Below are 57,308 nucleotides of genomic sequence, written 5' to 3'. Positions count from 1 at the left end.
CACTACGGCAAAGCCGCGCCCCTGCTCGCCTGCCCGCGCCGCTTCCACCGCCGCGTTCAGAGCCAGAATATTGGTCTGGAACGCGATGCTGTTGATCATGGTGGTAATGTCGCCGATCTTCTTCGAGCTGTCATCGATCTGCGCCATCGTCTGCACCACCTCGCCCACCAGCGTGGCCCCGCGGCTGGCGATGTGGGTGGCGTTTTCAGTCAGGCTGGTCGCCTGTTTAGCGTTGTCGGCGTTGAGCCGGATGGTGGCGCTGATCTGCTCCATGCTGGCAGCGGTCTGCTCCAGCGCGGCGGCCTGTTCTTCGGTGCGCGAGGCCAGATTAAGGTTGCCGCTGGCGATTTCGCCCGCGCCCTGCCGCACCGATTCGCTGGCATCTTTGATCTGGCCGACGATCTCACGCAGCTGATTCTGCATCGTTTGCAGGGCGAAGAAGAGGCTGTGACTATCGCCCTTCTTCACGCTGATGGTGTTGTCCAGTCGGCCGTCTGCCACGGCCAGCGCAATGTTCGCCGCCTCGATGGGCTCACCGCCAATCGGCCTTAACACTTTACGGCTGAAGAGCATGCCGAGTACGGTGCCGACCAGCAGAATACTGACCACCATCAGCAGCACCGCCCACATCAGCTGGCGGTTAGCGGCGGCCATCACCTGACTCACCGGTGCCACCACGCCGAGATACCAGGGTTTGTCGCTGTTGCCGATCACCACCGGCTGCCAGGTCATCAGGGCCTTTTCACCCAGTACCGGATCGAAATGTTCGACGACGTTCGGGGTAAAATTGTCTTTCTCGCCGTTCCACACTTTTCCGGCTTCTTCTTTCACCGGGGAGGAGACCACCTTGCCGCCATTCGAGAGCAACAGGGCATAACCGGTGCCCTGCCAGGGTTTAATCTGGTTCACTTTCTGCTGCAGGGAGGCCAGCGAGATATCGGCGGTAACGATTGCTTTGAGGGCGCCCTGCTCGAAAATCACTGAGGCGACAGAGGTCAGCAGCGTGGGGACGCCGTTATAGGCGTAGCTGTAGGGTTCGATCAGTGTGTCTTTTCCGGCCTTATGCGGCACCAGGTAGTAATCCCCGTCGCCAGGCGTCAGGAATGAGTCGAGCGGATGCATCACGTAGTTGCCGGCGGTATCGCGGTCCACAAACCAGGCATAGCGGCCTTCAGGTGCCTGACCGGGCAGCTTCGCAAACTCCGCATCGCGTCCGTCAAAGGCGTTCTGTTCAAAGGTCACGGACATCGACAGATAATCCGGGTTAGCGCGCAGCGCATACTCCATCACCTTATCGACCACTTTACGATCGCCGATCCCGGCGTGGGGTAAAGCAATGACGCTTTGTCCGAGGTGGTTCGCCACATCGCGCGCATGACTCAGCTCCTGCTGAACCTGAAGCGCACGGCTCTGAGCAATCTGCTGCAGATACTTCTCTGCCAGCGACTTCTGCTCACCGGCCGACTGCCAGCTCAGGACACCAATGGTGACGCTGAATCCCAGCATTATTGTCAGCCCGCCCATGACCAGCATCTGCGTGCGGGTGCTCATCTTTTTTTTATGTGTTACCTGACTGGCCATCGTGGTTCCCCTGAAAATTTACCTGTTTCTTGCCCTCCCTGTGAATGTGGTGCTCCCTTTATCCTCTATCGGCGGCGTTTTTTTGAACTTTAACGGCGGTTGTCAGGCAGCGCGAAAGGATTCAGCCCGTGTGGTGCGGGGAAGTTGATCTGAAAGGGATTATGGCTTTGATGATGAACGGGCTTTTTTTGATCTGAAACAATACTGCCAGCCGGTATTACTGTCAGTTTATCTCCATCGCGGCTGTAACCCTGTCACCGAGGAGAGTTCTATGATTGGTAAATCCGGATTAGCTGTGGGGATGATCGTCTGGTTAGCCTATGTTGCCTGGATCGTTCACTACTATTCAGACACGTTTATGCAGTTCTCCCGCTAAACAATCAGGACCTTCGGGTCCTTTTTTCTCTCTTTCACTCCGCCAGGTTGCCCGCTGAGCCGTTTATTCGCTATTATCGACTCACTTTATGAGCCGAATAACCCCCTCTGTTCGGCTCATCCACGCTGATTGTGAGCCGTTTATGTGCGTTAACTGGATATGGCAGCAGCCGGACTGGCCCCATTTTCACTGGCAGGATGCGGTGCTGTTGCCGCGCCTGCGCCATCTGCAGCAGCAGCGCGGCCTGCTGCTGGGTCGTGCCAGCCTGCAGACCGACGGCGAGACACAGACGCTGGATACCCTGCTCAGCAATATCCTCTCCTCCTCCGCAATCGAGGAGGAGCGGGTCAACGTGCAGTCTGTGCGGTCGTCGCTGGCGCGGCGGCTGGGAGTGTCGGAAACGCAGCCTTACCCGGTTTCCGATCGCTCAGAGGGGCTGGCCGCGATGATGCTGGATGCGATCAATAACCGCAGCCAGCCGCTGACGCTGGAACGCCTTTATCAGTGGCACCACTGGCTCTTTCCGGCGGATGAGTGGACGGTGCAGCGCCTGAGCGTCGGCACGCTGCGCGGCAGTGAGCCGATGCAGGTGATCTCAGGACGCCTCGATCGCCCCACGGTCCATTTCGAAGCGCCACCGCGTCACGGGCTGGAGCCTCAGCTGGCGGAGTTCATCGCCTGGTTCAACAGTAGCCAGCAGGATGTGATGCTGGACCCGCTGCTGCGCGCCGCCATCTGCCATCTCTGGTTTGTCACCCTGCACCCGTTCGATGATGGCAATGGCCGCATCACCCGTGCACTGACCGATCTGGCGCTGGCGCAGGCGGACAGCCAGAGTATCCGCCTCTACGCCATGTCGCCCGCCATTCTGGCGCAGCGTGCCGGCTACTACCGCATCCTGGAGCAGACGCAGAAAGGCGATCTCGACATCACGCCCTGGCTGGTGTGGTTTCTGGATATTCTGGATGAGAGCCTGCAGCAGGCGATGCAGGTTATAGAACGCACCCAGAAGAAAGCGCGATTCTGGCTGCGGCATCAGGGAACCGGCTTAAGCCCTGAACAGGTAAAGGTGCTGAACCGGTTGCTGGATGGCGGAGACCAGGGTTTTGCGCTGGGCATCAGCGCCAGTCAGTATCAGAAAGTGGCGAAAGTGAGTAAGGCAACCGCGACGCGACACCTGGCCGATCTGGTGGAAAAAGGCTGTCTCTGCAGGCTGGAAGGCGGTGGCAGGAGCACCCGTTATCAGGTCAGCCACGCGGAGAACAAGGCGGTCTGAGGCCGCGCAGGCCAGAAACAGCAACGCCGGAAGGGGGGCTTCCGGCGTTGTGGCAATCAGGCGGCTTTAACGGCGCGCACTTTCTTTGTCGCGGGTTCGTCTGCCTGCTCGCTGGCAGCCTGATCGGAAACGGTGCCGCTCTTCGGTGTGCTGGCCGCCGCGTCAGGCAGTTTGCTGGTGCGCAGGATATGCTGAACGGCATCTTTCTGATCGGCCATCAGCAGGCCCAGGGTTTCTGCCTGAGATTCGCCCATTTCAGGCTGCTGCTGTAACAGCCAGTCGGTGAAGGCTTCGGCCATATCGAGCATTTTGTCGTAGGCATCGGCCTCTTTCTTATTGGCAAACGTCATCTTCTCTTCACCCTTTCTGACTACTACAAATTTTGTTTCAACAGCCATCTTTTTCGCCCTCAGGTACTGTGTATACATACAGTATATCATGCCAGTAATGCATTGCCAGCAGAGAATAGCGTTTACGGGTTGTGCGCAGGCTAACCTTGTCCGCGCACAGGGTTTTTTATTTTTTTCGTGCCAGTGCTCACTACACCAGCAGCTCCTCAAGAAACATCGCCAGCGCTTTGCGCGGATCGTCCTCTTCGGAGACGATCACCTCGATCCCCCACTGTCCCAGCACCTCTTTCGCCACCGGGTTGTTCCGGTTGGTGAACAGGTAGGATTTAGGCCGCGCGGTCGCCAGCCCGGTTCGTCCCCACATTTTGGTCAGTCGGTAGAACAGCAGGCGGATATTGAAATCGCTGATGCTGTAGCCAACAAAGAGTACCGAGTTGCCCATGACGTCGTGCGTCAGTTTGATGTCGAGCGGCGAGTCGAAATAGAGGCGTTCAAAATAGCTGCTCTCATCGAGCACGATGGAGGTGTCATCGTCGAAGTCACCGTGCAGCTTGATGATGTGGCGTTTGTCCTCGGTGAGCGAGACCAGGTCGGCGGCGTTGGCCACTTTGTAGTAAGGCACGCCGTGGGCGTCGTGCGCCGCTTCCAGCCAGCGGTCGTAATTGGTGGTGTAGATACGGGAGAAGTTTCCCTGGGTGATCATGGTATGAATTTCAGAAGACCGGACATCGATATCCGGCCGGTGCCATTCACGATCCATCCAGCTACGCAGCGGGCCGAGCGAGCCTTTTTTCTGCTTGTAATACTCCGCCAGCGACAGATGAGTGCCGTAGGTGTTGAAGATTTTGGGGTCGTAACCCAGCTCGTTGGCGAGATGCGCAATCAGTTCATGCCACTCAGGCAGGCCGAAGTTGCGCGAGATGCCCGCCCCGGCGAACAGGATCAGTTTGCCGGAATCATAAGCACGCTTGAGTTCAGGTTTCATGCCACGCTCCGTGAGGTTTTTAAAAAGGTGGCAAAGCGATCCAGCGCGATGCGGCGCATCGAGATCTCATTTTTAAGTTCGCCCATTTCTGCAAAGGTCTGGTCATAGCCTTCGGGGATAAACACGCAGTCCCACTGAAAGCCGCGCGTTCCGGCGGGCCGGGCGGCGATGGTGCCGCGCAGCTCTCCCGAAAACTGATACATTTTGCGGCCGTCGCAGTAGCCCAGCACCGTTTTCGCGGTGACGGCCTGGCTGTCGAGGCCCTGCACCAGCGCGGTAAAGCGATCGGCATCCAGACGGTTCCAGAAAATGCGGGTCAGTCCGGCGGGCAGGCCGTTCAGGCCATCCAGATAGAGGCCGGTGTGCTCGACAAACAGCGGCCGCCCTATCAGGGAAAAGGCTTTAGTGAGTTTGTCGCGCACCAAATCCAGCTCGTTTTCGGTCTGTATCTCTTCGATGCGACGGGCGATGGGCAACACTTCGACCCCGACAGGTTCGAGGATTTTGCGCACCTCCGCCAGTTTTTGCTCATTGGCAGAAAGGAATCTGATTTTCATGGGGCTTCCAGGTCAATTACTCCGGCACGCCGTGAGGGTTTTTATGCGGTCAGGCGGGCAGGATAAATCACTAACGCTGGAGAGTGTAGTTCAAATCCGGGGTCATCCGCTGACCTGAGAGAGAACCGGCGGGCGTCTCTGCCGGTTCTGCCGGTTCAGTAAACGATGCCGGGAGGATTGAGGGTCGATTGAGAAACGGCTTCATCCTGCTCACCCCAGCGCGCCAGAACCTGCTGATACTGCCCGCCCGCGATGGCGTTATCCAGCGCCGCCTGCAGCGCGGGCGCCAGTCCGTTGCCCTTGCGGGTGGTCACCGCCACCCAGGCGCGAAAAGGCCCGCTGCCAACCAGCTTTGTCTGACCGCGCGACGCCACCTTCCAGGCCGCCATCGAGTGCGGCCCGAACTGCGCATCGGCCCGTCCTGACAGCAGCGCCAGCGTGGCGGAGGCGTCATCGGTCAGGTAGATCGGCGTCACGGCGGGCAGCCCTCTGGCCCGGTTCTGTGCATCCCAGCTCAGTAAGATGCGCTCCTGATTGGTGCCCGACGAGACGATAATCCGCTTGCCAGCAATATCCGCAGGCTGGTTGATCCGGCTGATCCGGCTGTCACTTTTCACCGCAAAGGCGTGGTTATCCGCGCGGTAGGTCGCGAAATCGAACTTCTTCTTACGCTCCTCCGTGACGGCAATGTTGAACATCGCGACATCATAGCGTCCGGCGGTGATGCCCAGCGGCCAGTCCTCCCAGGAGGCGGGCACCAGCCTGAGTTTCAGGCCCAGACTGTCGGCCAGCAGCCTGGCGATGTCAGGATCGCTGCCAATCCGCGTCACATTGTCAGAGGCCAGCAGCGACAGCGGCGGCGAGTTGGTGGCAGAGGTCGCCACCGTCAGCGTGCCGGGCTCGATAAAGTGATACCCTGCAGGGATCTTCGCGATGGCCTGCGGGCTGGCCGCGACGTGGATCGGCGTCTCGTTCTGCAGCACATCCAGCGTCCGGCTGGCCTGCGCGGCCAGGGCGGGCAGCAGCAGCGCCGTTGCGACTGCCGTCAACCTCAGCGCCTTCATAACACGCGCGCCAGAAACCGGCGTGTGCGTTCGTGACGCGGATGACTGAGCACCTGGGTGCTGCTGCCCTGCTCCACAATCCGGCCATCCACCATAAACACCACGTTGTCGGCCACTTCACGGGCAAAGCCGATCTCGTGGGTGACGATCACCAGCGTGGTGCCGGAACGTGCCAGTTTCTTGATCACGTCGAGCACCTCGCCAACCAGCTCCGGGTCGAGCGCCGAGGTCGGCTCATCGAACAGCATGACGCGCGGATTGAGCATCAGCGCCCGCGCAATCGCGATGCGCTGCTGCTGGCCGCCCGAAAGATGGCGCGGCCAGGCATCGGCCTTATGACGCAGGCCCACAATGTCGAGCAGTTCCCCGGCCCGCGTTATCGCCTGCGCTTTCTTTAACTGCCGGTGCGCAACCGGCGCTTCGATCAGGTTGTCTAGCACGCTGAGGTGCGGGAACAGGTTGAAGTTCTGGAACACATAGCCCACGTTGATGCGCTGCCGCAGAATCGCTTTCTCTTTCAGCTCATACAGTCTGTCGCCGCGCTGCTGATAGCCGATGTAGTCGCCATCGATCTGAATAAAACCCTCATCGACCCGTTCGAGATGATTAATGGTGCGCAGCAGCGTGGATTTACCGGAACCGGACGGCCCGAGGATCACCGTAACCGATCCCGGCTCCAGCGACAGCGAAACATCATCCAGCGCTTTGTGCTTACCAAAACGTTTAGTGACACCGGTGATGCTGATGGCCCCGGTGGTGTGCGAGGTGCGGTAATCAATGGCTTCGGACATGGCTGATCTCCTCGGTAGAATGAAGCGGTTCGGCGCGGTTACGCCACTGACGCCAGCGCGACGGCTGCGGTTCACGGGTGACGCTGCGGGCCATCCAGCGTTCAGCGTTGTACTGAATCACGGACAGAACCGTGGTGATGATCAGATACCAGGCGGCACCGACCATCAGGAGCGGGATCACCTCCTGATTGCGGTTGTAGATCATCTGGATGGTGTAGAACAGCTCCGGCATCGCCAGCACGTAAACCACCGAGGTGCCTTTCGCCAGACTGATAATTTCATTGAATGCCGTCGGGATAATGGCGCGCAGTGCCTGCGGCAGGATGATGCGGAAGGTCCGGCGCGAGGCGGAGAGCCCCAGCGCAGAGGCCGCTTCTACCTGGCCGTGATCGACGCCGAGAATGCCGCCGCGAATAATCTCCGCGCTGTAGGCCGCCTGCACCAGGGTCAGCCCGATCACCGCCGCCGGAAACTGACCCAGCACATCGATGGTCTGAAACGCGCCCCACGACAGGCCGGTAAAGGGAATGCCGATCGACAGCGTGTCGTAGAGATAGGAGAAGTTATAGAGAATGATCAGCACCACAATCAGCGGCAGCGAACGGAACAGCCAGATATAGCCCCACGCCAGCGTGCTCAGCAGCCACGATGAGGAGAGCCGCGCCAGCGCCAGCAGGCCGCCAAAGAACAGGCTGAACAGGGTGCCGAACAGCGTCAGCAGCAGCGTCTGGCCTAAACCATGCAGGATCACAGGATCGAAGAACCAGCGGGCAAACACGCCCCACTCCCAGCGCGGGTTGAATGCCACGGACTGCACCACGCCCGCCAGAATAAACAGCGCCACGACAGCGCCCGCAGTACGTGCCGGATAACGGGCCGGCACGACCTTTAATTGATGTTGGCTCATCGTCGCTCCTTAACTCGCCCTGGCGACGTCATGGACGCCGATCACTTTGATAAAACGCAGTCGTCCGTCGTGCGGTGGCTGACCATAACGCTCCAGATCGCCGCTGAGATCGAACTGCGGCTGATAGCCGTGCCCGGTATAGAGCCGCACCGCCTCCGGCTGGCGGAAGCCGGTGGTGAGAAACAGCCGCTGATAACCGGCCTGCAGGGCGCGCCGCTCCAGCTCCTGCAGCACCACCAGAGCCAGCCCCTGACGACGCAGATCGCTGCGCGTCCAGATGCGTTTCAGCTCTGCGGTCTGCGTGTCATAGGGTTTATACGCGCCCATCGCGATGATCTCGCCGTCACGCTCCAGCACGATAAACAGCCCCTGCGGCGGCAGATACCATTCGGTCAGCTCCTGCTCCAGCACGTTGCGGTGGGAAAAGAAGTCGCCGTAACGCGCCGCATATTCACCAAACAGACCGCTGAGTATCGGTTGCAGCTCCGGTGCCTCCGGGGAGATTTCACGAAACGTGGATTCACTCATCGTCAGCTCCTCAGTCGCCCAGTCCGGCGGGATTGATTTCAGAACGATCGATGCGCTCGACGCCCTCACCCCAGCGATTCAGCACCTTCTGGTAGTCGCCATTGCCGATCACCCCGTTCAGGGCGGTGCTGATAGGTTCCGCCAGACCGCTGCCTTTCTTCACCGTGACGGCAATGTGCGCCGCCTTCGGCCAGCCACCATCCACGCTGCCCACCAGACGGGTTTTGCCGGTCAGCGCCGCTTTCCAGGCGCCAATCACGTTGGGGCCGAAGTAGGCGTCGGCCCGCCCCGCCTGCAGAGCCAGGGTCTGGGCGGCGTCATCTTTGGCATAGATCGGCGTAAAGGCTTTACGCCCTTTGGCCTGATTCTCTTTGTCCCACGCCAGCAGGATCGCCTCCTGATTGGTGCCGGACCCCACGATGATCCGCAGCCCGGCTATATCTTCTGCTTTGGTCACGGACTGAATCGGGCTGCTGCTTTTGACATAAAAGCCCAGGGAATCTTTGCGGTAGGTGGCGAAGTCGAACTTCACTTTGCGTTCGCGGGTCACGGTGATGTTGGAGATCGCCGCGTCATATTTGCCGGAGGCGACGCCCAGCGGCCAGCCTTCCCAGGACGTTGGCACGACGTTGAGCTTCAGGCCCAGGCTGTCAGCCACGAGGCGGGCGATATCCACTTCACTGCCGAGCAGGGTTTTATTGTCATCAGAGAATACCGTCAGCGGCGGCGAGTTCAGCGCGGCGACCGCCACGGTAAAGGCACCCGGTACGACAAAATGGTGCCCGGCGGGCAGTTGCGCGATGGCCTCCGGATTTTTCGCGGTGTTAATCGCGGCTTTATTTGCCTCAAGGCTGACGCGCTGACCGTTGTAGGCGACGCTTGTGCCTTCCGCCAGACCGTTGCTGCTGGCGGCCAGAATAAGCAGGGCGAGGAGACGCAGGGGTGTTTGCATGGCGTGTGCTCTTAGTGTGAGGTGAACTGGTTAACGGGGTGTTTCAGGGCGAAGCTGTCGCGCAGGGTCGTGCCCGGATAGTCGCGGCGCGTCAGGCCGCGCGCCTGCAGAATCGGCACCACGCGGTCAACAAAGCGTTCAAAGGTGTCGGGCGTGCCGCCGTTGATGATGAATCCATCGGTGGCGTGCGTTTCAAACCAGAGTTGCAGGCCATCGGCCACCGCGTCCGGCGTGCCGTGAAACAGCGGGCGCGGGGTAGCGGCTTCCAGCGCGGCCTGGCGCAGGGTATGGCCGTGCTGCTTCGCTTTGCGTTTGATCTCATCGGTGGTGCTGCGGAAACTGTTCTGGCCAATGTCGCCGATATCGGGGAACGGCGCGTCGAGCGGATATTGTGAAAAGTCGTGATGGTCAAAGAAGCGTCCAAGATAGTTCAGGGCATCGCGGATGGACACCAGCGCGGCCGTGGTCTGATACTGGCGCTCCACATCCTCGTCGTCATCGCCAACGATCACGCTCACCCCCTGGAAGATATGCAGATCCTCTGGCTGGCGGCCATTGGCGACCAGCTGCTGCTTCACGTCCTGATAGAACGCCTGCGCTTCTTCGCGGGTGGGCTGATGGGTAAAGATGGCATCCGCATGGCGCGCGGCCAGTTTTTTGCCATCTTCAGACGCACCCGCCTGGAAGATAATCGGGCGGCCCTGCGGCGTGCGCGCGATGTTCAGCGGGCCCTGCACCTGAAAGAAGTCGCCGTGATGATCGAGCGTGTGCAGTTTTGCCGGATCGAAGAACTGCCCGCTCGCTTTGTCACGCACAAAGGCATCGCCTTCCCAGGAGTCCCACAGGCCCTTCACCACCTGCAGATATTCATCGGCGATGCGATAACGCAGTGCGTGCTCAGGATGTTGCTGGCGCGAAAAGTTTTTCGCCGATCCCTCCAGAGGGGATGTCACCACATTCCAGCCCGCCCGGCCGCCGCTGAGATGATCGAGGCTGGCAAACTGACGCGCCACGGTAAACGGCTCGCTGTAGGAGGTGGAGACGGTGCCGACCAGCCCCAGATGTTCGGTCACGCCCGCCAGCGCCGACAGCAGCGTCAGCGGTTCGAAGCGATTGAGAAAGTGCGGGATCGACTTCTCGTTAATGAATAAGCCGTCCGCGACAAACAGAAAGTCGAGTCGGCCCTGCTCCGCCTTGCGGGCGATTTTTTTCGCGTAGTCCAGGCTGATGCTGGCATCGGCCTGCGCCGCCGGATGGCGCCAGGCGGACATGTTTCCCGACGCGCCATGCAGAATCGTGCCCAGCCGGAGTTGTCTTGTGGTCATGGTGTGCTCTCTTTTTTAGTCGTAGCGGTGCCCGCGACGGGGATCAGAACCGTCGTGTTATCAGGGCGGCAGATGAAATCAGTTCAGAAGCGGGGCCCGACATCGCGCCGTGAGATGCTGCAGCGCCCGGCGGGCCAGTCGGGCGAAGTAGTCGGCAGCGGGCGCAATCAGCGCCTCGTCCGGGGTGAAGCTGGCGTGGTGCAGACCCGCCTCGCTGGCGCTGCCGAGGCTGACAAAGGCACCCGGCACCTGTTGCAGATAAAAGGCGAAATCCTCACCCAGCAGATGCAGCCCGGCCGTCTGAACGCGATAACCGGCCTGCCGTGCGACCTCGCTGCTGAAGTCTGCCCAGTGCGCATCGTTGATCAGCACCGGCGGGCCGGGATGCCAGCTCAGGGTCGCCTGCGCGCCATTGGCGTCGGCGAGGTGCTCAACCAGGGTGCGTACCCGCTGCTCCAGCTCGGCGCGCACCTCTGCATCGTGGGTGCGGGCCGTTCCGCCAAATTCGACACTGCCGGGCAGGACGTTCCAGCTTTTACCGCCGTCGATGCGGGTGATGCTCAGCACCAGGCTGTCCAGGGCGCTGAAGCTGCGGCTGGTCAGCCCCTGCAGCGCCTGAATGATCTGGCTGGCCGTGACGATGCTGTCAACGCCCTGCTCCGGATGGGCGGCATGTGCGCCTTTGCCGGTGACGCGGATAATGAATTTGTCGGCGTTGGCGTAAAACGCGCCGCTGCGGGTCGCAAAGGTGCCGACCGGCAGTGACGGTTCGTTGTGCATCCCGAAGATCGCCTGCACCTCATCCAGCACGCCAGCGTCGATAAACTGGCGTGCGCCGCGGGCAATCTCCTCGGCAGGCTGAAACAGGATACGCACCCGGCCGGGCAGCTGGTCGGCCTGCGCATGGAGCTGCAGCGCCGCACCCAGCATCACCGCGCTGTGCAGATCGTGCCCGCAGGCGTGCATTACGCCGGGATGACGGGAGTGAAAACGCACGCCGCTCGCCTCATGGATGGGTAACGCATCGATGTCGGCGCGCAGCGCGACCACGGTTTCTCCGTGACCAATTTCCGCCACCACACCCGTCTCCAGCGGATAGTCAGCCAGACGGATACCCGCCGCCTGCAGCCAGCTTCGCAGCCGGGCGGTGGTCGCGAACTCCTGACCCGACAGCTCCGGCCAGGTATGCAGTTCACGCCGCCATGCAATCAGTTGTGATTCCGCACTCATGATGTCTCTCCGCTGAGATTCAGGCCGCAACCAGATGACGCGTTGCCAGCAGTTCCAGTGATCGCAGCCGGGCGGCCGGTTCCGTAACCGGCGTGTCGATGACAAACTCGTCGATATCAAAGTTGTGATGCAGCGCGTCTAACTGCGCATGAACCTGCGCCGCGGTGCCCCGCAGCAGGGACGGCGTACGCGGCTCGATCTGATAATCGCGATATCCGCCCTGCCGCACATAGCGCTCCGCCTGCGCCAGGCTGGCAACGTTAACGGAAGGCCCCTCTTTCACCGACACATGGTAATGACGCAGTGAACTGACCAGCAGGTCAGCCTGGGCCGGGGAGTCGGCGACCACCACCTGCACGGCGACCAGCGCACGCTGGCCCTGACTCAGGCGGGAATAGGTATTCAGTGCATGTTCAAGTAGCTGGCGATCGCCGTTAAGGTGGGCGGCGAAGACAAACTGCCAGCCCAGCGAGGCCGCCAGTCTGGCGCTCTCTTCACTGGCCCCCAGCAGAAAACGGTTCGCCGGGCAGGAAGGCAGCGGCGTTGCGGCCAGGCCCTCTTCGTCGGGCTGTTTGCGGGCGGGTGTCAGCCAGCTATCCAGCAGTTGAAGCTGATCGGCAAAGGATCCTTTTTTCGCAGCATTGATACCCTGCTGCAGCGCATGGGTGGAGAGCGGCAGGCCGCCCGGCGCCTTACCCACGCCGATATCAATGCGTCCCGGTGCCAGTGACGCGAGCAGATTGAAGTTTTCCGCCACTTTGTAGGGGCTGTAATGCTGCAACATCACGCCGCCCGAACCGACACGGATATGACGGGTCTGCGCAATGATCCACGCGATGAGCACCTCGGGTGAAGGACTGGCGAGCTGGGCGGTGTTGTGATGTTCCGCCAGCCAGAAGCGATGATAGCCCCACTCCTCTGCCCGTTGCGCCAGCTGCAGCGTGCGCTGCAACGCCGCGGTGGCCGACTCTCCCTGCGACACGGGCGCTTTGTCTAACAGACTCAATCGATATGCCATTTATCTGGTCCTTATGCATTTCTGTTGCTGACCAGTGTGCGGTGACGCCAGTTATTGGTAAAACATCATATTGTTTTATGCTTTCTTGAATTCCTTATAATGGCCACGCCAGGCAGGGAAGTGCGCAGAAAGGGGCGTTCAAAGCCGGTTTCAGGCGCTATTCACTCCTCTTTATTGCCTGTTTTCGCAGCATGACGGGATTAAAATCCATAAGCTGGTAAAGGTTTGCAGAAAAACTTCTTATCTATCGGGGCCGATGCCGGGATGGGCGGATAAAGCGGGCGGGCGCGCGGCGGCGCTGTTTCAGAGGTCTGGCAACCGGGGAATGCATAGAGGCTCAGCGAATGAAAAAACGGGGCGATTCGCTTCGGCGGAAATAACGGGCAGGGACTTTTACCGGGTTATTTTACCCCGCAGGCCATTCCTGTTTTTCTGTCTGCCGAAAAGCTGTGACGGTATAGCCAGCCGCGAAGCGGAAACGGCAGACATTAAGGCCGCTGGGAATTCTGTTTTAATGGAAAATAGCGGGTGTTGATGATGGCAATATTAACTTCGCAGGGCACCCCGTCGTCGAGATAGACGGTTTCATTAATCTGGATGACCGCATCCCCAGGGCTTAAATTCAGCAGCGTCAGAGCCTCAGCGTGCGTGAGATTAATCGCCGTAAGATGCTGATCTCTGAGCTGAACTTTTTTTCCGGTCACCTCTTCGATATATGCATATTTCGAAATTTCCAGCTTGCTGAATTCCATGCTGCTGAAGAGGGAAACCGGCAGGTGAATCTGTTCGAGCGCCACCGGAATATCATCAAAACACATCAGGCGATGGATCTTATAGATCTGGTCGCTGTTTTTAATCCGCAACGCCTGGGCCATTTCCGCCGAGGGAACTTTGACAATACTGACCGAAATAATTTTCCGGACGCCTTTGTGCCCTTTCCGCTGCGCCTGAAAATCGAACGGCGAGAGCACATGAAAACGGTGCGCCTGACTGCTCATCTCCGTCGAACCCACAAAGATCCCCGAGCCTTTTACCCGGTATATCCGCTGCTGTTCAACCAGAATGCGCGTCGCCTCACGGACCGTGGCGCGGGTAATGCCGATGTTTTTTGCGATTGAGATTTCGGTGTCCAGTTTTTCTCCGGGTTGAAGGCCGTCCTGTTTAATTTTATTGAGGATGTAATCCACCACCTCTTTTTGCTTTTCAGTTATCCCATCAACCATCGATTTTCTTCCCCTATGCGTGAACCGGCGGCGCCACTTATCCGTGTCACTACAGTTCTGCCTGACATTGCCGGAGGAGTACTACACCGGCTACCTGAATATGTGATCAATTTAACAAATTGACACTGATATTTAGCCTGCGTACCCATATTTTAATTTTACAGGTTGTGTCCGTACACGTCGAAGTACATTATCAGGATGACTAGACATCTGAAAGATGTACAGATTTGGTGGTGTGAGTGATTCCGCCTTTTTACATCTTCGCAGGCAGATGAATTACGCAGTAACTGCATGAATAAATGGCGTTTATAAATTAATAGTCACTGTTTTTCATGGGTTCTTCATCTGTCCGGGTTGTCAGATAACAGGGGCAGACAGCAGCAGGCAGCCGCTTTTATGGGAAAAGTGACTGTACATCTGCAGCGTCGCCGGACTCACCAGCGCGCGCGTTTCCCCGCATCCGGGGTCGCGACTTCTATAAATTTTATTACGCATTCGAGGCAGGGTTAAGACGATGTCAAATCTGGCTGACTGGCTGAATAACGAAAAAGTACAGTACGTTGAAAACGTCGCTGACTGGCGGGAAGCATTAGCCGTGGCGGGGCGTCCGCTGCTCCGTGAAGGCGCCATATCACAGGATTACATTGACGCCATTATTCACCAGAAAGAGGCGATCGGTCCCTTTTTTGTGATTGCGCCACAGATTGCTATGCCCCACGCGCGGCCGGAACAGGGCGCACATAAACTCGGGTTGTCCGTAGTGTTGCTGGGCAACGCCGTGACCTTTGACTCCGAAGAGAACGATCCCGTGAAGGTGATCTTTATGTTCTCCGCGCCGGACAGTAACAGCCATATCGAAATGATTTCTCAGCTGGCAGAGGTGCTCTCCGATGAAAACATCATGGAGCAGATCTTTGCCGCCCGCAGTCAGCCGGCGCTGATGGCGATTCTGACCGGTGTTTAGCCGGTCTGTCGCCCCCCTTTTCTAAAAACAGTTAACGAGGTCAGCTATGAAAATGATGGCAGTGTGTGGTTCAGGTCTGGGCAGCAGCTTCATGATGGAGATGAACATCAAGAAAGTGCTGAAGACGATTGGTGTTGAGGCTGAAGTGGAGCATTCCGATCTCGGTTCGGTTACGCCCGAAGTGGCCGATGTGTTTGTGATGGCGAAGGATATTGCCTACAGCGCTAACCTGCCGCCCGAGAAGGTCATCATCATCAATAACATCATCGATCTGAAAGAAATCGAGCAAAAAATACGTGAGTATTTTGAGAAAAACTGAAAGTTGATAAGCAGATAAACACCATACCCTCGAGGTTAATATGTTTACTCAAAACCTTTTGCAGTTCGTCGTCGATGTGCTGAAAGTGCCCTCCATTTTAGTCGGACTGGTGGCATGTTTCGGGCTGGTAGCGCAGAAGAAGCCCTTCCCGGATGTGATCAAGGGAACGGTAAAAACGATTCTGGGCTTTCTGGTGCTGGCAGGCGGAGCGACCGTGCTGGTCGGTTCCCTGACGCCGCTGGGCGACATTTTCAAGCAGGCGTTTGATGTTCAGGGCATCATTCCCAACAATGAAGCGATGGTCTCGATCGCTCTGGCAAAATATGGCGCACCGACCACGATGATCATGGCTTTCGGCATGGTCGCGAATATCGTTGTCGCCAGGTTTACCCGGCTCAAATATATCTACCTTTCCGGTCATGTTACCTTCTATATGGCCTGTATGATCGCGATTATTCTGTCGGTTGCCGGCTTCGAGGGTATTCAGCTTATTTACACCGGATCGCTGCTGTTAGGCATTCTGATGGCGACCTTCCCGGCTATCGCTCAGCCCTATATGCGCAAGATCATCGGCGGTGACCACGTTGCGCTGGCGCATACCGGAACGATTGGCTACGTCTTATCAGGCTGGATCGGCTCACTGGTGGGCAAAGGCTCTAAGTCCACCGAAGAGATGAACATGCCAAAAAACCTGAGTTTTTTGCGCGACAGCACCATCTCTATCTCTCTGACAATGATGATTATCTACCTCATCCTGTCGGTCTCGGCCGGTAAAGAGTATGTGGAGACGCATTTCAGTAACGGTCAGAACTACCTGGTTTATTCATTTATTCAGGCGATTACCTTTGCGGCGGGCGTCTTTATTATTCTGCAAGGTGTGCGCCTGATTCTGGCGGAGATCGTTCCGGCCTTTACCGGCTTCTCCGAAAAACTGGTACCGGATGCCCGGCCTGCGCTGGACTGTCCGATTGTCTTCCCGTACGCGCCGAATGCGGTTCTGGTGGGCTTTATCTCCAGTTTTATCGGCGGTCTGGTCGGGCTGTTTGTCCTTGGCCAGCTTCACTGGGTTCTGATTCTGCCGGGCGTGGTGCCCCACTTCTTCTGTGGCGCGACCGCGGGCGTATTTGGTAATGCGACCGGGGGTAAACGCGGCGCCATCTGCGGCGCCTTTGCGCATGGCCTGCTGATCACCTTCCTGCCCGTTGCCCTGCTGCCCGTGCTGGGACAGATCGGCCTGACTAACACCACCTTCTCCGACACCGACTTTGGCGTCACCGGTATCCTTCTCGGCAACATGGCTCACTTTATGGATAAAGGCACCATCACAATGATCATCACCGGCATCTTTGCCCTGTTAGTGATTTTCAACTTTATGACCAGAAAGAAAGTGCCTGCGGAAACGAACGCAGGCTGAGTCACGCCCTTCCAGCCAGAAAGCGCGCTCTGCGCTTTCTGGTTGCTTCACGTCCCGTCCCGTTGAGTGACCCTAATAGCACTGTTTTATCCCGCCTGATCATGCTCCTGACCGGGCTGCCCTCGCCCAAATCCTGTTCCTTCGCCCCTGAAGCATCATGTTTACCCCTTAAAAAAGGACGATTCCGAATCAAAAATGTGATCAAAATCACATTTGCAACATAAGAGCAGCTAATAAATAAAATTTCACAATAAAACAATTGAATGCAAATGATTAACATTTACAATCTCATCCGCATATAACAAAGCGTTTAACGCTGATTAGTCCACAAATAATCTGTGGCATTGTCTCTTTTTAAGGTGAAAACACTCTGCCAGCCGATGGCCGGGTTTTTGTCTGGTTAGTTAGTTTTATGTTTACTGGAGTTGTTGAGCGGACATCCGGCGCTGCTGATTTTATGTCAGCAGGGTATTAGGTATTCACGCACAGGAACTGAACATGCTTTTACGCTCATCCACCCAGGCGGCACGGGAACCCGCGCCAGCCGCGATTGCCAGCACGGCTGACACCGCCATTTTTAACGATCAGCAACTGGCAGCCTGGTCGCAGCAGACTCAGGAGGTGCTGGCGCTGATGACCCGCACCGTCACCGGCGTAGAGAAACCCTTCAGCGGCATTCTGCCCCACGAGCTGGCGGCCGAGTTCAGCGGCGTCGATCTGGATCGCCCGCTGGGCAACAACGAGGCGGCGCTGGCGGAGCTGAGCCAGCTCTATCTGCGCGACGCCGTCTGGTTCCACCATCCCAAATATCTGGCCCATCTGAACTGCCCGGTCGTGCTGCCCTCTCTGATGGCCGAGCAGATCATGGCCGCCGTCAACAGCTCGGTCGATACCTGGGATCAGAGTGCCGGTGGCACGCTGATTGAGCAGAAGGTGATCGACTGGACACTGGGCCGCATCGGGCTGCCTGACGGATCGGACGGGATCTTCACCAGCGGTGGCACCCAGTCCAACCTCATGGCCATGCTGCTGGCGCGTGACAGCTGGTGTGCAGCGCATCATCCTGGTCATCTGATCAAGCAGCGTGGCCTGCCGGAGACCGCGCCCAGATGGCGGGTCTTTACCTCGAAACTCAGTCACTTCAGTATCCAGAAATCGATGGCGATCCTCGGCCTGGGCTATGACGCGGTGATCGCCGTGGATCACGACGAACACTACCGTATGGATGTGGCTTCGCTGAAACAGGAGATTGCGCGCTGCCGCAGCGAGGGGCTGATCCCGATTGCCGTCGTCGCCACCAGCGGCACCACCGACTTTGGCAGCATCGATCCGCTGCCGGAGATCGCCCGCCTCTGCGAAGAGTCTGGCCTGTGGATGCACGTTGACGCCGCTTACGGTTGCGGGCTGCTGGTCTCTGAGAAGCACCGTTCGCGTCTTAACGGTATCGAACGGGCGGATTCGGTCACTGTCGATTATCACAAATCGTTCTTCCAGACCGTCAGCTGCGGCGCTTTCTTCGTCCGTGACAGCCAGAATCTGAAGCATGTCACCCACCATGCGGATTACCTGAACCCGCTGAGCGCTCAGCAGGAAGGTACGCCTAACCTGGTCAATAAAAGCATTCAGACCACCCGCCGCTTCGACGCGCTGAAAATGTGGCTGACCCTGCGCGTGATGGGACCGGCAGCGCTGGGAGACGCCTTCGATTCCCTGATTACGCTGACCGAGTCTGCCCATGCGCTGTTAAGCGCGCATCCTGCCATCGAAGTGCTGCACGCTCCGGAGCTGACCACCCAGATTTTCCGCTTCGTTCCGGGCAAACATACCAGCGATGCGAAGATCGATGAGATTAACGCCGCTATCCGTAAAGCGCTGTTCCGCGCCGGGAATGCGGTGGTGGCCGGCACCCGGGTTGACGGACGCCAGTATCTGAAATTCACGCTGCTGAACCCCACCACCACCCCTGCGGACATCGAAGATGTGCTGAGCCTGATCACACATTACGGCCGGGAACAGGTGCGTGCCTCTGCGCTGAGCGCGGTCAGTCAGGGAGCGAACTGAGATGGAAAAGCCTGTATACGATTTTATTGGCGTCGGTATCGGCCCGTTTAACCTGAGCCTGGCCTGCCTGAGTGAGCCGGTTGAGGGGCTGAAGGGGCTTTTCCTGGATCAGAATCCGGGCTTCGACTGGCACACCGGGATGATGCTGGAAAGCGCCCACCTGCAGACGCCGTTTATGGCCGATCTGGTGACGCTCGCCGATCCCACCAGTCCTTATAGCCTGCTCAACTACATGAAGGAGAAGGGAAAGCTCTACTCGTTTTATATCCGGGAAGACTTCTTCCTGATGCGCAAAGAGTATAACCAGTACTGTCAGTGGGCCAGTTCGCGGCTCTCCAGTCTGCGCTGGAACAGTCATGTGGATTATGTCAGCTACGATGAGGCCGCAGGCCTCTATCAGGTGCAGGTCACCGACACCCGCAGCGGGGAGAAACAGCGCTATCTGACGCGTCACCTGATCCTCGGCACCGGCCCGGTGGCCTGGATGCCCGAGTGCAGTCAGCCGCACCGCCAGCGCCTGACCCACTCCAGCCACTACCTGGCGCATAAAGCTGAACTGCAGCAGAAGCGGTCGATCACCGTGCTGGGCAGCGGCCAGAGCGCGGCCGAGATCTATTACGATCTGCTGACCGACATCGACCGCTTTGGCTATCAGCTCAACTGGATCACCCGCGCGCCGCGTTTCTATCCGCTGGAGTACACCAAGCTGACGCTGGAGATGACCTCGCCGGAGTGGGTCGACTATTTCCACGCCCTGCCCGCCCACACCCGCGATGCGCTGAATGCCCGTCATAAGAATCTCTACAAAGGCATCAACAGCAGTCTGATCAACGACATCTACGATCTGATGTACGTTAAACAGCTCGACGGTAACCTGAACGTCAATCTCTTTACCCATTCGGCCCTGACCGCGATGCGCTGGCTGCCACAGGGGGAATTCGAGCTGACACTCCATCAGGAGGAGCAGGAGTGCACCTTTACCCGCCGCACGGAAGGGCTGGTGATGGCGACCGGCTATCACTATCAGCCGCCAATGTTTTTAGAGGGGATCGCATCGCGCCTGCGCTGGGATGACAAGGGGCGCTACGACGTGCAGCGCAACTACAGCATCGACCACCACAATCAGATTTTTGTGCAGAACGCCGAGCTGCATACGCACGGCTTTGTTACCCCGGATCTGGGCATGGCCTGCTATCGCAACTCCGTGCTGCTGCGCGAGCTGACCGGACGCGAGGTCTACCCGATCGAGCGTCAGATCGCCTTCCAGACTTTCCCGGCTAAAACGGAGCGCTGAGATGAACACACCACCACTGTTTACGGCCGACCGCCCTGCTGGCCGGTTTACCCTGAGACCGATGCGTGAGAGCGATGCGCCCCTGATCCACAGCTGGGTCACTCGCGACTATGCCCGCTTCTGGGGGATGCAGTCACACAGCCTGGCGCAGGTTGCCGCGTTCTATCAGACGCTGACCACCGCCGATCCCCATGCGGCGCTGATCGGCTGCTGCAACGATCAGCCGGTCTGTCTGATTGAGTGCTATCGCGCCGCTGACGACGAGATCGGGAAGTTCTACCCGGCCGCGCCCGATGATTACGGCATGCACATCCTTATAGCGCCCGCCAGCCAGCCGATCAGGGCGTTCAGCTGGCAGGTTTTCACCCTGGTGATGGACTACCTGTTCAGCCGCCCGGAGGTGAACCGGGTCGTCGTGGAGCCGGACGTGCGCAACGAGAAGATCCACGTCCTGAACCGGCGCGCCGGATTCCGCTATCAGCATACCCTCGACCTGGGGCATAAAACCGCCTGGCTGGCCTTCTGCCAGCGGGAAGATTATCAACACGCGTTACTGCAGGAGTCGCAGACTATGGATACCCCCGCTTCACTGACCGACGGCACCCATCTGACCGGCGAACACTGGATCCAGGCAAACCGCATGCTCATTCGTAAAGCGATCGCCGAGTTTGCCCATGAAAAAATTATCGCGCCACAGGCCACGGGCGGCGACGCCTATCAGCTGACGGTGCCGGGCGGTGAAGCCAGCTATCATTTCCGCGCCGCAAGGCTGGCGCTGGACCACTGGGAGATCGACGCGGACTCGCTGCGCAAACAGGAGAACGGGCGCGCGCTGCCGCTGGATGCGCTGCAGTTTATCGTGGAGTTCAACGCGGAGATTGGTATCCCGCAGCCGCTGCTGGCCACCTACATGGAGGAGATCAGCAGCACTCTGTGCAGCAGCGTCTATAAACGTCAGAAACCTAACCCCGACAGCCAGGCGCTGGTTTCTGCCGATTTCCAGACGGTGGAAGCGGCGATGACCGAAGGACACCCCTGCTTTGTCGCCAATAACGGACGCATCGGCTTCGACGCCCGTGACTATCTGGCCTTTGCGCCGGAAGCCGCCGCGCCGGTTCACCTTATCTGGGTTGCCGTGCATCGCCGCAATGCGCATTTTTCCAGCCTGAGCGAACTGAGCTATGAGCAGCTGATGCGCGACGAACTGGGTGACACCACGCTGAACGCGTTTACCGCGCAGTTAACCGAGAAAGGGCTGGCGGCCGAAGAGTATATCCTGATGCCGGTTCACCCCTGGCAGTGGAACAATAAACTGCTGACGGTGTTTGCCGCAGACGTCGCCCGCCATGAGATTGTCTATCTCGGCACCGGTGACGATGCCTACCAGGCGCAGCAGTCCATCCGTACCTTCTTTAACCGCAGTGCGCCGTCGAAACGCTACGTCAAAACCGCCCTCTCCGTGCTCAACATGGGCTTTATGCGCGGCCTGTCGCCCTACTATATGGCGACCACTCCGGCCATTAATGGCTGGCTGGCCGCGCTGGTCGCCGACGATGCGTGGCTGAAGCGCTGCGATTTCCGCATCCTGCGCGAGGTGGCGGCGGTGGGTTATCACAATCGCGCCTACGAACAGGCGATCAAAGGAGACTCCGCCTATAAAAAGATGTTTGCTGCACTCTGGCGGGATAACCCGGCTGCCAGCCTGCAGCCGGGTCAGCGCCTGATGACCATGGCCGCGTTCCTGCATGTCGATCAGCGGCAGCAGCCTCTGCTGCCCGCGCTGATCGCGGACTCCGGTCTCTCCGCCAAAGCGTGGATCGATCGCTATCTGACCTGCTACCTCAGCCCGCTGCTGCACTGCTTCTATCAGCATGACCTGGTGTTTATGCCGCATGGCGAAAACCTGATCATGCTGCTGGAGAATAACGTCCCGGTGGCGGCTTATATGAAGGACATTGGCGAGGAGATCGCCGTGATGAACCCGGACGCGGTACTGCCGGAGGGCGTGCAGCGCCTGGCGGTGGATGTGCCGGACGAGCTTAAGCTCCTGTCGATCTTCACCGATGTCTTTGACTGCATCTTCCGCTTTATCAGCGCGATCCTGCATCAGTCGCAGACGCTGCCGGAAGAGGCGTTCTGGCAGGCGGTGGCGCAGTGCGTGAAGGATTACCAGCAGGCGCACCCGGAACATGCCGCGAAGTTTGCGCGCTATGACATGTTCGCACCGGCGTTTACCCGCTCCTGCCTGAACCGTCTTCAGCTGGCAAATAATCAGCAGATGATCAACCTCGCCGATCCGGCTGAGAATCTGAAGTTTGCCGGAACACTGGATAACCCGATTGCCCGCTGGCGTTAATCGTTACACTGTCACACTTCCTCCGTGCGGCCACCTTGCTGGCCGCACGTTCTGCTGTTATTTCTCAGGTATTCATCATGACTTCCTTTCAACCGATCGCCCGGCTGACACGGCGACATCTGATCTTTCCGCTGTCGCTGGTGCTGTTCGAGTTTGCCACCTATATCGCCCATGACATGATCCAGCCGGGTATGCTGCTGGTGACCCAGGAGTTTAAGGTCGGGCCGGAGTGGGTTTCCGCCTCGCTGACCGCCTATCTGATGGGCGGGATTCTGCTGCAGTGGCTGCTCGGCCCGCTGTCAGATCGGGTGGGCCGCCGTCCTGTGCTGCTCAGCGGTGTGGCCTTTTTTACACTTTCCTGCATCGCGACCCACTGGGTGACCTCCATCGAACAGTTCGTGCTGCTGCGTTTTCTGCAGGGCATCAGTCTCTGCTTCATCGGCGCGGTGGGTTACGCGGCGATACAGGAGGCGTTTACGGAATCACTCAGCATTAAAATGATGGCGCTGATGGCGAATGTCGCCCTGCTGGCGCCGCTCGCCGGTCCGCTGGCGGGCGCGGCGTTTCTGACCGTGGGTGAGTGGCGCACGCTGTTCTGGCTGACGGGCGCCGTCGCAGCGCTGGCGCTGGCCGGCTTGTGGTACGCGATGCCGGAAACCTCGGGCGATCGTCAGAAGCCCCTGTCGCTGGGGTCGATCATCAGCGATTATGGCGCGCTGCTGAAAGATCGCCAGGTGATGCGCGGTTCGTTCGCTATCGGACTGGTCACCGTGCCCTGCATCGCCTGGGTGGCGTTATCCCCCGTGATTTTAATGCACGGCGCGCAACTCAGCCGTATCGACTATGCGCTGCTGCAGTTGCCGGTTTTTGCCGCCATGATTGCGGGTAACCTGACGCTGGGACGCTTATCCAGCCGTCTGTCGATTGAACAGCCGATCAGGATCGGGGCCTGGCCGGTGGTCTGCGGGCTGATCGTCGCGGCAACCGCCACCGTGCTGAATCCGCAGAACTATCTGTGGCTCACTGCGGGCGTGAGTCTTTACGGCTTCGGCACCGGACTGGTCAATGCCGGACTTTACCGCATGACGCTTTTTTCCAGCCATGCCGGAAAAGGCAGCGTAGCCGCGATGGTGGGCATGGTGACGATTCTGATCATCGCGCTCGGCATTGAGGCCGCCAAAACGGCCTACTTCAGTTACGGCAGCGGAGGGTTCAGCCTGGTCAACCTGATCTGCGGTCTGCTGTGGCTGGGTCTGGTCAGCGCGTTTCTGCGCGCCGGTCAGCGCAGATTATGCGCCGAATCCTGACCCCTCTGCAGTCAGACCTTCATTAAATAAACCCTCCGGAATGGCAGACACTTATTTGCCATTCCGCCTGTTACTTCTCCCGCATTAATTCCCCGCCAGGCCCGCATTGATTAATTTCAGATAAGCTTTGACCAAATCATTACTTTATCTGTGTGTTGCGTCATTCGATGATGATTCCGCCTGCTGAGGCAATTGATAACAAAGGAATTCACCATGAAGACGTTATTTCGCGTTAAACCACGCACGCAGAGGCTGGTTTTTACTTTACTTGCCGGGACACTCTCTTTTCATGCGCTGGCCGCGCCGGTTAAAGGCGGCACGCTGATTTATCTTGAGCAGCAGGCACATACCAATCTTTATCCACCCGCCGGGGGGTTTTATCCGAATGGCGGCATCCTCAATCAGATCACCGATAAATTAACCTGGCAGAATCCTGAAACGCTGCAGGTTGAACCCTGGATTGCGGAAAGCTGGACCACCAATGCAGATAAAACCGAATACACCTTTAAATTACGGCCGGGCGTCACCTTTTCAGATGGCACGCCGCTAGATGCGAATGCGGTTGCTAAAAACTTCGATACCTATGGCCTGGGAAATAAGGCGCTACGTCTGCCGGTATCCGAGGTCATTAATAATTACGAACGCAGCGAAGTAATCGATCCGCTGACGGTGAAGTTCTATTTCAAAAAACCTTCGCCCGGATTTTTACAGGGAACCGCCACTATCGGATCCGGTCTGGTTTCGCTGAGTACGCTGGCACGCAGTTTCGATCAACTCGGCGATGCACGACATATCATCGGCTCCGGCCCCTTTGTGGTCAGCGATGAGAAACTGGGCCGGGAGGTGGATTTGGTCGCCCGCAAAGCGTATCAGTGGGGACCAAAGAATATTCAGCAGCAGGGCCCGGCTAATCTCGACGGCATCAAAGTGATTGTGACGCCGGAAGACAGCGTGCGCATCGGTGCGCTGCTGGCGGGTCAGGCGGGGCTGATCCGTCAGGTGCAGGCGTATGATGAGAAACAGGCCAGAGATCAGGCGTACCCGGTCTATGCCGCCCCTACCCGTGGCGTTAACGACAGCCTGAGTTTCCGTCCCGATAATCCGCTGGTCAGTGATATCCGCGTTCGACAGGCTCTGCTGCACGCCACCAACGCGAAGCAGGTGGTTGAGACCCTCTTCTCACCCAACTATCCACAGGCGACCTCTGTGGTGGCGACGACGGCGGCGGGATACGTCAATCTGTCGGATAAGCTCACGTTTGACCTCACCCGAGCCAGAGCTTTGCTGGATGAGGCGGGCTGGCAGCCCGGCCCAGACGGCATCCGGCAGAAAGCGGGACAGCGGCTGGCCCTGACCGTCTACGAATCCCTGCCACAGCCGCAGAACAAAGAGGTCCTGCAGCTGGTGGCGCAGCAGTGGCGGCAGGCAGGTGTCCTGCTCACTGTCAAAGCTGGCGATGCGGGTAGCAAAACGCTGGATAACCTCGATCCGCTTAAAACGCCGCTGAACGTGACGGAAGTCGGTCGCGCCGATCCGGATGTCATCAAAAGCAGCTTCTATCCTGCCAACCGTGACAACCTGCTGCAGAAAGGCGGATCCAGCGACAAAGTGAAAAACTTCCGTGATGAGAGGCTGAATCAGCTGCTGGTCGCCATCTCTGCGGAGGTCGATCCAGCGAAACGACTTAAGCTGACGGGCGATGTTCAGCGCTATCTGCTGGACCAGGCCTACGTCATCCCCATTTTTGAAGAGCCGCAGGTCTATGCTGGCGCGCCTTGGCTGAAAGGGGTCCGTTTTGAAGCCGTGGGTCGTCCGGCGCTCTACAGCGCCTGGCTGGAAAAACCCTAACCGGAGCAGAGAATGCGTCATTATCTCTTACAGCGTGCGGGCCTCGGTGTGCTGGTGTTATGGGCCGCGTTCAGCCTGTCATTTGTGCTGCTGCAGGTGCTGCCCGGCGATGCCGTCCTGATCAAGTTCCAGAATCCCGATCTCGGCCTGAGCCCGCAGCAGATCGCGGAGATGCGTCAGGCCTACGGCGCGGACAGCCCGCTGTGGCAGCAATATCTGCATACGCTGCTGGCGATGCTGCGCGGCGATTTTGGTTACTCCGTTCAGGCGGGGGTGCCGGTCAGCGAACTGCTGAGCAGCAACCTGCCCGGTACGCTGCGTCTGGCCCTGTGCGGCTTTACGCTGGCGACGCTGCTGGCTTTCGTGCTGGCGGCATTGTCACGACTGCCGGCCCTGCGTGGCGTGCGCAATCTGGTGCAGTCTCTGCCCGCGCTGTTTATTTCCGTTCCGACCTTCTGGCTCGGCATCGCCCTGATCCAGTTTTTCTCTTTTCAACTGCGCTGGATCCCGGTGATAAACCCGTCGCCCTGGCAGGGGCTGATCCTGCCGATTATGACCGTGGCGGTGCCGATCTCTGCACCGCTCGCACAGATTCTGCTGCGCAGCATTGATGAGGTTTCGACCCGGCCTTTTGTGGCGGTGGTGCGCGCCAAAGGGGCAGGCGAAAACTATGTTCTGTGGCGGCACATCCTGCGCAACGCCATGCTGCCGGTGCTTACGGTTGCGGGGCTGCTGCTGGGTGAACTGATTGCCGGCGCGCTGATTACCGAAACAGTATTCGGACTGGGCGGGCTGGGACAGCTCACCCAGCAGGCGGTCAACAATCAGGATGTGGCGGTGCTACAGGCGGTGGTGATGATCGCCGCGCTGGGCTTTGTGGTCATTAACCTGCTGGTCGATCTGCTGATGCCGCTGTTTGATCCGCGCATTCAGCTGACAGGAGGTGCTGTATGAGTCTGGTGGATTACGCCGCCGCCCGTCGCCCCGCGACGCCGGGAAAACGCAGCGTCCGGTTCGCTCCCGGTCTCTGGCTGGCCATCCTCATTCTGCTGCTGGCCCTGCTGGCGGCCCTGTTTCCTGCGCTGCTGACACACGCCAGCCCGACAGACGGGATTGCAGGCGCCCAGCGACTCGCCCCACAGGCGGGGCACTGGCTGGGCACCGATCAGCTGGGGCGCGATCTCTATGCCCGTATTGTCTATGGCGCATCGCATTCGCTTTTCGCTGCGCTGATGGCGGTCACGATTGGACTGCTGGCGGGCACCACGCTGGGGATTGTCGCAGGTGCCCTCGGCGGCCGATCAGAATCCGTCATCATGCGTGGCGTGGATGTGCTGCTGGCGATCCCCTCGCTGCTGCTCTCGCTGAGTCTGCTGATTTTGCTCGGCTTCGGCACACTCAATGCGGCCCTGGCGGTGGGGGTGGCTTCTATCGCCAGTTTTGCCCGCCTGGCGCGTGCCGAAGTCGTGCGGATCCGCCACAGCGATTATATCGAGGCGGCGTACGGCAGCGGCGGTCGCTTTTTCAGCGTGCTCTGGCGTCATATCCTGCCCAATGCGCTGACACCGGTGATCGCCTACGCTGCCCTGCAGTTTGGTCAGGCCATTCTGGCGCTGTCGACTCTGAGCTTCCTGGGCTACGGCACGCCGCCCCCGGTTCCCGAGTGGGGGCTCTTAATCGCCGAAGGGCGTAATTATCTGGCTACCGCCTGGTGGCTGACCACCATTCCGGGCGTGGTTGTGGTGGCCGTCGTGCTCGCCGCTAATCGCATCAGCCAGCAACTTTCAGGAGGACGCCGATGAGTACTCAGCCTTTACTGGCCGTCAGCGATCTGACACTCAGCTATCGCAGTGGCAACCGGTGGCAGCCGGTCGTCCATAACGTCAGTTTTGAACTGCACGCCGGAGAGATGGTGGCGCTGGTCGGTGAATCCGGTTCCGGCAAGACCACCACTGCGCAGGCGATTCTGGGCCTGATGGCGGAGAATGGCCGCCGCGAACAGGGGGCGATCCGGCTCAACGGCGTGGATATCAGTCAGTGGTCGCAGAAGCGCTTCGACACCCTGCGCGGCGCACGTATCAGCCTTGTGCCACAGGATCCCGGCAACGCCCTGAATCCGGTGAAAACGATCGGTGAGCAGGTCGAAGAGATCCTTCGGCTGCACCTGCCTTTACCGGCCACCCTGCGTCAGCAGCGGGTTATTGAACTGCTGACCCGCGTCGGTCTGAGTCACCCGGAACAGCGGGTAAACCAGTATCCGCATCAGCTCTCGGGCGGCATGAAACAGCGGGTGCTGATCGCCATCGCACTCGCCCTGCAGCCAGAGATTATTATTGCTGACGAGCCGACCAGCGCCCTCGACGTGACGGTTCAGAAGCGCATTCTCGATCTGCTGGATAACCTCCGGCACGAATTCAATACGGCGGTGCTGTTTGTCACCCACGATCTGGCCTTAGCGGCTCAGCGCGCAGACCGCATTATCGTTTTCCGCCACGGCGAGATTCAGGAATCGGGGCCGGCCGGCCGGCTGATAAGTGCCGCTGCTCATCCCTATACGCGCCAGCTGCTGAACGATGCCGCTCCCCGGCGTCCTCCACGCAGCCAGCCAGTCGCGACGCCGTTCTCTTCGCCAGCCATCCGGGTAAGCGGCGTGATGAAAAGTTTTGCGCTGGGCAAACAGCAGCGGTTGCAGGCGCTGAATCAGGTCAGTTTTCAGGTGGCCCGCGGCACCACGCATGCTCTGGTCGGCGAATCCGGTTCGGGTAAAACCACTCTCGCCCGCATCATTATGGGATTTGACACGGCCGATAGTGGTGAGGTGACGCTGGATGGCATCGTCGTCAATGGATTACGGGGCGAAGCGTTACGCCAGCTGCGGCGCAAGATTCAGTTTGTTTATCAGAACCCGTTTGCCTCGCTGGACCCGCGCCAGACCCTGTTCGCCATCATCGAAGAGCCGCTGCGTAATTTCCGACGGTTAAGCCGCACGGCGCGCCGCGAGCGGGTGGAAGCGATCACCAGCCGGGTCGCGCTGCCTCTGTCTCTGCTGTCACGCCATCCCCATGAGCTCTCCGGTGGCCAGCGTCAGCGGGTCGCGCTGGCGCGTGCGCTGATCTGTGAGCCGGACATTCTGGTGCTGGATGAAGCGACCTCGGCGCTCGATGTCACCGTGCAGGCGCAGATCCTCGATCTGCTGCTGCAGCTTCAGCGCGAACTGGGCCTGACCTATCTGTTTATTACACATGACCTGGCGACGGTGCGGCAGATTGCTGACAGCGTCACGGTGCTTAAAGCAGGCGAAGTGGCAGAACAGGGTGACGTTGTCACAATATTCAGTGCGCCACAGCACCCTTACACGTGCGATCTGATTGCCGCCATCCCCCTGCTCGTTCCCTTAACTCATCAGGAGTCAGCATGAGTCGACGTCTCGGATTCTTTACCCGGCTGCTGGATAAGGTGCCGGCGAAACAGCGGTATCAGCTGGCGACTGCACAGATCCAGCATGCTGAACGGTGCGGATTTGATACCGCATGGATTGCTCAGCACCACTTTCATGAGGATGAGGGCGGTTTACCCTCCCCCTTACTCTTCCTGGCCCATGTAGCTGCGCACACCCGCACCATCCGGCTCGGCACCGCCATCATCACTCTGCCGATGGAAAATGCCCTGCGGGTAGCGGAAGACGCCGCTGTTCTCGATCTGCTGGCAGAGGGGCGGCTGGAGGTCGGAGTGGGTTCGGGCGGCACGCCGGAGTCGTTTCTGCCCTTTGGCCTGACTTTTGCCGGGCGCGGAGTAGCGTTTAACGACCATCTGCATACGCTGCTCAGCGCTTGGGGCGGCGATTCGCTGGGCCATCCTGACAATCATCTCTATCCCGCCGCGCCGCAGCTCGCCGGACGGGTGTGGATTGCCACTTTCTCGGTTGAAGGCGCGATCCGTGCTGCACAGGGTGGACATGGGCTGATGCTCTCGCGCACCCAGCCACGTCCCGCCGGGCAGCCCGATCTGCCGCTCGATGCGCTGCAGAATCCCCTGATCGACGCTTACCTGGCGGCCCTGCCGCCGGGAACGGCGCCACGCATACTCGCCTCACGAACCGCCTTTGTCGCCGATTCGGACGCCTATGCGCGTCAGATAGCTGAACCCGGCATTCGCAGACAGGCCTCACAGTACCGGGGCGAACTGCGCGGCGAACGCTTCGACGATTTGCTGGCGCAGTTTGATGCCCACGTCGGCGATGCCGGGCGGGTGAAAGCATCGCTGGCGCGGGACAGCGTGCTGGCGCGCGTCACCGACATCTCATTTCAGGTGCATTCGGTCGAGCCGTCGCACGCCGATACGCTGCGCTCAATTGAGCTGATTGCCGAACATCTTGCGCCCGCGCTCCGTGGCTCAGGCGAACTTAACAGGAGAATTTCATGAGTCAACCCGACGATTTAATCGCGCAGCTGGCAGATATCGATCCCGATTCCGACCTGGCGCACGCCCGCCAGACACGTCACGCCGCTACGCTCCATGCCCAGGGCAGCTACAACCTGCTGTTTGACCAGGGCGATGACGATTTTCCCCTGAGCGGGCGCCATTATCTTGCCGCACTGGTGGCTGGCTGGCATGCGCAGCCCGGCCTGCAGGCACATTATCAGCAACAGGCATCGGTCAGACAGCCTGAACGGATCGTGGCGGCGGAGGCCTTTGCCTGTCGTCTCAGCGTGGAGCCGGTTGCGGCAACGCCCGCCGATCTTGAGATCCTGAAGGCGGCGGGCTGGAGCCTGCGCGGTATTGTCACGCTGGCGCAACTGGTGGCGTTCGTCAGCTTCCAGAGCCGCTTACTGGCGGGGCTGCACAGCTTACAGGGCAAGCATGGACACGATGAGGCGACGCCTGTCGTGGCCGGACGCTGGCACCAGGCCACACGCACCGCCAGCGGTAAAACGGCACTGACCGCGTTTACGCAACAGGAGCTCGGCTGGGAACCCTGGCTGCCTGCAAAACCGCTGGCGGAGTTCAGCGAGGCTGAACAGGCCACGCTGGCAAAATTCGGCCACACACATTCGGACTATTTTCGCCTGCTGGCCCGGAATCTGCCGCTGCTGGAACAGCGGACGCTGACGGATAAAGGCATTTTCTATACCGCCGGTGGCCTGCCCCGCGCTGAGCGGGAACTGGCAGCAACCGTGGTAAGTAAAGTCAACGGCTGCATCTACTGTGCTTCCGTGCATGCCCGTAAAGCCAGCCAGCTGTCAAAACAGGATGAGGCGATTCAGAAGTTACTGAACGTCGCGCCGGGCGCGGTGCTGTCACACGGACAGAGTGACCGCTGGCAGGCCATCATCGGCTTTTCGGCTGCGCTGTCGCTGACCCCTGCGCAACCAACGCTGTCGCAGGTTAAGGCACTGCGCGAGCAGGGTCTGGACACGCTGGATCTGCTCGATCTGATTCAGTCCACCGCCTTCTTTGCCTGGGCCAACCGCCTGATGCTGACGCTGGGTGAGCCTTTTCTGCCGGAATAACAGGAATAATGATGACTTTGCCTTTAACTGAACAACTGGTGCAGTGGCGTCGCGAACTGCATCAGCACCCGGAACTCTCAAACCACGAATTTGCCACCACTGAACGTCTCACGCGCTGGCTGGAACAGGCCGGGATCCGGCGCCTGCCGCTCGGGCTGAAGACCGGCGTGGTAGCGGAAATCGGTCACGGCGAAGCCCTGATCGCGCTGCGCGCTGACATTGATGCCCTGCCGATTGAGGAGGTCACCGATCGTCCCTGGCGTTCACAGCAACCCGGCGTAATGCATGCCTGCGGTCACGACGTTCACAGCGCCGTCATGCTCGGCGTGGCGTTGCAGCTGAAACAGCAGGAGGCCACGCTGCCGGGCCGGGTGCGGATTCTGTTTCAGCCCGCCGAAGAGACCTTTGACGGTGCCCGTCAGCTGATTGAGGCGGGCGCGCTGGAGGGGGTAAAAGCGATATTCGGCCTGCACAACGCGCCGGACCTGCCGCTGGGCACGCTGCGCAGCCGCGCGGGTGCGTTTTATGCCAACGTCGATCGCTTTGTGATCCGGGTTAACGGCAAAGGCGCGCATGCGGCGCGGCCGCAGGAGGGCATCGACTCCATCGTGATTGCCAGTCATATCGTGACCGCGCTGCAGACGCTGCCGAGCCGGGTCTTCAGCTCGCTGGAGACGGTAGTACTGAGCGTGACGCGTTTTACCGCGGGCAATACCTGGAACGTCCTGCCGCAGAGCGTTGAGCTGGAAGGGACCGTGCGCACACACAATAGCGGGATCCGGGCGCAGATCCCCCATCGCATCCGGTCACTGATTCAGGGCATTGCCAGCGGGTTTGGCGCATCTGCGGAACTGGCGTGGACCGAAGGGCCGCCTGCACTGATCAATACGCCTCAGTGGGTGGATGTCGCGCTGGAGGTAGCCCGTGAGAGCGGCTATCACGCAGAGCATGCCGCCTCGCCACAGATGGGCGGCGAAGATTTCGCGTTCTATCTGCAGCAGGTGCCGGGGGCGTTTGTCAGTATCGGCAGCGCCAGTGAATTTGGTCTGCATCATGCCGCCTTCGATCCCGATGAAGCCTTGATCGCGCCTGCGGTTGACTACTTCACGCAACTGGTGCCGCGTGCGCTACAGATTGTGGCGGCGCAATGACGAAAAAAAGGAGTGCCGATATGGCTGTACCGGTTCCTCAACCGATTCTGGATCACGCTGTTATTCATGTCGCCGACCAGCTGGATAGCGCCCGCGCCCGCTTCCGGCGACTCGGGTTTCAGCTCACCGAACGGGGGCATCATTCGCTGGGGTCGAGTAATCATCTGGCGGTCTTTGGTGAGAATTACCTTGAGCTGCTGGGCTATGAAGCGGGCAAGCGCGGCCAGCGTGCCGACCTCTGGCAGTCGCCGCTGGGCCTGAGCGGACTGGTATGGAAAACCCACGAAGCGGAGAGCACCTTTCTGCACCTGCAACGGCAGGATCTGGATGGCGATCCGCCCGCCACTTTCCACCGCCCGGTGACGCTGCCCGATGGAACCGAAACGGAAGCACGCTTTTCCACGGTCCGGGTTCGCGCCTCGCTGATCCCTAATGGTCGCAGCTTCTTTTGTCAGCATCTGACGCCTGAGGCGGTATGGCTGCCTGCGTGGCAGCGCCACCCCAACGGCGTGCGTAACATCAGCGAGTTTGTCATTGTGGCTCAGGACCCGGCACTTTCCGCTCAGGTTTACAGCCGTCTGTTCGGCGCGGCGAAAGTCATCGCCTGTCCCGAAGGTGCCTTTGTGTTGCGGGCCGGTGCGGCCACCGTGCGGTTTGCGTCGGCAGATTATGCGCAGCAGCGGTTTGGTCCCCTGCCGGAAGAGTATGATGGTACCGCCCGGATGGTGGCGCTGGGCTTTGAGACAGCGGGTCTGGATCAGGTAAAGCGTGCGCTGCAGGCCGGAGAGATCGTTTTTCAGGAGCAGCCCGATGCCATCGTCGTGGAGGCGGGCCAGGGCTTTAATCTGGCGCTGCGTTTTACCTGAACGTCAGTGAGGGAACAAAAAAACGCCTCAGCTGAGGCGTTTTACAGGAAGATCGGTACAGATAAAGCCCGGAGCATCACCTTAAACGACGCTGGCCGTCCGCATTAAAAAAACAGCGACGGCGACAGGCCGAATCGGGCGCATAACGCCCGTATATGGGCCACCGTCAACTGACGCTCGCCGCTCAGGATTCTGCTCACCAGTGATTTTTTGCCAATTTCGTTTTCGAAGTCACTCAACCGGAGGTTGTGCTGCTCAATCAGCACACGCAGCACAGCAGAGCCGCTTTCGATTTCCCTCTGACGGGCATTAAATATGGCCAGTCCGGGATCGTTATCTTCATAATCCGCAATCCGTGCACACAGCAGATCAACCAGCGGATTATCCGGCGCATGTTCAATGAGATATTCGACCAGTTCCAGTGCATCTTCATAATCCCGTTGCTGGCCGCTGCCCGCCAGTAAGGGTAATGCTTCCGCGAGCTGATTTGACAGCCTGATAGCTTCACTATTCATTAGGTTGCCTCCCGATATTTCTTCACCAGCTTGTCATACTCAGCATGTGTGCAGATATGTTTAATAAAAATTTTACTGCGTTCAAAATCTGCAAAAAACATGACGCGTATTTGATTGCCACTCAGGTCAATGACCCACCATCGGGCACGATATTTCATACGATCGAGGCTTGCATAAAGCGCCCTGAGATCCTCAGGCGTTCGAAAATCGCCCTGCCTGAGATTGCGATAAAGCAGTTCCAGTGCTGCCGCTGCCTTAGGATGTTTTTTTACCGCCTCGTCAAACGGTACACGTGATATTACATGCATTCCATTGGCTCCTGACAGTTTCCTTTTTGGAAACTATCATCTCATGGCCCGTGAGGAGTAACAACAACAAAACCAGTAAAACACAGTGTCAATTGATGCCGGAATATAAAACATGGTGCGAACGCGAACGCGAACGCGGGTAATGAACGTCAGTGAAGGAACAAGCAAACGCCTCAGCTGAGGCGTTTTAATCAGCGTGATATCAGAACGTGTAGCTGGCGGTCACCGAGACATTGCGGGGTTCACCATAAACTACGGAGCTGGCCACATTGGTATCATAAGCTTTGTCGAACAGGTTGTTCAGATTGCCCTGCAGCGACAGATTTTTACTGACTTCATAGCGGGCAAACAGATCGACCAGCGCGTAGCTGCCCTGCCGCGCACGCCAGGTGCCATTCCCTTCCGGCGCGGCGATGTCGTTCCAGATATGGGTCTGCCAGCGGACGCCACCGCCCAGCGTAAGCGGTTGCAGGGCAGGCAGGCGATAGCGGCTGAACAGGTTAAAACTGGTCTGCGGCAGCTGCGGGTTAAACGTGCTGCCATCGCGGTTTTCCGCAAGGTAGCGCGTTCCGCCCACGGTCATCTGCCAGTTGTCGGTTACGGCACCGTTGATCTCAAACTCCACGCCACGACTTACCACTCCTTTACGGCCAATCCAGGCGGTATCACCTGAACCCTGAATCGTCTGTGTCGTCGCCTCTGCCGCATTATCCAGTTCGGTGCGGAACAGTGAAATCGAGGTGGTCAGCCGGCTGTCCAGCCAGTCAGATTTCAGCCCCGCCTCATAGTTTTTCCCGATCACCGGTGAAAGGTAGGCGCCGCTGACATCACGATAGTCCTGTGGCTGGAAAACCGAGGTGTAGCTGGCGTAAGCAGACCAGTTTTCCGCGAAGTCGTAAATCAGTCCGCCGTATGGCGTTGTATTGTTCTGCTCCATCCCGCCGGTTGGCGTGACACGGCTCCAGCGGGTATAACGCGCACCCAGAATCAGATGCAGGGGATCGGCAAGCGACAGGCGGGTCGCCATGTAGGTTGATTTCTGGTGGACCCGCTGTGAATCGGTGGCCAGCAGACGCGGCGTCCAGTCCGATTCCGGGTAGTCGCCTTTATAGGTGTTAAAGTTGCCCAGCGAAGCCGGCGAGATATTCTCAAAGGTGCTGTAGTAGCGGTTATCCTGACGGCTGTAGCTGATTCCGGCCATCAGTTCATGCTGCCGTCCCAGCCATTCATACGGCCCGCTGGCAAAGGCATCCACCGCATCCACTTTGCGTTTACCGGTGTTGTAGCCGGTTCCGCCCACTACCGGATAGCTGGCATAGCCAGAGACCCCCGCGCCGGTATTGCGATCGAAATAGCCGTCGAGATAGAGCTGTTTGCTGTCCAGCCGCATCTCATTGTGGGTGCCGTTGAGGGTGATATTCCAGCCGTTATCGAAGTCCTGCTTCAGATTCACAAAGAGTTTACGGTTCTCTTTGTTGTTATAGGCCCAGTCAGGTGCGGTGTTGTATCCCCGGCGCGAATGAATCTGTCCGCCGTCGGTATACCAGCGTGGCGCACCGGCCCACATCGTGCCATCGGTATTCACCTGACTCAGCTCATAGCCGACAGAAAGCGTGGCTGAATCGGTCAGGTCCGCATCTGCCACGCCATAGATAAACTGTTTTCTGGCACCGTAGCGCTCAATGAAGCTGTTGTTATCCTGCCAGCCCGCGATCAGGCGTCCGCGCAGATTGCCGGATTCACTGAGCGGTGCAGCGAGATCGGCTACATAACGCTGCTTATTCCAGCTTCCGTAGCTGGCAGAGATCGTGCCAGTGGGCGCTTTGCTGTCAGCGTGCTTACGCACCATATTGATGGCTGCGGAAGGATTGCCCGGCCCGGTTAACAGGCCGGTCGCGCCACGCACGACTTCAACCCGCTCATAGAGCGCCATATCGGTCTGCGCATCGCCCAGGTTCCAGCGCGCGGCGAAGGCCGTAGGAATGCCATCGACCATATAGTTGTCAATCATAAAACCGCGGGCATAGTAACTGGTGCGATCCATATCGCTCCGGATGCCCTGAATGGCGGTGGTATTGGTCAGTACATCATTCAGCGACTGAAGTTGCTGATCGGCCATCCGTTGTTTGCTGACAATGCTGACCGACTGCGGGACATCCCGCACGGTGCCCAGCATCTTCGTACCGGCGCGGGTCACCGGGACACTGTAGTCGGCTTCAGGTGACGGCGTCACGTTATCATCCGCTGCCGTGACCGTCAGCGTCTGGGGATCATCCAGTGAAGCCGGACGGACTGCGGCGTGCGCCATATTTGCCAGCGTCGAGGCGATAAGCACCGTCAGCAGTGAGACACGGCGCGGATGCGACCGAACCGGAGAAGAGCTTATCCTGGCGTTATTAAGAGAGAGAGCGTTCATTCATTCCTCAAATTTTTTTATGTTTTTATTGCAACGACTGTTATGACGGTGCTGACAGCTGACTCCGCCGCCCGCTCTTTTACATCCCCTGAAACCCTTTCCCTGGATTCCCGATCATCCGATCAGGGGTAAGTCCCATCATTAAAGCAAATGAGAAATATACTCATTTATATTATCATTACAATATTTTGTTAACAGTTAATCTCTTTTCTTTTCGGAGTGCGACTGAATGTTGCTAAAGACAGGGGAACGAGAAAGGGAGGATGTTTCGTTTGCTACAGTCTGAGGGCAGATAAATTATGGAACGAGGGTTTCCGCTTCGCTTAAATTAATTATAAAATCCTGCTCTGGCCATCTATTGAGCTGAAGTTGCCTTTCTTCGTGCCATAATGACCGCATTAACACTTTTTCTCTTTTTAAATACCAGATATTGCAGGGATCTACACATGCGCAAAACATCAACTCTCAAAGCGCTGATGATAACCACTGCCGTTTACACGGCTTTTCCGGCTCACTCTGCCACTCTCGTGCAGACTGTGAGCGCAGGCTGGGATAGTTTCAGCGATAAAGTGGCTACCACATGGAATCAGCCTGATGGCGTCGATTTCTATCTGCCTGCCATTACCTGGCACAACCGTGCCACCTACGATCGGGAACACATTAATAAATATAATGAAAGACCCTGGGGCGCAGGCGGTGGTATCTCCCGTTATGATGAAAAAGGAAACTGGAACGGCATCTACCTGATGGCGTTTAAAGACTCCTTTAATAAATGGGAACCCTTTGGCGGATATGGCTGGGTGGCCACCTGGCGTCCGCTGGCCGATCAGAACTTCCACTGGGGTGCAGGTTATACGGCGGGCGTAACCGCGCGTGATAACTGGAAATATATTCCGGTTCCGGCGATTTTACCACTGGCATCAGTGGGTTATGGCGATCTGGATTTCCAGATGACCTACATTCCCGGCACCCACAATAACGGAAACGTCTACTTTGCCTGGTTCCGTTATCACTTCTGATCGTCAGCGCGACATCGCCATGACGGAGAGATCGCTGATCACCAGGGTTTCGCCATCATAGCGATGTCGCAGCGAATGGTAACTTTCGCTCCCGATTATCTGCTCAACCGCGTCAGAAAAAGCATTCATGGCCTGTCGCATCTGGCTCAGATAGTCGTGTGTGTCATAGACCCGATCGATGCCCTCCAGCGCGTGGTTCATGATTTTTCGGGCAACATCATTCGGCGTGTCGAGCGCTGAGAGTTTCGAACGCGCGGTGCGACGCAGGTCGCGCGGCGTAAAGGCCTCAAGCCCCAGTCCGCGCGGGTCGCGGATCATCCGGCGCAGCGCCTGATTAAGGGCGCCTTTCGAGAGCGGCTGTTGGGGATCGCGTGGCGCGGGCACCAGCCACGGGGAGTCGGGATCGGCTGCGCGCAGCAGCGCTTCAATACACATCTGCATCAGGGGCGATATCGGCAGCACATGTTCCCGCTGCGATTTGTTGCGCGTGCCCTGCTTCCATAAACCTGAACGCAGATCGAACTCCGCTTTCTGCGCCTGCACAATCTCATCCGGTCGCCGGGCGCTGGCCAGACACAAACGCAGCGCCCAGCGCGCCTGTTCCGATAATGCCCGGTTATCCAGGCCGTGCCAGAAGACCCAGATCTCGGCGTCAGAGAGTTGCCGGCTGCGCGGCGGCGTGGTGCGGCCTGCCACATCCCTTTTCTTCATCGACGCGATGGGTGAATGATCGAGATAGCCCTGCATCTCGCACCAGGCGAGAAACTGTTTGGTGAGCGCAAAGACCCGGCGTGCCTCCTCCTTTTTGCCGTCGACGATCAGGATGTTATAGAGCCGGTTAAGCCGTAAGCGGTTCAGCGATCTTAGCGGCTGCGCGCCGATACCGGGCAGGACATGCTTCAGTAGCGAAGAGACGGCGATCTCGGGGCGGCGCCGGCTGACCAGCAGCGAGAGTTTTACCCAGACCTTCATCACCTGCTCGACCGTACCCTCGTCGCCAAAATTATCCAGATCGCCAAGCGAAGCCGCTCTGACCTGCTCCAGCCAGATCATGACATGGCGACCAACATGCGCCGAACGCGCCGGGGCCACAACTCTTTCCATCGTCATATTCCTGCCTTTGAATCACTGCAAAGTGCGTCATTCTAATCACTGTACGCCTGTGACTCCAGACCTATTAAGTCTGGAGTCACAATGACGCGTTTTGATGCAATCTGAGGAAAGTGCAGGAGGATTATCAGGGTCGTTTTCAGGTGATAAAGCGTGCAACCGGCAGGCAGGAACGTGTACGTGTCAGGGAAAGGATGCGCGGGTGAATAATCTGCCATGCCTTAACACCCGAGGTGAATAGCAGGAAAAAAAGTAAGTCGGAGAGGAATTTGTGATGTCTGTAACAGCGTGTGCCAAGCTAAAACTAAGATTATTTCCCTATACTGCAATCAATACGAAGACCAACACCAGCACCTGTGAATAGCTACAAATAATAAAAGTCCCTGCGATACGATTAGCCCGCCCTGCGCGGGCTTTTTTTATCTGAAACCGCAATCATCAGGAAAGCATGCTCTGGCGTAACGAGGCAGCCCTGCTCGCCAGGAGAGTTCGGGGGGTATGCTGATGTGAAGTGCGGGAACGGTCACCGGAAAAGGGTCAGGTAAGGCGGGCGTTCACGAGAATTCATGCTACCCCCTGAAAGCAGACGAGAGAAAGGTGATAAACCCTATACAGGCAGCCTGTGTTCCAGGCTGCCTTTGGTCATTACTTGAAGTCGACCTGCATCAGTTCAGCAATAGTCGCATCGCGGGTCGTCGAGACACAGCGATCCAGATAATCGGTGAAGCGTGAAGGCTTGCCCATGCCAAGCTGCATGAGTTTCGTGTTATCAAAGACCACATTCAGATTTGAGAAATGTCCGTACAGATTCATGGCGCGCAGCATGATCCGTTCATTGCAGGGGCCAAACAGATCTTTGAACGTTCTTCTGCTGTCAGAGAGCTGCTTATAGGAGACTTTCTGATAATCTTCGCCCAGCGCGCGTTTGCCGGAGGCTTTTGCCATCGCCTCATCAATCTCAGCGAAGGTCACGCTGCTCTGGGTTCCGGCAGAAATATGGATCACCTCGTTGATCACGTCTCTGGCATCCAGAAGCAGAACCAGCGCGTCCGCGCAGAAATCCACGGGAACCACGTCGATACGATCGTTGAGGTCGCAGGTAAATTTTCCCAGCGCCAGCGCCATCCGGAAGACCCAGAAAATACTGGCGGAAGGCAGACAACCCTGATCCGAGTGCCCCACGACGATCGACGGGCGGGCAATCACCAGCGGCAGTTCCGGCAGCGTCTCTGTCATCAGCTTTTCAATCGAAGCCTTGCTCCAGGTGTACTCGACGATATGCTGATCCCGGCTGGAGTCCAGCCAGCTCTCTGTGACCAGCGAGCCGGGTTCCGGTGCGCATGACATAGCGGTACCGACATGAATGAATTTCTCTAACCCGGTGACGCGGCTCATACGCTCGGCAAATTTGAACGTGCCCTCCACGTTCACTTTCCAGATTGTCGGGTTTTTGCCAAATGAGGCTACGGCCGCGCAGTTGATAACGTGCGTAACGTCATCAAGGCGGGCGTCACTGATAAAGTGTTCCGGCATCGCCAGATCACCCAGAAGAATATTTTCAGCGGTGATGGAATGAATTAATGACGCCTCCAGGCCAAAGTTGACCAGATTCGCCCGGAGCCGGTTTAAGCCCTCATCAACGGTTTTCCCTCTGACCAGCAGCAGCAGTCGATCCTTAACGCTGTTTTGTAATAAATTTGCGACGACAGCTCCGCCTAAAAACCCTGTAGAACCGGTAATGAGTATGTTTTTCATAATGGTATCATTCATTCTGGTTGATCAAAGAAAGCATGAAGTCATGACTTTCCGTTCAGAAAAACAATTCAAAACAATAAATGAATTGTCGCTAAAATATCCCGCAGGCGCAGAGACCTGACAGGGGCGTAGCCAGCCCGCACTGAGACAGGATTTATCTTTCAGTCAGCGTTTTCGCCCATTATAAAGCCAGTTATTATCCGGAAGTTAAACAAGCTACAAAATTCACGGCGATTTTTCATTTAACTTCTGTTTATATTCACGGCAGGGAAATCAGTCACGAAATAACCCTGAGTGTTGCTGATCCTGCGGCTGATTTGAACAAACTTACTCATTTTGGATCAAGTTTTATTTAAATTATTTTTGCTGAACTTAGTCAGATTTTTATAAGTGAAACCCTTCTGACGGATTAAAGATGGAGGAATCGTTGCGTCTGTGTGTAGATCATGTGCAGAAGCTAAACAAAGCGGTTTTAGCACGCCTGGTTATTCTTTTGTTTATCGCCTGTTTAAATAAGATGAATTATACCCTCGCCCGTTATGAATATCCTGCCGTCAGTCTGGCGGGCTACGCATGAGATTTTACTTAAGAGAGCAGGTATGCTGACAACACACTTAAAACTTAAAAAAACCGGCTGGGAAGAGTGTGACGCTTCGGCTTACGCTCAGATTTACACGACGTTCGGCGGGAGCATCTGCACCCATCCCCGCGTCATCGCCTATCTGGCAGAGCGGGAAGGCGTCGCGGTTCAGTACTACCTGAAAAGGGTAAACGGCCAGCCTGTCGCCGCTATCTTTTCACTGAATGGTTCGCTGGAATATAAAAAATCGCGCCTGCCCTTTGTCTTTGACGATCTTATTCTGCCGGTTAAGGCGGGAGCAAAAATCCTGCTGCCCTTCAGAACAAAACGGTTATCGCCGCATTCTTCGGGCGTGATAGTTAACAGTATTCGCCATAATCTGTTTAAGAAAAAAATGGCCCATATTAAATCTGACTTTTCGGTTAAAACGGCAAAAAAACGCACAGGTGAGGTGAGACGATTCACGAAAATGGGTGGCACGGTCGAAGATGTTTCCGGGTTTTCGCCGGGTGAGCTGGCCGCGATCTATCAGCGCCTGTTCAATCTCCGCTGGCAGAATCAGCTTCAATGCACGGATATCGACACTCTGACTGAAACCTTTACGCTGTTCCGGGAAATGATTTTTGGAAAAATCTTATTCATCAACGACTCACCCTGCGCGTTTGATCTCAATTATAAAGTCGAGTGTCCCGACTGGTACTATTTTGAAGATTTTAATGGCGGGATGGATCCGCAGTTTAAATCCATTGGCATCGGCTCGGTTTTACTCTGGGAAAACATTCTTCATGCTAAAGCATTAGCCGCCTCTTCAGAAAAGAAATTCATCTTTTCGCTGGGTGCCTATAATCCGGCCTGGCACTATAAACAACAGTGGTGCGATATAATGCCCTCAGGCCGCACACTTTTCTGAAACCGGAGAGTGAATTCACTGACTGGCCGGCAGAGACACTGCCGGCCCGGCTTCCGTCTGAATTATTAAAATATTTCACCGCTACACACAATCTCCACACAGCCTCGACGGCATATCAACGTCCCTCCGTTACGATTGCGCATCCTTAATAAGACGAGATGCCCATGTTCGCCCCTAAACGCTTTTCGCTGCCCTTTATCCTGCCTGCCTTGATCGCCGTGCTGGCGGGCTGCGATGATGATGTCCGCCCCGATGCGCAGGCCGCCGATCCTCAGGTTGCGGTTGCGGTGATCCAGCCTCAGGTTTTATCCGTGCATGACACGCTGCCTGGCCGGGTCAACGCCCTGCGTACGGCCGAGATACGCGCCCAGGTGAATGGTGTTATTGAGCGCCGCCTGTTTGAACAGGGTGCCGAGGTGAAAAAGGGCGATCCCCTTTTCCAGATCAACGCCGCTCCCTTTGCGGCCGAGGTGGAGAACGCGCGGGCTGGCTTACTGCGGGCCCAGGCCGCGAACGACAGAGCACAGCAGCAGGCCGCCCGGCTGCGGAAACTGATCGGCACGGGCGCGGTGAGTCGTCAGAGTTACGACGATGCCGTCGCTGCGGCCCGCCAGGCGGCGGCCGATGTTGCACAGGCCAGCGCGGCCCTGAAGCGCAAAGCCCTCGATCTGCGCTTCGCCACGGTCGAAGCGCCCATTTCAGGCCGTATCGATCAGGCGCTGGTTTCTGAAGGGGCCTATGTGACGCCGGGCGACAGCAGCCCCCTTGCCCGTCTGTACCAGACAGACCCGATCTATGTGGATGTCTATCAGCCCGCCGGGGTTTATCAGCAGCTGCGCAGACAGGTGGCCAGCCCGCAGAACGCCACGACAGGCCTGCCGGTTAAGCTCCTGTTACCGGATGGCACGGCTTACAGCCAGCCTGGCCGGATCCTGTTTTCCGGCATGAGCGTGGATACCAGTACCGGTCAGGTGCTGGTGCGTATTGAGGTGAGTAATCCCGACCGCGAACTGCTGCCGGGTATGTTCGTGCGGGTGCAGGTTCCGCGACAGCACTATGAGGATGCACTGATGGTGCCTGAGCAGGCCCTTTCCCGCCAGAATGACACGGCCGTGGTCTGGGTGATTGACGATCAGCAGCAGGCGCACCCGCTCAGCGTCCGCGTGGGCGAGCAGGTTAACGGAGGCTATCGCATCGCCGGAGGATTACCGCCTGGCAGTCGTGTCGTCGTAAAAGGCATGGACAAACTCAGCGACGGCACCCGCGTCGCCGCGGTGCTGTCAGCAGCGCCTCCTGTGAATCTGACCCTGCAGGAGAAAGAGTAATATGGCTCAGTTCTTTATCAGACGTCCGGTTTTTGCCTGGGTGGTCGCGCTGTTTATTGTCCTGTTCGGCGTTCTGTCTCTGACGCGGCTTCCGGTGGCCCGTTATCCCTCGGTGGCTCCTGTCAATGTCACTCTCACCGCCACCTGGGCCGGAGCGTCGCCGCAGACCATGAACGATTCGGTCGTCAGTCTGATCGAACGCGAACTCTCTGGCGTTAAAAACCTGCTCTACTTTGAATCATCGACAGACACCTCTGGTCAGGCGACGATTACCGTCACCTTTAAACCGGGAACGAATGCCGAACTGGCGCAGGTCGATGTTCAGAACCGTATCAGGGCGGTGGAGTCCCGCCTGCCGCAGGCCGTGCGACAGAACGGCCTGCAGGTCGAAGCTGCCGATACCGGTTTTCTGATGATCGTCAGCCTGACCTCCAAGACCGGCAAAACAGACAGTGAAGCGCTCAGTGACTACATGGCCAGAAACGTGGTTGAAGAGCTGCGCAGGCTGCCCGGCGTGGGTCGCGTTCAGCTCTTTGGCGCCGAAAGCGCCCTGCGCGTCTGGGTTGATCCGGTGAAACTGCTCTCATTTAACCTGACGATGAATGATATCGCCGCCGCCATTACGCAGCAGAATGCGCAAATCGCGCCGGGCCGCATCGGCGACGAACCGGCGCTGCCGGGTCAGATGGTTACCCTGCCCCTGACGGTAGCCGGTCAGCTGGCCACGCCGGCAGCGTTTGGCCGTATTGTGCTGCGTGCGAACAGGGATGGCTCCAGCGTCACACTCGCGGATGTCGCCAGAGTGGCGTATGGCTCGCAGACCTACAGCATGATGATGCGTGAAAACGGACAGCACTCTACCGGTGCGGCCATCATGCTCGCGCCCGGGGCCAACGCCGTGAAAACCGCAGAAGCCCTGTCGGCCCGGATGCAGACACTGAGTCTCTCCATGCCTGAGGATATCCGGTATGCCATCCCTTTCAATACGGCACCGTTCGTAAAGCTCTCCATCGGGAAGGTCATCCACACCCTTCTCGAAGCGATGGTGCTGGTTTTCGTGGTGATGTATCTGTTTTTGCAGAACATCAGGTATACCTTCATTCCGGCCATTGTCGCGCCGATTGCGTTACTGGGCACGCTATCCGTCATGCTGCTCGCTGGCTTCTCCGTCAATGTGCTGACCATGTTTGGTCTGGTGCTGGCCATCGGCATCATTGTTGATGACGCCATTGTGGTGGTGGAGAACGTCGAACGGCTGATGCGCGAGGAAAATCTCGGCCCGCGTGAGGCGACCTCACGGGCAATGCGGGAGATCACCGGCGCCATCATCGGCATTACCCTGGTGCTCACCGCCGTTTTCATCCCGATCGGGTTCGCCAGCGGCTCCGTCGGCATCATCTATCGTCAGTTTGCGCTCTCCATCGCCACCGCGATTCTTTTTTCCGCGCTGCTGGCGCTGTCGCTGACCCCGGCACTCTGCGCCACGCTGCTGCGAATGCCCGACGATCACGCCAGCGGCGGTTTTTTTGGCGGATTTAACCGGGCGTTAGCGCGACTGACCCAGCGCTATTCAGGCTGGACAGCCACGATACTCAGACGCTCAGGCCGCATGCTGCTGGTCTATGTTGCGCTCTGTGCCGGAACGGCGATCGCCTTCAGCCAGCTCGCTTCCGCGTTTCTGCCGGAGGAGGATCAGGGCTATTTCATGACGGCGTTTCAGCTCCCGGCCGAGGCGACGCAGCAGCGGACGCTGGCGGTCGTAAAAAAATATGAAGAGGCGATGGGTGCGCGCCCGGCTATCGCCACCAATCAGTCCATTCTGGGATTTGGCTTTTCGGGTGCGGGCGCAAACACCGCACTGACCTTTACCGTCCTGAAAGAGGCAAAAGATCGCGGTGACAGCTCAACGCTGCGCGAGGCCAGATTCGCCGACGCGGCGATGGCCGATATGACGGAGGGCACCATCATGACGATGATGCCCCCGGCCATTGAGGAGCTGGGCACCTCGTCCGGCTTTACGCTGCGGCTGGAGGATCGGGCCGGTCGGGGCTACCCGGCGCTGGAAGCCGCGCAGCAGCAGCTACTGCAGCTTGCCGCCAGCAGCCATAAAGTAACCCAGGTTTATGCAGATGGTCTGCCGCCCGGCAGGAGTATCCGGCTGAATATCGATCGTGAGAAAGCCAGTGCCATGGGCGTTTCGTTTGCCAGTATCAGCGACACCCTCTCCGCCGCGATGGGATCGCTCTACGTCAACGACTATCCCAACAGAGGCCGTATGCAGCAGGTGATTATTCAGGCCGAGGCAAAGGATCGTATGCAGATGGATGACATCCTGAATCTTTACGTCCGTAACAGCGACGACAGGATGGTGGCGCTGAAGAGCTTTATTACGCCGACCGCCGCTTCCTCGCCGCTTCAGCAGGTCCGCTATCAGGGCTATCCGGCGATGCGGATATCCGGAAGTGCCGCGCCCGGCGTCTCAAGCGGCGATGCCATGAAGGAGATGGAATCGCTTGCCCGGCAGCTACCGACGGGGTTCGCGATCGAATGGACCGGGCAGTCGCTGCAGGAGCAGCAGTCCGCCGCGCAGGCACCGATGCTGATGGCGCTCTCCATTCTGGTGATCTTCCTGGTGCTGGCCGCGCTGTATGAGAGCTGGGCCATCCCGCTCTCCGTGCTGATGGTTATTCCACTGGGGATTGCCGGTGCCGTCACCGCCGTAATGATGCGCGGATTGCCGGATGACGTCTTCTTCAAGGTCGGACTGATTACGGTGATCGGCCTGTCGGCCAAAAATGCGGTGCTGATCGTCGAGTTTGCCCGGCAGCTTCACCAGGAGGGCCGGAGCCTGCGGGATGCGGCGATAACGGCGGCCCGGATGCGGCTGCGTCCGATCATCATGACCTCGCTGGCGTTCGGGCTGGGTGTGGTGCCGTTGATTATCGCGTCCGGCCCGGCCAGTGAAACCCAGCATGCTATCGGAACCGGCGTTTTTGGCGGGATCATCAGTGCCACACTGCTGGCCATCCTGTTTGTCCCGCTGTTTTTCGTCGTGATCATGACGCTGGCGGTCAGACTGAAAGGAAAGAGAAGGTAACCGCGTCACCGGCGCTATCCCGTCTGCTTTATTGATTGCCGGAGCTGATATGATAAGGCCGCGTCTGTTTACGGCGATTTACCGGGAAACAGCAGGCTTCCGGCATAGCGATACCCTCCGTAACGCCCCGTCTGGCCGGACAACACCAGCCGGGGCGGTAAAAACGAACACAGGATACTTATGAACAACAGCGATATTTTAATCGTCGAAGATGATCCGGAGATAGCCGCCATTCTGACCGCCTATCTGCAGAATAGCGGCTATAGCGTCAGCCATGCGGAAAACGGTGCCCTGGCGCTGAGCCGTTACGCGACCGCTGCGCCGCAGCTGATCATCCTGGACGTCCGTATGCCGGTGATGGATGGCTGGCAGGTGCTGGCGGAGATCCGTCGGCGCGGCGACACGCCGATCATTATGCTGACGGCGAACGACGATGACGTGGATAAACTCTCTGCGCTGCGCATTGGTGCCGATGATTATGTGGTTAAGCCGTTCAATCCCGCCGAGGTGGTGGCGCGGGTGCAGGCCGTCCTGCGCCGCACACAGGTGGCGACCCGTTCAGACGATGTTCTGTCCAGCCGATCCCTCTCAGTGAACGTGCAGCAGCACAGCGTCACCCTCAAACCCGAAGGTATCGACATCGCTCCCCGCCTCACCACAACCGAGTTCCGGCTGATCGCCCATTTTGTGCGTGAGCCTGCGCGGGTTTTCAGCCGGGATGAACTGCTGGAAGCCTGCTTTCCAGAGGGCGACACCCTGCCGCGAACGGTAGACAGCCACATCAGTAAGTTACGCAGGAAACTCGAAGACGCCGGGGTATCCGGACTGCTGCAGAACGTGCGCGGTTTTGGCTATCGCCTGGGAGAGGGGAAATGAAACGCCGGGGGCTCAGCCAGCAGCTGAACTGGCTGATTATCAGGGTCACGCTCTATTCATTCGTGACCTCCTTTGCCACCTACACGCTCGCGCCAACCGTCATCGGCCTGTTTTCGGGTGAGCTGCTGCCGCCCGATCTGGATATTGGCACCACCAGCGACTGGCTTACGATGCTGGTCTCCACGCTGCTGACCATCGCCGTCTCCGTTTTCTTCTCTGCCCGCTTCGCGCGTCAGATGGTCGTGCCACTGGAATCCCTGACGCATAGTGCGAAACGGGTGGCGGAAGGCGACCTGAGTGCGCGCGCCAGCGAAGGTGCCATAGAGATTGGCGAGATAGATGCGCTGGTCAAAGACTTCAACCGCATGGCGGCCGCGCTGGAGAATCTGTCGCAGAACAGCCAGACCTGGAACGCCGCCATTGCCCATGAACTACGCACGCCGGTGACGATACTGCGCGGACGGCTTCAGGGCCTGGCGGACGGTATCTTCGCGCCCGATCAGAAGCTCTTCGTCAGTCTGATCCATCAGACTGAGGGCCTGACGCGCCTGATTGAAGATCTGAGAACCCTGAGTCTGGCGCAGTCGGGCCATCTGCACATGCATTATGAGCGTGTGAACATCCACAGTGAGATCGAGTCGCTGGCTGAACTGGTCAGGGCGGATTTCAAAGCCAGTCACCACTCATTGGTGCTCAAAGTCACGCCGGCGACGATCGAGTGCGATGCCTCACGCTTCAGGCAGGTGCTGCTGGCCTTTCTGGAGAATGCCCGCCGTTATGCTGTGCCGGGCATCGTGATGATCGCCTGCGAGCAGGACGCAGACGGGGTTGTGGTGCATATCGACGACGAAGGCCCCGGCATCGATCCGGCGTTTGCGCTTACCGTCTGGGATGCCTTCGTCCGTACCGATGATTCCCGGTCGCGTCAGAGCGGCGGCACCGGGCTGGGGCTGGCGGTGGTGAAGGCCATTGTGCTGGCGCTGGGCGGGTCCGTCACCTGCAGCCGTAACGCACTGGCAGGCACCCGATTTTCATTCTGGCTGCCCGCCACCAGACCTGGCGTGATAGCGGCTGGCGAGGAATAACACACCGGCCAGCCACCGGAAGACAGCCCTCCGTCCTCTCTGTGCGCGAAAAGCGTAACCACAGGTAACTAACGTCGTGATTCCTGTATCCCGGACAGCATAACGCTCACCGGATCGCTATGCTCTGCTGAGTTCAACGTGCAACTATGACTACCAGGATATCCAGTGATGAAAAAATTATCAGTGATTGTGATGGCGACCGGTCTGTTTTTGTCTGTGAATATGCAGGCTAATGCCGAAGGCTGTCTGAAAGGCGCGGCCGTAGGCGGCGTAGCAGGTCATGTTGCTCATCATGGCGTGGCTGGCGCTGCGGCAGGCTGCGCAGTCGGTCACCACATGGCGAAGAAGAAACAGAAAGAAGCAGAAAAAAACCAGCAGGCTCAGCAGGCGCAGAAATAAGCGGCCCCGTGACACGGTGATGTGTACGCTGATGGCCCGGTCCGGGTCATCAGCGCTTTACCCGGCCGCCGTCCGTCACTGTTTCGCCAGGCGTTGCACAACTCATCAGCGAAAATCACTTCCGGCAGAGCGTGGGGATGCAGACTTCCCTGCTGTCCAGACCCTGATATCCCTGCCAGACATGGCCGGACAACACTGTTCAGGCATCATTATTCCTGCGCCATTCCTCCACGCTTTCCTTTGACACCTCTTTTTTAAAACAAACCAGTGCGTATCCACCCTGCCTGCTCCAGGCGCTACGTCCGCCACAGCGGCTGCCGTTGCGCGCAGTGTTGAACGGGCACGCGCAGACGCCAGGATAAGCGGCGATGGCATCGTCGATAATGCGCTGACGAACCTCATCGTCGGTCTGCTTCTGTCGCTTAGCCTCAGCCGCACCGGCCCAGCAAAGCGCCAGGCTCAGCATTACCGAAATAACACAGGTATTTTTAATCATGATCCCCTCCTGCATGAGGAGGATAACGTACCGCACCCATCAGCCCGGCAATCCCCTGAACAGGGCACAGACAGGGGCTGTTCAGGCCCGGCTCCGCGTCCGGAAGCCTGTTTTTTTATCTGAACGGAGATGCGGACTTCAGACGTTAGCCCGCCGCAGGCGCAGAAGCGCCGCCGCGATCTGCGCCTGCCGGTCACTCACAGCGGTGTCATGCTCTCTACCTGATGCTGGAAAACATACGGGTCGGATAGCAGCTCAAACTGCTCATCATCGGGATAGGTAACGGCCACATGATACTGTTCACCGGCAAAGGCTTTCACCGCGTCGATGTTTTCCCACCAGGTTGCCAGAAAAAAATGCGCCCATTCGCCCTGCGTTTCTCTGCGCACGCTGGCCCCCAGATTGCCCGGCGTTCCTTCTGAATGTTCAACCCCGGTCTTCTGCAGGTGATCGGCAAATCCTTCAGCATGTCTGACCGGAACGCATCCGTGCCATGTTCTGACTATCATCTTGCTCTCCTTCATCGTGAAGGTTTAACCCTAACATAGAAGGCAATGCGTAACAGCGTGCCAGGAACAGACAAGCAACCGTTTGGCACCGGCCTGCGGTCTGACGATCGGCAGGGCAACTGCGGAGATCGCTTTCCGAACAGGCCCTACTGGATCGGCCCTGCCCCTGCTTTCCTCAGCCCCCGGCGGGTGCTCTGTACACATGCGCACGGCTGTTCCGGGCGCGCGCTAACGCGACCTTACCGATCCAGGGGGTGGGTGATTTTCAGCTGCGCCCTGTCGTTGTAAAAGCGCCGGTAAGATAACCAGACGGCGATGATGGTGGAGAGACTGGCGGTGCCTGTCAGCATAAAGGTCACCATGATCTGGTATTTGATGGCCTTAAGCGGATCGATACCCGCAAAAATCAGACCCGACATCATCCCTGGCAGGCTGACCAGCCCGACCGTCTTCGCCGCATCCACGGTCGGGATCATGGCGGTGCGGATGGTGTCCGCGATAATGCGCTTCGAGGCCAGTTTCACCGGGGCGCCCAGGCTCAGCATCTCCATAATTTTCTGATGATTATCCCGGAAACGCTGATGCAGACTGGTAAAGCAGAGCCCGACGGCGACCATCGCATTACCCGCGATCATGCCGGAGATGGGAATGACCTGCATCGGCACGAAGGCTATCGCACCGCTCAGTACCAGAATCGCGAGGGTTATCACCGTGCCGCTGAAAATCGCCGCAAACGCGATGCCAAAAGCGTTTCCGATATCCCGTCCCCGTTTGCGGGCGTTGATTGCGGCGTTGACGCAGATAAACAGCACCATCAGCACGGTGAGCCAGTCGTTGTTCACATCGAAAATCGACTTCAGTACAAAGCCGACGATCACCAGCTGTACGATTGCCCGGCAGACACTCCAGATAATATCCTTGCTCATGCCGAGCTTTTCTTTCTGACTGATCAGCAAGGCAATGATGACCAGACTCAGTGACAGCAACAGCGAGGTGTCACTGATATCATGCTGATTCACGCGCATTCTCCTTTTTCTGCGGTGCCAGACGGAGCACCTGCGCCGCCTGGTCAATGTCCTGAACATCATGACTGATGCGCACCACGGCGACCTGATGCTCCGTGGCAACGCGGTCGATCAGGGCAAGCACGGCCTGTCTGTTCTCGTCATCCAGCGCGCTGGTCACCTCATCCAGCAGCAGCACCTGCGGCATAAACTGCAGATTGCGCAGCAGACCCACGCGCTGTTTCTCGCCGCCGGAGAGCTGTTCAACCGGTTTGTCCAGCATCGTGGCGGCCAGGTTGACGCTCTCCAGCGCGCTGACCAGCGTGTCGCGCGGGGGCTTCTGATGGCGAACCTGCCAGGGCAGCGCCAGATTGTCATACACCGTCTGCCCGAAGAGCTGCGGAGTCTGAAAACAGTATGAAACCTGCTGGCGATAGGCCTCCGGCGCCAGCGTGGTAATGTCACTGCCGCTGAAAAAAATCTGTCCGGAGGTCGGCGCCATCAGTGAAGCCAGGATCTTCAGCAGGGTGCTTTTGCCGCTGCCGGAGGGGCCGGTCAGTAAGATCTTATCGGCCGGGTATAACTGTAAAGAGATCGGTTGCAGAAGCTGGCGCTCGCCAGCGGAAAAAGCGATCGCCTGCGCATCCAGCAGGGGCAAGCCTCTGTCCATATTTCGCCTCAGGGTGTTAATTAACAGTGGAGAAGTCGGGGGCCGGAAGCCGCGGTTCGCCGATCAGGTGTGTCCGGCGCACAGAGGCGGCACCATGAACCATCCGGGGGATAAGATAAGGCATTCAGTCGGGACAAATCATCTTCTTCATCAAATCCGGCGGCGATCATCATTGAGGCCACGGCTGCAAGTGTAAGCCGGGTGGCTCAGGGCGGCCACCCGTTCATGATCACTTTTTCCAGCGGGTGGAAACCGGATTACTGACGCTGTTTTTCTCCTGCGTGTAGGTGCCGTTCTGCTGAGCAATGGCTTCGCCGGTATCCACAATCGCGTTCTGAATAAAGACGTTCTGCTGATCACCTTTGACAAAGGTTAACTGATGAAAGGCGGTTTTGTTGCCCCAGTCAGACGAGGGCAGAGAGATGAAACGCACGGTAAAGGTCTGGTCGTCAAAGTGGCCCTGCATGACGTAAACGCCGTAGTGATCCTCACCCTGCGAAATGATTTTGTAAGTGCCGTTATCGTAGTAGTAGATCTCAGCGTCCGGAAACGGCTTTTTGTCGTACATTTTGCGGTAGTGCAGCACCTGCCGGATGGTCGGCTGGCCGAATCTTACGGTCAGCGTATTATCCTGTGCGGCCGTGGTCACTCCTTCCGCGTGTACACCGCTCATCATCATTAACAGACTGGTGGTCATCATTGCCGTTGCTTTCACTCTCTTTCTCCTCTGAGGATTAGGGGAATCTCTGGCGTAAGAGCCTGAAACTTACATGCTGTGATGGGCGGGTGAAAGAGGCCGATCACAGTTTATTACACAATGTGATAATCACGATGCGTGAGGGAGTCAGTTCAGAAAGAGAACGAGGATAGCCTGCCAGTGGACCGGGGATGGGGTTTATGGCTGAATGGGCTAAGCGGCATGGCCTGTCTGCGCGAGTCGCTAATTCAGCAATCCGGCCCCCACATTCACCGACAGACCCAGAATCGCCAGGTTAAAAATAAACGAGATCACGGACTGCAGCAGCGCCAGTCTGCGCATCGCGGTCGTGCCGGTGGCGACGTCTGCCGTCTGCGACGCCACCGCGATGGTGAACGAGAAGTAGAGGAAATCCCAGTAGCCGGGATTTGCCTTTTTCTCAGGGAAAATCAGCGGCGTAAGATCGCTGCTGCGGTAAAGGTAGTGCTGATGAGCATAGTGCATCGCAAACGCCGTGGGCAGCATGGCCCAGGAGGCAATCAGCGTCAGTGCGGTCAGCAGCAGATGCATCAGGCGCGGCGTGCCGGTCAGCGACTTGAGCGCCGGAAGCTCACTCAGAATCGCCACCATACTGACCACGCACGCCACGATAACCATCCCCAGCACCAGCGCGGCGCTCTGATCCTGCTGCTGAGCGATACGCCGGATCCCGGCTGCATCCGTCCGCAGCATGCGGATCCAGAGAATGCAGAGGTAGAGCCAGGCCCAGACGTTCCAGCCGATGAGCAGACGCTGCATCTGCCCGAGCCGATCGGAGAGTAAAAAATAGCAAACCAGGCCGGCGGAAATGGAGAGCAGCAGACGTAAGCGGGAATAGAGCGTCGAGGTCAATGTTGTCGGCATAGGTCAGCCAGTGCGGTTTAATCAGCGTGATCTCAACTTTAGCTAAATTCAGGTAAAAATCATGGACAAGGACAGAATTGTTACACTTCTGAAGTACAAGCGCTGGATTGATTCGGAAACGCTGAAAAGCCTCACCGCGATCGATGACACGGCGGATGCAGGGAAGCGTCACCTGATGCTGAGACTGATGAACCATATCTATGTGGTCGACAGAATCTTCGAAGCCAATATGTCAGGCGAGCCGCACGGTTATACGGCGCTCAACACGCCGGAGATACCCACTGCTGAGGCGCTGGAGGCCAGCATGACCGCCTGCACGGAGCGGTATATCCAGCGGGTGAGCCGCCATGACGCCCGCCGATGCAGACGAGGTCATCAGCTTCACCTTTGTCGACGGCGGCCACGGCGAGATGCGCGTCAGTGAAATGCTGGATCACGTACTCTTTCACGGCACCTATCATCGTGGCGCGGTCGGCTGGTTAATCGGTGAATGCGGGGGCGTGCCGCCGAAAGATGTGCTGACGGTGTTTCTGCGGGATCACCATCGCTGAGCGGCGTTTCCCGCACAGCGGGTAATCGTAACCGCTGCCATCGCGGAGCCGGGTCTGTCGCGGCCGTAAGTGGCGCCCCAGGGCTTAATTGCCCAATTGCCCGGGCCTGTGCCGCAGACTTATCCGGGTAAATCAGGTGACACAGATGTGACCGCGATGGGCAACGGAAGATTACATCAGGACGACGCCAAAACGTTTCAGAAGCAGCGCCCAGAGCACGAACAGGATGACCGTGACCGCGCTGGAGAACAGCAGCGTCAGCCAGAAGCCAAAACGGGGATAGATAAAGGGAAACAGAATGAACATCGGCAGCGTCGGCACCACATACCAGAAGGTGTACCACGCATGAGCCGTAATCTTTTCCGCCGACTGCCCTTCCAGCTTCATCCAGATCAGCACCAGCAGCGTAACCAGCGGCAGGGCCGCGATCAGCCCGCCCAGCCGGTCACTGCGCTTTGCCACCTCTGAAATCAGCACGACCATAAAGGCTGTCACTGCATATTTCGCTATCAGCCAGACCATGATTGTCCTCTGCAGGGCGGATTAACCGGGCCAGGCTGAACCTGGCCCGGTCGTCGTGACAGCCGATCAAGGCATCATCCTGCGCAGCGTGTCATCCCGCAGGAAATAGTGATGGAACAGCGCCGCCAGCGCATGCAGACCAATCAGCCAGTAGCCCATCGGGGCGAGGGTTTCGTGCCAGTCGATCAGCATACTGGCCGTGGCCGGATCGGGCATGGTCGCAACCGGCATGTTGATCCCAAACAGCGCCCACTCTTTGCCCCGCAGGTAGCGAGAGGTCAGCCCCAGAATGGGCAGGACCACAAAAAGTGCATAGATCAGGGTGTGAACCAGATGGGAAATGCCGGTCTGCCAGCGCGCAACGGGCGGCGTGATCGGCGGTGTCTTGCTCCTGGCGCGCAGCCAGAGGCGGGCAATCATCAGGATCAGCACGCAGAACCCGGCCGAAAAGTGCGTGATCATCACCGCATTACGCTGCCAGGTGCCCTTCTCTGCCATCCAGCGCAGCTCGATTGTGGCGTACGCCACAATGATTAACAGGACCGTCAGCCAGTGAAAAAGTATCTGTGAACCTTTGTATTTCTTCAGCATTAATAAATCCCCGCCACTATTTTTTCCCGTCACTATACCAGTAAATTATTAGATATTTATTAGGCCGTTATCGGCGATTGTGACAGCCGGTGACTACAGTACGCCATTGCCTCACAGGCCCTGTCAGTCATCATTTTCTGCCGGTCTGACCCAATCCAGAGCCCGGCCGTCATGCACGACGCGGGCGGGCATCGACCGTCAGCCTGTCGCAGCCGGTTCTTCGCTTCACCGCATAGAGAGATGTTTAAACCCCCTTCCCGGTGCGCCGCAAACCGTGCCCGCGCAGGAAAACGGGGTCACACAGAATAGCGATAATTCTTAAACTTAATCTGACCTTAAGCGTCTTTCCGGCCCGATGCCACCGCAGGTGACCGCCGCAGCCAGGATTAAACCATTTCTTACTGGCGCGATTTCTGCGTATAAACAGCCACTCCGACTTAAGTCAAATCCGCGCCCTACAACGCTAGCCCTTTCGCGTTTCGCTTACTGGCAGTACCAGTCATAATCAGAGTAACCATAACCTGCGTGACCGTAACCTTAGAAACCTAATTTTCTTATTCAAAAACAGCAACTTCTCCTGAATAACTTGTTCGCCTATGCTGGCTGTTCACTTATTTACATCAGAAGGATCTGTAATGTTAACGCTCCCCGCATCCTACAGTGCTGAAGCCGTCGAGTGCCTGTATGAAGTGATAGAGAACCTTACGCTGAACGGTGCACGTTGCCAGGTGATCTATGACAGCCAGGCCACGCGTGCCGCCGTTATCGAAGCAGACGCAACCGATGAGTGTGGCGAAATGCGTCATCCGGTACTGGCGGTGCTGGAGATGGAGCGCGTTACCAGTATCAATACGGTGTTGCGGATTAAATCGTTCTGGACAGATTCAGATGGCATGCAGGCGAAGGTGGAACAGGGCAGCCTGGCGAAAGCGCTCTATAAGGCGCTGACGCTGAAGAAGCAGATCACGCTGGTCGGACTGTAAGGCGTTCCCGCACGGGCCGTCAGGCTGAGGCTGGGCGTGCAGGCCGGATCGCATGACAACCGGGCCCTGACCAGCAGCGTGGCACACAGCCCCCACAGCAGTATAAGGATGCCAGCCGTTATGCGACTGATCGGATGCCTGGTGACCTGAGCGACGGTTTTCCGATGTCCACGCATCACCTTTTCAGGAACAAGATGCACCACCATCATGATCCTCAATGGCACAGGAATCAGATCATCAGGCAGGCCGATCACCGGGATAAAGTCGGGGATCAGATCACCAGGTGAGACGGCATAAGCCGCCACCAGCATCGCCAGCCCCTTCACACACCTGGGGTTTCGGGGCTCGCGGGCGGCAAGCCAGACCGTATGCACATCCCGTTTGATGTTTCGCGCCCACGCTCTGGCGTTCGCGACAAACTTTCTGAGCATCTTTTATGCCGTGCTGACGAGGTGGCGGTTTCTGAACAAACCAGGCCAGCCGTATTGCTGACGTGAAGCCCGGCTTACGGCAGCAAATTTAACCCGCCACCTCTCATCCGGATGTCTGCACTTTTCTGCACGCGCCTGATTCAGGACGACGCAGGCGCGTTCAGGCTCAGATACGGAAAGCGTTAACGGTTTCGCGTAAAGAGTGAGCCTGGGCAGAAAGCGACTGGGATGCGGTCGAGGACTCCTCTACCAGCGCGGCATTGTTCTGCGTCACCCCATCCATCTGATTCACCGCAATGCTGACCTGTGAAATCCCCTGCATCTGCTCAGCAGAGGCCAGCGAGATGTTATCCATCGCATCCGCCAGTTTGCCGACCATCGCGTTAATCTGCAGGATGCTTTTACCGGTTCCGTTAGCCACTTCCACCCCACTTTCAACCTGCGCCACCGCCTCTTCAATCAGACTCTTGATATCTCTGGCCGCAGTTGCACTGCGCTGCGCCAGCGTGCGGACTTCACCCGCCACCACTGCAAAACCGCGCCCCTGTTCGCCTGCGCGCGCGGCTTCCACCGCCGCGTTAAGCGCCAGGATGTTGGTCTGGAAGGCGATACCCTCAATCACCGAGGTAATGTCTCTGACTTTTGTCGCGCTGTTGGAGATATCGTTCATCGTGTCTGACATCCGGTGCATATCGTTTTCACCGGAGCGCGCCAGGGAGGCGGTTTCGCGGGCTGACTCCGCCGTCTGCTGCGCCGTGGCGGTGTTACTCTTCACCGTCGCGGTCAGCTGCTCGATACTGGCGGCCGTCTCCTGCAGCGCGGCCGCCTGCTGCTCGGTGCGTGAAGAGAGTTCGGTATTGCCCTGAGAGATCTCATCTGCGGCCATCGCGACAGAAGCGGACGCGTCTTTGATGTGTGACACCAGATCGCGCAGATTGGTCTGCATGCTATCCAGCGACGCCATCAGGCTGGCGCTGTCTCCTTTACGCAGGGTGACGGCGGTCGTGAGATCGCCAGCGGCAATGGCGGCGGCCAGGTGCTGCGCATGCGAAGGCTCACCGCCCAGCTGAGACTTGATCCGGCGCGTAATCAGGGCACTCATCACAAAGCCCATTATCACAAACAGCGTCGTCAGGGCCGCGAGCGTCATATAAACGCCCGATAACGCCTCACTGGAGGTTTCCGCGGTCTTGCCCGTTACCCTCGCCTGATAATCCACCATGCCATTCACGGCAACCCGGTATTGCTCAACCACCGGGATCAATCCCTCGCGAAGCCTGGCCGGGAAAGCGGCCGCATCGGC

At 58.2% G+C, this 57,308-nt stretch carries 52 protein-coding genes and 1 pseudogene (2 of these 53 only partly in view); 25 read left to right on the top strand and 28 right to left on the bottom strand.

Annotated features, from left to right (window positions below):
- On the bottom strand, positions 1-1,581 hold the 5' portion of the coding sequence (locus tag J1C59_RS20340; protein WP_128086697.1) for a methyl-accepting chemotaxis protein. 360 nt of this gene lie to the left of the window's left edge; the window shows 1,581 of its 1,941 coding nt (coding positions 1-1,581); its start codon is at positions 1,579-1,581; the stop codon falls past the left edge of the window.
- A 518-nt stretch (positions 1,582-2,099) separates the two neighbouring features.
- Between J1C59_RS20340 and J1C59_RS20335 the strand changes: the two genes are divergently transcribed.
- A complete protein-coding gene (locus tag J1C59_RS20335) occupies positions 2,100-3,233 on the top strand; it encodes a Fic family protein (RefSeq protein WP_140917092.1) in 1,134 nt (377 codons plus the stop codon).
- Positions 3,234-3,289: 56 nt separating this feature from the next.
- On the opposite strand, the gene J1C59_RS20330 is transcribed toward J1C59_RS20335, so the two are convergent.
- The 12 genes from J1C59_RS20330 to J1C59_RS20275 form a co-directional block, all read right to left on the bottom strand.
- Positions 3,290-3,631 (bottom strand): YebG family protein, encoded by a 342-nt coding sequence (locus J1C59_RS20330; RefSeq protein WP_128086698.1) that lies wholly within the window; start codon positions 3,629-3,631, stop codon positions 3,290-3,292.
- Between the two features lie 142 nt (positions 3,632-3,773).
- Entirely contained in the window at positions 3,774-4,568 is a 795-nt protein-coding gene (locus J1C59_RS20325) for an SIR2 family protein (RefSeq protein WP_003855101.1), read from the bottom strand.
- Positions 4,565-5,125: a non-canonical purine NTP pyrophosphatase gene (locus J1C59_RS20320; protein ID WP_128086699.1), complete on the bottom strand. Its 561-nt coding sequence runs from the start codon at positions 5,123-5,125 to the stop codon at positions 4,565-4,567. The genes J1C59_RS20325 and J1C59_RS20320 overlap by 4 nt, the downstream gene beginning before the upstream one ends.
- A 155-nt stretch (positions 5,126-5,280) precedes the next feature.
- Positions 5,281-6,189, bottom strand: a complete 909-nt coding sequence (locus J1C59_RS20315) for an ABC transporter substrate-binding protein (RefSeq protein ID WP_140917093.1) — start codon at positions 6,187-6,189, stop codon at positions 5,281-5,283.
- Positions 6,186-6,980, bottom strand: a complete 795-nt coding sequence (locus J1C59_RS20310; protein WP_128086788.1) for an amino acid ABC transporter ATP-binding protein — start codon at positions 6,978-6,980, stop codon at positions 6,186-6,188. Before J1C59_RS20310 ends, J1C59_RS20315 begins: the two co-directional genes overlap by 4 nt.
- Positions 6,964-7,887: an amino acid ABC transporter permease gene (locus J1C59_RS20305; RefSeq protein WP_128086787.1), complete on the bottom strand. Its 924-nt coding sequence runs from the start codon at positions 7,885-7,887 to the stop codon at positions 6,964-6,966. Before J1C59_RS20305 ends, J1C59_RS20310 begins: the two co-directional genes overlap by 17 nt.
- 9 nt (positions 7,888-7,896) lie before the next feature.
- Complete coding sequence (locus J1C59_RS20300) at positions 7,897-8,415, bottom strand: GNAT family N-acetyltransferase (protein ID WP_128086786.1); 519 nt, start codon at positions 8,413-8,415, stop codon at positions 7,897-7,899.
- 10 nt (positions 8,416-8,425) lie between these two features.
- Positions 8,426-9,367 carry an ABC transporter substrate-binding protein gene (locus J1C59_RS20295; protein WP_140917094.1) on the bottom strand — a complete coding sequence of 314 codons (942 nt, stop codon included), beginning with the start codon at positions 9,365-9,367 and terminating at the stop codon, positions 8,426-8,428.
- Between the two features lie 11 nt (positions 9,368-9,378).
- Positions 9,379-10,692 (bottom strand): LLM class flavin-dependent oxidoreductase, encoded by a 1,314-nt coding sequence (locus J1C59_RS20290; RefSeq protein ID WP_140917095.1) that lies wholly within the window; start codon positions 10,690-10,692, stop codon positions 9,379-9,381.
- A 78-nt stretch (positions 10,693-10,770) separates the two neighbouring features.
- Complete coding sequence (locus tag J1C59_RS20285; RefSeq protein WP_140917096.1) at positions 10,771-11,922, bottom strand: amidohydrolase; 1,152 nt, start codon at positions 11,920-11,922, stop codon at positions 10,771-10,773.
- 19 nt (positions 11,923-11,941) lie between these two features.
- Positions 11,942-12,940, bottom strand: a complete 999-nt coding sequence (locus tag J1C59_RS20280) for an MsnO8 family LLM class oxidoreductase (protein WP_140917097.1) — start codon at positions 12,938-12,940, stop codon at positions 11,942-11,944.
- A 488-nt stretch (positions 12,941-13,428) separates the two neighbouring features.
- Positions 13,429-14,163, bottom strand: a complete 735-nt coding sequence (locus tag J1C59_RS20275; RefSeq protein WP_111138390.1) for a GntR family transcriptional regulator — start codon at positions 14,161-14,163, stop codon at positions 13,429-13,431.
- 514 nt (positions 14,164-14,677) lie between these two features.
- Between J1C59_RS20275 and J1C59_RS20270 the strand changes: the two genes are divergently transcribed.
- From J1C59_RS20270 to J1C59_RS20200, 15 genes are all read left to right on the top strand, one after another.
- Positions 14,678-15,127, top strand: a complete 450-nt coding sequence (locus J1C59_RS20270) for a PTS sugar transporter subunit IIA (RefSeq protein ID WP_128084779.1) — start codon at positions 14,678-14,680, stop codon at positions 15,125-15,127.
- Positions 15,128-15,173: 46 nt separating this feature from the next.
- Positions 15,174-15,446 carry a PTS sugar transporter subunit IIB gene (locus tag J1C59_RS20265; RefSeq protein WP_111138388.1) on the top strand — a complete coding sequence of 91 codons (273 nt, stop codon included), beginning with the start codon at positions 15,174-15,176 and terminating at the stop codon, positions 15,444-15,446.
- Positions 15,447-15,486: 40 nt separating this feature from the next.
- The gene (locus tag J1C59_RS20260) at positions 15,487-16,860 is read left to right on the top strand and encodes a PTS ascorbate transporter subunit IIC (RefSeq protein WP_111138387.1); all 1,374 of its coding nucleotides are present in this window, start codon (positions 15,487-15,489) and stop codon (positions 16,858-16,860) included.
- Between the two features lie 498 nt (positions 16,861-17,358).
- Positions 17,359-18,921, top strand: coding sequence for a pyridoxal phosphate-dependent decarboxylase family protein (locus J1C59_RS20255; protein ID WP_128084778.1), 1,563 nt, complete (start codon positions 17,359-17,361; stop codon positions 18,919-18,921).
- Between the two features lies 1 nt (position 18,922).
- The gene (locus J1C59_RS20250; RefSeq protein ID WP_140917098.1) at positions 18,923-20,215 is read left to right on the top strand and encodes a lysine N(6)-hydroxylase/L-ornithine N(5)-oxygenase family protein; all 1,293 of its coding nucleotides are present in this window, start codon (positions 18,923-18,925) and stop codon (positions 20,213-20,215) included.
- 1 nt (position 20,216) lies between these two features.
- Positions 20,217-22,571 (top strand): GNAT family N-acetyltransferase, encoded by a 2,355-nt coding sequence (locus J1C59_RS20245; RefSeq protein WP_128084777.1) that lies wholly within the window; start codon positions 20,217-20,219, stop codon positions 22,569-22,571.
- Between the two features lie 77 nt (positions 22,572-22,648).
- Complete coding sequence (locus J1C59_RS20240) at positions 22,649-23,878, top strand: MFS transporter (protein ID WP_140917099.1); 1,230 nt, start codon at positions 22,649-22,651, stop codon at positions 23,876-23,878.
- Between the two features lie 213 nt (positions 23,879-24,091).
- Positions 24,092-25,726 (top strand): TIGR04028 family ABC transporter substrate-binding protein, encoded by a 1,635-nt coding sequence (locus J1C59_RS20235; RefSeq protein ID WP_128084776.1) that lies wholly within the window; start codon positions 24,092-24,094, stop codon positions 25,724-25,726.
- 12 nt (positions 25,727-25,738) lie between these two features.
- On the top strand, positions 25,739-26,680 hold the full coding sequence (locus J1C59_RS20230; protein WP_111138381.1) for an ABC transporter permease: 942 nt from the start codon (positions 25,739-25,741) through the stop codon (positions 26,678-26,680).
- On the top strand, positions 26,677-27,528 hold the full coding sequence (locus J1C59_RS20225) for an ABC transporter permease (protein WP_128084775.1): 852 nt from the start codon (positions 26,677-26,679) through the stop codon (positions 27,526-27,528). Before J1C59_RS20230 ends, J1C59_RS20225 begins: the two co-directional genes overlap by 4 nt.
- The gene (locus tag J1C59_RS20220; RefSeq protein WP_128084774.1) at positions 27,525-29,144 is read left to right on the top strand and encodes a dipeptide ABC transporter ATP-binding protein; all 1,620 of its coding nucleotides are present in this window, start codon (positions 27,525-27,527) and stop codon (positions 29,142-29,144) included. The genes J1C59_RS20225 and J1C59_RS20220 overlap by 4 nt, the downstream gene beginning before the upstream one ends.
- A complete protein-coding gene (locus J1C59_RS20215) occupies positions 29,141-30,148 on the top strand; it encodes a putative FMN-dependent luciferase-like monooxygenase (protein ID WP_128084773.1) in 1,008 nt (335 codons plus the stop codon). Before J1C59_RS20220 ends, J1C59_RS20215 begins: the two co-directional genes overlap by 4 nt.
- On the top strand, positions 30,145-31,236 hold the full coding sequence (locus tag J1C59_RS20210; RefSeq protein ID WP_128084772.1) for an alkylhydroperoxidase domain protein: 1,092 nt from the start codon (positions 30,145-30,147) through the stop codon (positions 31,234-31,236). Before J1C59_RS20215 ends, J1C59_RS20210 begins: the two co-directional genes overlap by 4 nt.
- A gap of 11 nt (positions 31,237-31,247) precedes the next feature.
- A complete protein-coding gene (locus tag J1C59_RS20205) occupies positions 31,248-32,387 on the top strand; it encodes an amidohydrolase (protein WP_128084771.1) in 1,140 nt (379 codons plus the stop codon).
- Between the two features lie 20 nt (positions 32,388-32,407).
- A complete protein-coding gene (locus J1C59_RS20200; RefSeq protein ID WP_128084770.1) occupies positions 32,408-33,253 on the top strand; it encodes a VOC family protein in 846 nt (281 codons plus the stop codon).
- Between the two features lie 104 nt (positions 33,254-33,357).
- On the opposite strand, the gene J1C59_RS20195 is transcribed toward J1C59_RS20200, so the two are convergent.
- From J1C59_RS20195 to fhuE, 3 genes are all read right to left on the bottom strand, one after another.
- Positions 33,358-33,768 (bottom strand): helix-turn-helix domain-containing protein, encoded by a 411-nt coding sequence (locus tag J1C59_RS20195; RefSeq protein ID WP_128084769.1) that lies wholly within the window; start codon positions 33,766-33,768, stop codon positions 33,358-33,360.
- Positions 33,768-34,076 carry a type II toxin-antitoxin system HigB family toxin gene (locus tag J1C59_RS20190; RefSeq protein ID WP_128084768.1) on the bottom strand — a complete coding sequence of 103 codons (309 nt, stop codon included), beginning with the start codon at positions 34,074-34,076 and terminating at the stop codon, positions 33,768-33,770. Before J1C59_RS20190 ends, J1C59_RS20195 begins: the two co-directional genes overlap by 1 nt.
- 202 nt (positions 34,077-34,278) lie before the next feature.
- Entirely contained in the window at positions 34,279-36,492 is a 2,214-nt protein-coding gene (gene fhuE / locus J1C59_RS20185) for a ferric-rhodotorulic acid/ferric-coprogen receptor FhuE (protein ID WP_128084767.1), read from the bottom strand.
- A 446-nt stretch (positions 36,493-36,938) separates the two neighbouring features.
- Here fhuE and pagP point away from each other — a divergent pair, with 446 nt between their 5' ends.
- A complete protein-coding gene (gene pagP, locus J1C59_RS20180; protein ID WP_128084766.1) occupies positions 36,939-37,511 on the top strand; it encodes a lipid IV(A) palmitoyltransferase PagP in 573 nt (190 codons plus the stop codon).
- 3 nt (positions 37,512-37,514) lie between these two features.
- On the opposite strand, the gene J1C59_RS20175 is transcribed toward pagP, so the two are convergent.
- On the bottom strand, positions 37,515-38,615 hold the full coding sequence (locus J1C59_RS20175; protein WP_128084765.1) for a tyrosine-type recombinase/integrase: 1,101 nt from the start codon (positions 38,613-38,615) through the stop codon (positions 37,515-37,517).
- 651 nt (positions 38,616-39,266) lie between these two features.
- Positions 39,267-40,376, bottom strand: a complete 1,110-nt coding sequence (locus J1C59_RS20170) for an SDR family oxidoreductase (protein ID WP_128084764.1) — start codon at positions 40,374-40,376, stop codon at positions 39,267-39,269.
- Between the two features lie 539 nt (positions 40,377-40,915).
- On the opposite strand from J1C59_RS20170, the gene J1C59_RS20165 reads away from it, so the two are divergent.
- From J1C59_RS20165 to J1C59_RS20140, 6 genes are all read left to right on the top strand, one after another.
- Complete coding sequence (locus J1C59_RS20165; RefSeq protein ID WP_128084763.1) at positions 40,916-41,866, top strand: GNAT family protein; 951 nt, start codon at positions 40,916-40,918, stop codon at positions 41,864-41,866.
- Positions 41,867-42,030: 164 nt separating this feature from the next.
- Positions 42,031-43,191 carry an efflux RND transporter periplasmic adaptor subunit gene (locus J1C59_RS20160; RefSeq protein WP_158086864.1) on the top strand — a complete coding sequence of 387 codons (1,161 nt, stop codon included), beginning with the start codon at positions 42,031-42,033 and terminating at the stop codon, positions 43,189-43,191.
- Between the two features lies 1 nt (position 43,192).
- Entirely contained in the window at positions 43,193-46,288 is a 3,096-nt protein-coding gene (locus J1C59_RS20155) for a multidrug efflux RND transporter permease subunit (protein ID WP_128084761.1), read from the top strand.
- A 180-nt stretch (positions 46,289-46,468) separates the two neighbouring features.
- Positions 46,469-47,164: a response regulator gene (locus J1C59_RS20150; protein WP_111138367.1), complete on the top strand. Its 696-nt coding sequence runs from the start codon at positions 46,469-46,471 to the stop codon at positions 47,162-47,164.
- The gene (locus J1C59_RS20145) at positions 47,161-48,249 is read left to right on the top strand and encodes an ATP-binding protein (protein ID WP_128084760.1); all 1,089 of its coding nucleotides are present in this window, start codon (positions 47,161-47,163) and stop codon (positions 48,247-48,249) included. Before J1C59_RS20150 ends, J1C59_RS20145 begins: the two co-directional genes overlap by 4 nt.
- Positions 48,250-48,417: 168 nt before the next feature.
- A complete protein-coding gene (locus J1C59_RS20140; protein WP_111138365.1) occupies positions 48,418-48,648 on the top strand; it encodes a hypothetical protein in 231 nt (76 codons plus the stop codon).
- 199 nt (positions 48,649-48,847) lie between these two features.
- Here J1C59_RS20140 and J1C59_RS20135 read toward each other — a convergent pair whose 3' ends face one another.
- The 6 genes from J1C59_RS20135 to J1C59_RS20110 all read right to left on the bottom strand — a co-directional run bounded on the left by J1C59_RS20135 (position 48,848) and on the right by J1C59_RS20110 (position 52,927).
- The gene (locus tag J1C59_RS20135) at positions 48,848-49,144 is read right to left on the bottom strand and encodes a hypothetical protein (protein WP_375717643.1); all 297 of its coding nucleotides are present in this window, start codon (positions 49,142-49,144) and stop codon (positions 48,848-48,850) included.
- Positions 49,145-49,341: 197 nt separating this feature from the next.
- A complete protein-coding gene (locus tag J1C59_RS20130) occupies positions 49,342-49,653 on the bottom strand; it encodes a hypothetical protein (RefSeq protein WP_111140155.1) in 312 nt (103 codons plus the stop codon).
- A gap of 239 nt (positions 49,654-49,892) precedes the next feature.
- Positions 49,893-50,672, bottom strand: coding sequence for an iron efflux ABC transporter permease subunit FetB (fetB, locus tag J1C59_RS20125; protein ID WP_128084759.1), 780 nt, complete (start codon positions 50,670-50,672; stop codon positions 49,893-49,895).
- Entirely contained in the window at positions 50,659-51,327 is a 669-nt protein-coding gene (gene fetA / locus J1C59_RS20120) for an iron efflux ABC transporter ATP-binding subunit FetA (protein WP_128084758.1), read from the bottom strand. The genes fetB and fetA overlap by 14 nt, the downstream gene beginning before the upstream one ends.
- Positions 51,328-51,556: 229 nt before the next feature.
- A complete protein-coding gene (locus J1C59_RS20115) occupies positions 51,557-52,042 on the bottom strand; it encodes a hypothetical protein (RefSeq protein ID WP_128084757.1) in 486 nt (161 codons plus the stop codon).
- A gap of 225 nt (positions 52,043-52,267) precedes the next feature.
- On the bottom strand, positions 52,268-52,927 hold the full coding sequence (locus J1C59_RS20110; RefSeq protein WP_128084756.1) for a DUF1345 domain-containing protein: 660 nt from the start codon (positions 52,925-52,927) through the stop codon (positions 52,268-52,270).
- 61 nt (positions 52,928-52,988) lie between these two features.
- Between J1C59_RS20110 and J1C59_RS20105 the strand changes: the two are divergent.
- Positions 52,989-53,478 (top strand): annotated as a pseudogene (locus J1C59_RS20105) (DinB family protein).
- Between the two features lie 171 nt (positions 53,479-53,649).
- Here J1C59_RS20105 and J1C59_RS20100 read toward each other — a convergent pair.
- Together J1C59_RS20100 and cybB are read right to left on the bottom strand one after the other, a co-directional pair.
- On the bottom strand, positions 53,650-54,000 hold the full coding sequence (locus tag J1C59_RS20100; RefSeq protein ID WP_128084755.1) for a DUF3147 family protein: 351 nt from the start codon (positions 53,998-54,000) through the stop codon (positions 53,650-53,652).
- 66 nt (positions 54,001-54,066) lie between these two features.
- Positions 54,067-54,591 (bottom strand): cytochrome b561, encoded by a 525-nt coding sequence (cybB, locus tag J1C59_RS20095; RefSeq protein ID WP_128084754.1) that lies wholly within the window; start codon positions 54,589-54,591, stop codon positions 54,067-54,069.
- A gap of 635 nt (positions 54,592-55,226) precedes the next feature.
- On the opposite strand from cybB, the gene J1C59_RS20090 reads away from it, so the two are divergent.
- Complete coding sequence (locus J1C59_RS20090) at positions 55,227-55,574, top strand: hypothetical protein (protein ID WP_128084753.1); 348 nt, start codon at positions 55,227-55,229, stop codon at positions 55,572-55,574.
- Here J1C59_RS20090 and J1C59_RS20085 read toward each other — a convergent pair.
- Together J1C59_RS20085 and J1C59_RS20080 are read right to left on the bottom strand one after the other, a co-directional pair.
- Positions 55,526-55,885 (bottom strand): YkvA family protein, encoded by a 360-nt coding sequence (locus J1C59_RS20085; RefSeq protein ID WP_242281413.1) that lies wholly within the window; start codon positions 55,883-55,885, stop codon positions 55,526-55,528. The two genes, J1C59_RS20090 and J1C59_RS20085, sit on opposite strands and share 49 nt — an antisense overlap.
- A 286-nt stretch (positions 55,886-56,171) precedes the next feature.
- Positions 56,172-57,308 carry the 3' portion of a methyl-accepting chemotaxis protein gene (locus tag J1C59_RS20080; RefSeq protein WP_128084751.1) on the bottom strand. It continues 426 nt past the right edge of the window, so the window shows 1,137 of its 1,563 coding nt (coding positions 427-1,563); its start codon lies off the right edge, out of view; the stop codon is at positions 56,172-56,174.

This window comes from Pantoea deleyi, assembly GCF_022647325.1.
GTDB lineage: Bacteria > Pseudomonadota > Gammaproteobacteria > Enterobacterales > Enterobacteriaceae > Pantoea > Pantoea deleyi.
This window is presented reverse-complemented; position numbering and strand designations above follow the sequence as displayed.

Excerpts from the sequence above, each read along its gene's own strand:
- J1C59_RS20140 (WP_111138365.1), top strand. The coding sequence starts at position 48,418 with ATGAAAAAATTATCAGTGATTGTGATGGCGACCGGTCTGTTTTTGTCT.
- fhuE (WP_128084767.1), bottom strand. The coding sequence starts at position 36,492 with ATGAACGCTCTCTCTCTTAATAACGCCAGGATAAGCTCTTCTCCGGTT.
- J1C59_RS20100 (WP_128084755.1), bottom strand. The coding sequence starts at position 54,000 with ATGGTCTGGCTGATAGCGAAATATGCAGTGACAGCCTTTATGGTCGTG.
- J1C59_RS20170 (WP_128084764.1), bottom strand. The coding sequence starts at position 40,376 with ATGAAAAACATACTCATTACCGGTTCTACAGGGTTTTTAGGCGGAGCT.
- J1C59_RS20195 (WP_128084769.1), bottom strand. The coding sequence starts at position 33,768 with ATGAATAGTGAAGCTATCAGGCTGTCAAATCAGCTCGCGGAAGCATTA.
- J1C59_RS20325 (WP_003855101.1), bottom strand. The coding sequence starts at position 4,568 with ATGAAACCTGAACTCAAGCGTGCTTATGATTCCGGCAAACTGATCCTG.
- J1C59_RS20285 (WP_140917096.1), bottom strand. The coding sequence starts at position 11,922 with ATGAGTGCGGAATCACAACTGATTGCATGGCGGCGTGAACTGCATACC.
- J1C59_RS20135 (WP_375717643.1), bottom strand. The coding sequence starts at position 49,144 with ATGATTAAAAATACCTGTGTTATTTCGGTAATGCTGAGCCTGGCGCTT.
- J1C59_RS20205 (WP_128084771.1), top strand. The coding sequence starts at position 31,248 with ATGACTTTGCCTTTAACTGAACAACTGGTGCAGTGGCGTCGCGAACTG.
- J1C59_RS20330 (WP_128086698.1), bottom strand. The coding sequence starts at position 3,631 with ATGGCTGTTGAAACAAAATTTGTAGTAGTCAGAAAGGGTGAAGAGAAG.
- J1C59_RS20130 (WP_111140155.1), bottom strand. The coding sequence starts at position 49,653 with ATGATAGTCAGAACATGGCACGGATGCGTTCCGGTCAGACATGCTGAA.
- J1C59_RS20250 (WP_140917098.1), top strand. The coding sequence starts at position 18,923 with ATGGAAAAGCCTGTATACGATTTTATTGGCGTCGGTATCGGCCCGTTT.
- J1C59_RS20245 (WP_128084777.1), top strand. The coding sequence starts at position 20,217 with ATGAACACACCACCACTGTTTACGGCCGACCGCCCTGCTGGCCGGTTT.
- J1C59_RS20160 (WP_158086864.1), top strand. The coding sequence starts at position 42,031 with ATGTTCGCCCCTAAACGCTTTTCGCTGCCCTTTATCCTGCCTGCCTTG.
- J1C59_RS20230 (WP_111138381.1), top strand. The coding sequence starts at position 25,739 with ATGCGTCATTATCTCTTACAGCGTGCGGGCCTCGGTGTGCTGGTGTTA.
- J1C59_RS20295 (WP_140917094.1), bottom strand. The coding sequence starts at position 9,367 with ATGCAAACACCCCTGCGTCTCCTCGCCCTGCTTATTCTGGCCGCCAGC.
- J1C59_RS20320 (WP_128086699.1), bottom strand. The coding sequence starts at position 5,125 with ATGAAAATCAGATTCCTTTCTGCCAATGAGCAAAAACTGGCGGAGGTG.
- fetA (WP_128084758.1), bottom strand. The coding sequence starts at position 51,327 with ATGGACAGAGGCTTGCCCCTGCTGGATGCGCAGGCGATCGCTTTTTCC.
- J1C59_RS20190 (WP_128084768.1), bottom strand. The coding sequence starts at position 34,076 with ATGCATGTAATATCACGTGTACCGTTTGACGAGGCGGTAAAAAAACAT.
- J1C59_RS20335 (WP_140917092.1), top strand. The coding sequence starts at position 2,100 with ATGTGCGTTAACTGGATATGGCAGCAGCCGGACTGGCCCCATTTTCAC.
- J1C59_RS20260 (WP_111138387.1), top strand. The coding sequence starts at position 15,487 with ATGTTTACTCAAAACCTTTTGCAGTTCGTCGTCGATGTGCTGAAAGTG.
- J1C59_RS20215 (WP_128084773.1), top strand. The coding sequence starts at position 29,141 with ATGAGTCGACGTCTCGGATTCTTTACCCGGCTGCTGGATAAGGTGCCG.
- J1C59_RS20290 (WP_140917095.1), bottom strand. The coding sequence starts at position 10,692 with ATGACCACAAGACAACTCCGGCTGGGCACGATTCTGCATGGCGCGTCG.
- J1C59_RS20235 (WP_128084776.1), top strand. The coding sequence starts at position 24,092 with ATGAAGACGTTATTTCGCGTTAAACCACGCACGCAGAGGCTGGTTTTT.
- J1C59_RS20200 (WP_128084770.1), top strand. The coding sequence starts at position 32,408 with ATGGCTGTACCGGTTCCTCAACCGATTCTGGATCACGCTGTTATTCAT.
- J1C59_RS20255 (WP_128084778.1), top strand. The coding sequence starts at position 17,359 with ATGCTTTTACGCTCATCCACCCAGGCGGCACGGGAACCCGCGCCAGCC.
- J1C59_RS20280 (WP_140917097.1), bottom strand. The coding sequence starts at position 12,940 with ATGGCATATCGATTGAGTCTGTTAGACAAAGCGCCCGTGTCGCAGGGA.
- J1C59_RS20220 (WP_128084774.1), top strand. The coding sequence starts at position 27,525 with ATGAGTACTCAGCCTTTACTGGCCGTCAGCGATCTGACACTCAGCTAT.
- J1C59_RS20225 (WP_128084775.1), top strand. The coding sequence starts at position 26,677 with ATGAGTCTGGTGGATTACGCCGCCGCCCGTCGCCCCGCGACGCCGGGA.
- J1C59_RS20085 (WP_242281413.1), bottom strand. The coding sequence starts at position 55,885 with ATGCTGGTGGCGGCTTATGCCGTCTCACCTGGTGATCTGATCCCCGAC.
- J1C59_RS20310 (WP_128086788.1), bottom strand. The coding sequence starts at position 6,980 with ATGTCCGAAGCCATTGATTACCGCACCTCGCACACCACCGGGGCCATC.
- J1C59_RS20270 (WP_128084779.1), top strand. The coding sequence starts at position 14,678 with ATGTCAAATCTGGCTGACTGGCTGAATAACGAAAAAGTACAGTACGTT.
- J1C59_RS20305 (WP_128086787.1), bottom strand. The coding sequence starts at position 7,887 with ATGAGCCAACATCAATTAAAGGTCGTGCCGGCCCGTTATCCGGCACGT.
- J1C59_RS20240 (WP_140917099.1), top strand. The coding sequence starts at position 22,649 with ATGACTTCCTTTCAACCGATCGCCCGGCTGACACGGCGACATCTGATC.
- J1C59_RS20145 (WP_128084760.1), top strand. The coding sequence starts at position 47,161 with ATGAAACGCCGGGGGCTCAGCCAGCAGCTGAACTGGCTGATTATCAGG.
- J1C59_RS20150 (WP_111138367.1), top strand. The coding sequence starts at position 46,469 with ATGAACAACAGCGATATTTTAATCGTCGAAGATGATCCGGAGATAGCC.
- J1C59_RS20275 (WP_111138390.1), bottom strand. The coding sequence starts at position 14,163 with ATGGTTGATGGGATAACTGAAAAGCAAAAAGAGGTGGTGGATTACATC.
- cybB (WP_128084754.1), bottom strand. The coding sequence starts at position 54,591 with ATGCTGAAGAAATACAAAGGTTCACAGATACTTTTTCACTGGCTGACG.
- J1C59_RS20110 (WP_128084756.1), bottom strand. The coding sequence starts at position 52,927 with ATGCCGACAACATTGACCTCGACGCTCTATTCCCGCTTACGTCTGCTG.
- J1C59_RS20155 (WP_128084761.1), top strand. The coding sequence starts at position 43,193 with ATGGCTCAGTTCTTTATCAGACGTCCGGTTTTTGCCTGGGTGGTCGCG.
- J1C59_RS20315 (WP_140917093.1), bottom strand. The coding sequence starts at position 6,189 with ATGAAGGCGCTGAGGTTGACGGCAGTCGCAACGGCGCTGCTGCTGCCC.
- J1C59_RS20090 (WP_128084753.1), top strand. The coding sequence starts at position 55,227 with ATGTTAACGCTCCCCGCATCCTACAGTGCTGAAGCCGTCGAGTGCCTG.
- J1C59_RS20265 (WP_111138388.1), top strand. The coding sequence starts at position 15,174 with ATGAAAATGATGGCAGTGTGTGGTTCAGGTCTGGGCAGCAGCTTCATG.
- J1C59_RS20175 (WP_128084765.1), bottom strand. The coding sequence starts at position 38,615 with ATGGAAAGAGTTGTGGCCCCGGCGCGTTCGGCGCATGTTGGTCGCCAT.
- J1C59_RS20210 (WP_128084772.1), top strand. The coding sequence starts at position 30,145 with ATGAGTCAACCCGACGATTTAATCGCGCAGCTGGCAGATATCGATCCC.
- pagP (WP_128084766.1), top strand. The coding sequence starts at position 36,939 with ATGCGCAAAACATCAACTCTCAAAGCGCTGATGATAACCACTGCCGTT.
- J1C59_RS20300 (WP_128086786.1), bottom strand. The coding sequence starts at position 8,415 with ATGAGTGAATCCACGTTTCGTGAAATCTCCCCGGAGGCACCGGAGCTG.
- J1C59_RS20165 (WP_128084763.1), top strand. The coding sequence starts at position 40,916 with ATGAATATCCTGCCGTCAGTCTGGCGGGCTACGCATGAGATTTTACTT.